We start from the raw sequence: 42,536 nt of genomic DNA, 5'->3' as shown, positions 1-42,536 counted from the left end.
CTGGGAATGATCTACGCTAATAAAGGGGATGTGGATCAAGCGATCGCACTCTACAATCAGTGTTTGTCAATAGAAGAACGCATTGGTAATGTCCAAGGGAAAGCGGCAACCTTGCACCAACTAGCAGGTATCTACGCCAACAAAGGGGAAGTGGATCAAGCGATCGCACTCTACAATCAGTCTTTGTCAATAACTGAAAGCATTGGTGATGTCCAAACCAAAGCGGCGACGTTGCACCAACTGGGAATGATCTACGCTAACAAAGGGGAAGTGGATGAAGCGATCGCACTCTACAATCAGTCTTTGTCAATAGAAGAACGCATTGGTAATGTCCAAGGGAAAGCGGCAACCTTGCACCAACTAGCACGTATCTACGCTAATAAAGGGGATGTGGATCAAGCGATCGCACTTTACAATCAGTCTTTGTCAATAAAAGAACGCATTGGTAATGTCCAAGGCAAAGCGGCGACGTTGCACCAACTGGCAGGTATCTACGCCGACAAAGGGGATGTGGATCAAGCGATCGCACTCTACAATCAGTCTTTGTCAATAGAAGAACGCATTGGTAATGTCCAAGGCAAAGCGGCGACGTTGCACCAACTGGGAATGATCTACGCTAACAAAGGGGAAGTGGATGAAGCGATCGCACTGTTTAATCAGTCTTTGTCAATAAATGAACGCATTGGTAATGTCCAAGGCAAAGCAATGACTCTGTGGTGGTTAGGAGGTTTGGCAGAACAACAGGGTGAATACACTAAAGCGATATCCTATTTGCAACCAGCTTTAGAGATTTTGCAGCGATTGAAGTCACCACACGCTGAAGGTGTGCGTGCAAGTCTTGATAGGGTAATGCGTAATTCGTAAAATGTTCAAGGGAAAGCGGTGACGTTGCACTAACTGGGAATTCTCTACGCCAATAAAGGGGAAGTGGATGAAGCGATCGCATTTTACAATCAGTCTTTGGAAATAACTGAACGCATTGGTTATGTCCAAGGCAAAGCAATGACTCTGCGGTGGTTAGGACATTTGGCAGAACAGCAGGGTGAATACACTAAAGCAATATCCTATTTGCAACCAGCTTTAGAGATTTTGCAGCGATTGAAGTCACCGGATGCTGAAAGTGTGAGTGCAAGTCTTGATAGGGTAATACGTAATTCGTAATACTTCGGCTACGCTCAGTACAAGTTCGTAATTACTGAAAGATTTTTGTCTCACGCAAAGACGTAGAGGCGCAAAGAAGAAGGCAAGAGTGTGATTTAAGTAAATGAAAATTCCTGTAATGAGTCTTTGATACTTGTGGACGAGTCTTTGATACTCGTGGACGAGCCTTTGATACTCGTGGACGAGCCTTTGATACTCGTGGACGAGCCTTTGATACTCGCGGACGAGTCTTTGATACTCGTGAATGAGTCTTTGATACTCGTGAATGAGTCTTTGATACTCGTGGACGAGCCTTTGATACTCGCGGACGAGTCTTCGATACTCGTGAATGAGTCTTTGAGCTTCATTAATGAACCTCGGAGCTTCGTTGATGAGTCTTTGAGCTTCATTCGTAACACCTTGGAGCTTCGTGAATGAGTGTTGACAGCAATTCAGGTGAGAGAATCAGGATCTACGCCGAGCGATCGCAAGCTTGTATAAGTCACAATCAGCCTCAAGATAGAGAGAAAATTTACTTATAAAGTATTTGCAATAATTAAAACTTGGTAGATCAACTCTACTTAGGAGTGATGAATATTATATATCATGAAGTTATGTTGCAATTAGCACGGCGTAGCGCTAGCGTAAAGTGGACAATTTGACAATCTTTAATCCTAAATTTAGTTGGCGTATAGTCATAATCTGTTCGCACGCAACAAGACTTGATTTATGGTTCAAAAGCTCGAAACAAAACGCCAGAGCAGAGGGTTTCCAGAGACTGCTCCTGCTGCTAATCCTGTATTCTTTAGAACCTATAGCCGCCGTACTAAGGCAGGGTTGAGGGAAACATGGGATGAGGTATGCGATCGCACTTTACAAGGCTTAATCGAGTTAGGGAAACTCGCAAGAGAAGAAGTTGCCATACTAGAACGGATGCAGCGCAGCTTGAAAGCTATGCCTAGTGGCCGCTGGTTATGGGTTGGTGGTACAGATTGGATAACCAAACCAAAGAATTTTTCCGGGGGTTATAATTGCACTTCCACCAATTTAGAAGACTGGAGTGCTTTCGGATTAATGATGGATCTGGCAATGATGGGCTGTGGTACTGGAGCCATCCTAGAACCACAATATATTAACCAGTTGCCACCCATCCGTAACCACTTGAACGTCACTGTAGAAGGTGAAATTGGTAGTACTGTTAAAATTGAGCGTCGGGAATATACACAAACACATATACAAGGCAACAAGGTTACTATCCAGGTTGGAGATAGCCGTGAGGGGTGGGTTGAATCATATCAAACCCTCCTAGAACTCTCCACTAACGAACGTTTTTCGGCAGATGTTGAAGTATTAGTTGATATCAGCGATGTTCGCAAAGCTGGAGAAACTCTTAACGGCTTTGGCGGAGTTGCTAATCCTGTAAAATTGCCAGGACTTTATCAAGGTTGTGCATCCATCCTGAATAAAGCTAAAGGGCGACAATTAAATTCAGTTGAATGCTGTTTGTTAATCGATCAAGCGGCTGTGACAATTGTTGCTGGCAATATTAGAAGAAGTGCGGGGATGCGTCAGTTTGATTCTGGCGATCACTTGGGAGCAACAGCCAAAGATAACTTATGGCAACAGGATAAAGAAGGCAACTGGCGAATCGATCCAGAGCGTGATGCTTTGAGAATGGCAAATCATACTAGAGTTTTTCACCGCAAGCCGACATTAAAAGAATGTATTGATGCTGTCCGCAAACAATATTACAGTGGTGAAGGTGCGATTCAATGGGCTGGTGAAGCTGTAGCCAGAGCAAATATAGATTTGTTGCCAACACAAGCTTTAAAAATTGATTTTTTGAAAGCTTATGAACAAGGAACAGCGAAACAATGGTTTCAAGAACGCTATCCTCAGCTTGATGCTAAAGAGCTAGAACATCGTTTGGCTCGCTATGGGCTAAATCCGTGTGGTAATTGATTTTGCCTCACGTTAAAAACCTCGCAAAAACGGGGAAAGCTGAGATGCTAATCCCGTGGTAATCAAAGGAAGTAAAAAGCCTTTGACACCGTACAGCGTAGAGAGTGAAACTAGATGAAACCGAAAATTGTTCTCTAGAATATAATCTCTCCAAGAGTGCGGGGACATATGTAAAAAGTACTTTTATTAATGAAGTCACATATGCAAAATGTACGCGGAGCTACTGCAAATAATCAAGCAGTAGAACTAGAGGATAAAAAGCCTTTAGGATAACAAAATTGGAAATCATCGGCTCTAATTTCCACTGTAATTTGTCTGAGGTTCACCTCAATCAAATTGACCCATATAACTACAAAGAACAAGAGGAGGCTTTCACTGCTGGGGCGCTATCTGTAGCCGCACTTTTAAATCACAAATTTCTGGATTCACGCTATCAATACAGTCGTGAAATAGACCCAATAGTTGGAGTTTCTTTTACAGGTTTATTTGATTTCTTTGTCCATGCCTTTGGTGTTGATTGGCTGCGGTGGTGGTCAGAAGGAAGACCTGCAACTTCCGAAGGATTAGCTTTTAAGCACGAAGAAGAGAAATATTTAAGTTTTTGGAAAGATACTGTGCATCGAGTTGTTTGGGATTATTGCGATCGCCACAATCTCAAACGTCCAAATCGCTGCACTACAGTTCAACCGAGCGGTACTAAGGCTTTATTAACTAATGCAAGTTCCGGATGGCATCCTCCCAAAGCCCAAAGATTTATTCGCCGCATCACCTTCGGCAAAAATGACCCCGTAGCTTTAGCCTGCATTGACTATGGTTACAACGTTATTCCTTCGCAATCAGACAAAGATGAACAAGGCAATTTACTCAACGATCCCTTCGATCCACGCGTCAGTGAATGGCTTGTGGAAATCCCCGTTTCTGTACCTTGGGCTGATTTACCTGGGGCTGATAAAATTGATATTTCTAAGTTTTCAGTCCTAGCCCAGTTCGATTTTGTCCTCCAGGTTCAGCGTTCTTATGTAACTCACAACACATCGGCAACCTTAGAACTCCGCTCTGATGAAGTCGAAAGCCTTGCAGAGCGCATTTACCAAAGTATCCAGAACGATGAAGGATATATTTCCGCAGCTCTTTTAGCCCGCTTTGACGATTTGCAATCATTCCCACGTTTGCCGTTTGAACCAATAGATAAAGCAATTTATGATCGCTTAACTCAAGAAGTAAAAGCACGGCGCAAAACAGATGATTTCTGTGGAGTCCTAAGCCGCTACGATTTAGGGGAAATGACAGAGGCTGGCCCTAGCGGTTGTGACTCTGATAAATGTATGTTTCCCGACCGGGAACCAAGCTCATAAGGGGAGATGGGGAGTGTCGGGAGAGAGGCGGGAAAGATTTTTCCCCACACCTCCCACACTTTCAATGCCCAATGCCCCATTCCCTAACACGTTACGATTGATTAATAAGTAATAATTTTTGAGCCCAAAACCAGGAGACTTTTAATGTTCATTGATGAATTGTCACCTATATTCAGAGAATTTACTCAGCACCCAGTGTCATTTCTTGGTGGGTTATTCTCTGGTGTGCTTCGACTCAATCTGGGAGACGATCCCGTTAAAAGCTGGTTAGATCAACAAATCTACCCAAATAGTTACACTTCCAACACAACGGAGGCAAATAATGGCAAAGCCACTGGGCCTCAGCGAATTGCGATTGACTAAATTCTTGGGTAATCGCCAATTGAGTTAATTAGACCTCTTGCAAAAGTTTTCTAACACCCCACCCCTAGCCCCTCCCCGCAGGCAAAAAGGGGAGACCTTGATGTAAGTCAAAGGCTCTTTGGGGTTCTTTTTTTGATTTATGCAAGAAGTCTACTGTTTTGTGACAAACCAGCTCACCCTACCTTGTCAGTGTCCCTTTGGGTCTTTATTTATAGAGGAATTAAAGACTGTGGGGGGTGAGAAATATTGATTTTATGTAATCAGAGTTTGTAAAATCTCGTACTTTGAAAAACGTCACAATCAGTTATTATATGAGCGTATGCGGAAGTTCAGCCAATCTTACCTGATTTACTGCTCCCCTCAAACATTCACTAAACTCTTGTTGAATCAGAGAGGAATATGCAATATTTGCAATTTTGTTAAATCTGTTTTCAGCTGAACTAATCGCTTTTTATTGAAAATTACCCAATCTCACATGACTATTTACGTTGGAAATCTCTCCTACCGCGCTACTGAAGCAGACTTAAGAGCAGCGTTTGCAGACTACGGCGAGGTCAAAAGAGTTGTCTTGCCTACTGACCGGGAAACAGGACGACTGCGGGGCTTTGCCTTTGTTGATATGAATGAAGATGCTCAAGAAGACGCAGCCATAACCGAATTAGATGGTGCAGAATGGATGGGTCGTCAATTGAGAGTTAACAAAGCCAAACCACGAGAGGATAACCCACGAGGTAGCTGGTCAAAAAAACAAGATTTCTAATTAAAAATGAGTTTGCAGTATAGCAGATTATTTCATAGTCATGCAAGACAAAGTGGCTGAAATTGACTTGAAGCAATTAGGCAACAAATAACTTGATAGAACAACGTCCGACTAGTTGCGATCGCTTAAATAAATATCACGACTAGTCGGTTCTTCTCCAGCAAAAGATACTATAGTCACCTTGGACATGGAAACATGGAATCCCTAACCTCTCGTATGCAGGCAATACAGTCGCCGATTATTCCTGTGGTTGGGGAGCTGATTAAAAATTCTCCTGGAACAATCTCTTTAGGACAAGGTGTTGTTTATTATAGCCCTCCACTGGAAACAATAGAGTTTTTGCCGAAATTTCTCGCCGAACCTGCGAATCATCTATATAAATCAGTTGAAGGAATTCCGCCGTTACTGACAGCACTTGCAGAAAAATTGCAAGCTTTCAATGGTATCGAAATCAATCAGCACAACTGCATCGTCGTGACTGCGGGGAGCAATATGGGATTTATGAATGCCATTCTAGCGATCACCAACCCAGGCGACGAAGTTATTTTAAATACACCCTACTATTTCAACCACGAAATGGCGATCGCAATGGCTGGTTGTCGTCCGGTGTTAGTGGAAACGGATGAAAATTACCAATTGCAAACAGAAGCGATTTCTCAAGCAATTACTTCCAAAACCCGTGCTGTGGTAACCATTTCACCGAATAATCCCACTGGGGTTGTCTACAGTGAAACAACATTGCGCCAGGTAAATGAAATCTGTAGAAATCGTAGCATTTATCACATCAGCGATGAAGCCTATGAATACTTCACTTATGACGGAGTAAAACATATTTCACCTGCTGCATTTGCTGGTAGTAGCAAGTACACTATTTCTCTCTATAGCCTTTCCAAAGCCTACGGTTTTGCAAGTTGGCGCATTGGCTACATGGTAATTCCCAAACACTTACTTGTCGCCGTTAAAAAAGTCCAGGATACAATTTTAATTTGTCCACCAGTAATTTCCCAATATGCAGCTTTAGGAGCATTGCAGGCAAAACAAGAGTATTTCAAGGAAAATATTGGAGCGATCGCTCAAGTACGACAAGTAGTACTAAACTCGCTCAACCGTCTCCAAGATTTATGTATTATTACACCCGCCAATGGCGCTTTTTATTTTTTCTTGAAAGTTTATACCCAAATTGATGCTTTTGAATTAGTTAAAAAACTCATTCAAGAATATAAAGTGGCAGTTATTCCAGGTACAACCTTTGGCATAGATAATGGCTGCTATTTACGCGTTGCTTATGGGGCGCTGCAACAACAGACAGCAAAAGAAGGTATAGATAGATTAGTGGAAGGTTTGCAAAATATAGTTAGCTTGAACAGATGCGATTAACCCAAGTCTTTCCAGGAGTTAATATTAAATTTTCCTGGGCATTGCGCTGTGTTAGCATACTTTTTATGAAGTCATAAATCCAATTAAGAGATGCCAATTATTCATAAATTAATTGAAATTGAAACTGAACAAAAAATTAATATTTATAATCTAACGACACAAATCAAAGATTTTATTGCTTCAACATCAATTAATAATGGACAAGTTTTAATATTCTCTCGACACACTACAACAGCTTTAGCTATCAATGAAAATGAAGTCAGATTGTTAGAAGATATAAAAGTATTTTTGCAAAAATTAGCACCAGAATCAGACAAATATTTACATAATGATTTGCATTTAAGAGATGTTCCAGAAGATGAACCAATTAATGCTCACTCTCACTTAATGGCAATGATGCTCAGCACTAGTGAGATAATTCCGATTGTCGATGGTAAATTAGCTTTGGGAACCTGGCAATCTGTATTGTTTTTTGAGTTGGATGGGCCGCGCAAAAGAACAGTATTTGTCCAAATTTCTGGTGAATAATCCAACCTGATACCTAGAAGGCTCGCATATTATCCCAAATTTGAGAAAATTAGGAACATGCCTAAAAATTCATCGTCCCAATTTGAAATTTGAGATTTTGGAGACTGTTCTAGTCATCTTTAACATCCTATTTATCTAAATTTGATATTAATTATGAAAAATAACGATAACTTTTTCTTGCGTAATATTTGGTACTATGCTCTGCCTAGCAATCAGATAAAGCCAGGTATGATGGTGAGCCGCATCTTCTTGGGAGAACCAGTGCTGTTAATTCGCGATCGCGATGGTAAAGTGTCTGCAATGACCGATATTTGTCCACATCGAGCTGTGCCATTGAGTTGCGGGCGATTCGATGGGCAGGAAGTAGAATGCTGCTACCACGGTTGGCGCTTTAACTCTGGTGGACGCTGTACTGCGATCCCGTCTCTCGTGGAAGAACAAAAGATGGATTTGAGTCGCTTTGACGTACAGTCCTATGCAGTCCGGGAAATGCAAGGAAATATTTGGATATATATGCCCGATCGCGATCGCCCCCAGCCTCCGGAAATGGACATTCCAGTAATTCCAGGATTCGATGAACAACCGCCCCAGTTTGTCGAGGTGATGCGCTTCCCCTGTTTTATCGATCATGCAGTGGTGGGTCTAATGGATCCGGCTCATTCACCTTATGTTCATCAATCCTGGTGGTGGCGAAATCAGCAATTGCATGAGGAAGTGAAGCAATTTGATGCTTCACCCTATGGTTTCACAATACCGCGCCACCGATTGCCAGCGAATGGGGGTCGATTATATTGGCTGATTGGCGGTGGTGTACCAGAAATAGAGATTTCTTTTCGCTTACCTGGGGTCAGAGTTGAACAAAGCACAATTGGCAAGCATCGAGTCGTTAATTTAACCACAGTTACACCCATTTCAGACACCGAAACCGAGGTAACTTTTTCTATTTACTCGACACTTCGTTGGGTAGGCTTTTTTAAGCCACTGCTACATGTTTTAGCGCAGACTTTCTTAGGACAAGACCGAACAGTAGTGGAAAAGCAGCAAATTGGACTCAAATATAATCCGGTGCTGCGACTAATTAAGGACTCAGATATGCAGGCACAGTGGTATTACCAGTTGAAGCGGGAATATGCCCGGTCTCTTGCAGAAGGACGGGAATTTGTCAACCCTGTTAAGAGTCAGATACTTCGTTGGCGTGCCTGATTAGCGATTAATCTAAGCTAAATTCGGCAAATTCTATTTGCCCAAATAGCATATTTCGGTCTACCGCTGACAAGATTTTGTTAGCCGTGCGATTGCTATTTAAACAGCCACAAACTAACTGCGCTACATCTTGGCGATTGATGCTACCAATAACGTGCGGATCTTCAGTTAAAACACCATTCCCCGTTGCAGGCTCAGACTTGAGTCCACCAGGACGGATGATGGTGTAGGTGAGTCCGCTAGCAACTAAGTATTGTTCAGCTTTGTTTTTCTCAGCTAAAACTGTCCCCAGTGCTGCTAAAGCTTGGGGAGACAAAGCGCTTACACTATTGCCAGCACCAATGGAAGACACAAGAATGAACTTTTGGACTCCAGCTTTCACTGCTACGTCAATCAGATTTTTATTACCGAGGTAGTCTGGTTTTTCTGCATCTGTTGGTAAACCGCCAATTGTACTGATAACAGTGTCAATAGGCTCCTCTGCTAAAATTGCACGTTGTAGATCGTCAACATTTAAGGCATCTCCCTGAACTACTTGAATACCAATTTTTTCTAATTCACTAGCAACTGTTAGTGTTCTCAAGAGTGCTTTTACCTTTAGCTGTTGCGCCCTCAAATATTGAGCAATTTCTCGACCTACGCCGCGACTCGCGCCAGCTAGAAAAATGTTAGATGCACTTGTCATAGTCAGCTTAACTATTAATATTCAAAGGATTTTATCAAAATATTGGCAGTAATCAATAATTGTTTCAGTATTTGCCTCAATCTCAGCACTAAAGTGCTTACTACGAACTTTTTTAACCTCGGTCGATTAGGCTTGGTTGACTGCTAGAACTGTTTCCCTAGAGACAGTATCTTGTTTTCAATCTCCGTTAGAATTAATTGAAATCATCTAAATTCTATGTAGCTCAGCTACATCTGTTTATCAAATGTCTAAGTGCTATCCAGATACTTATACTTGTGTTTTATTAGACTACTAAAATTACGAAATTTTTAATTAACTAAAGATTATAAACTTGAGTAATTCCATTGGTATAGCTTACCTTAGGTATGCAATAGTACGCCCCTCTAATGCAGATGGATTGGATTAGCTTACTCAAAGCTCAACAAACTGATTTCCTTCAACGTGTGAAAAAACCTAAAACTTACGACTTGTCTTTACTCGAAAGTCAAGTCAAAGGTTGCCACACAGAAATTATGGCATTTTGGGGTGAGCCATTGGCAAAACTCCAAGAACTTTCTCGTCAACAAGCAGAGGTTCTTGCTAAAAATCCACCGCCGATGCCGCCTGAATATCCCGAGCCTCCAGATTGGATGATACCTTTTCCGATATATTTCCAGCAGCAAGCCCAAGATTATCTTTTACGGGAGAAAATTGTCGATCGCATAATTGCTGAACGTCTAAGTAAGTTAGTTAAAAAAATTCCCCAAGACACCTTGCAAAACATCACTTTAGATGATGAAGGAAATTTATGCGGTCAAAGCAAATTTACTTATGTACTTAAAGATAATCCTCACCTCAGCGTTCAAGTTTATGTTGCTGATGGCGAAAGTTTTAATAGTATTAAGAAAGACAAAATTAAATGGTCGGTGACTCAAGATGATTTGAAAAATCACCAAGTATTAATTTTTCTATGTTTGTTTTATCCATACATAGGTAAATTAGGTGACGAAAGACAAAGTATAATAACTGGATTTTTACCTACAAATCAATTAGAATTTCCGGAACCAAAACTCCATATTACTCCGACTAATTTGTTATATGCAGGGGGATTGAGTTGGTATTTAGAATCACTTATTGGCAAAAAAAACACATCGTCAGTAATTAATCAAAGGACGATAGAGACAATACAAACTCTACCACCAGAGCATTCTCTCAAAAAGGTAGTAGGTGACTGGGAATGCTGGCAGACTTTAAAAGGACACAGCAGAGGAATTAATTGCTTGGCTTTTAGTTCCAGGTGTAATAATGGGAAAATTTTACCTATATTGGCAAGTGGTAGTCGGGGAGAGACAAAGCTTTGGGATTTAAGCAAAGGTGAATTAATAGATACATTATCAGAGTATCCTTGGGTGATATCTGGGCTAGTGGATGAAGTGAATTCCTTAGCCTTTAGTTCAGATGGACAGACTTTAGTGAGTTGCGGTGCAGACTCGACAATTAAAATCTGGCATGTGGGCGCTCTAGACTTAATAGATATTCTGCACAAACATCATGGGGTAGTGCGCTGTGCTGCGTTCACCCCAGATGGCAGAATGTTAGCGACAGGCGGAGACGATAGAAAAATTCTGTTTTGGGATTTGATTCACCGTCAGGTAGCGATCGCTCTTTCTTTAGATGATACAGCAGCTCATTCTTTGGTTTTGAGTCCAGACGGGCAAACTGTGGTCACAGGTAGCTATCGTAAAATCAAAGTTTGGCAGATTTCACCCGATACGGGAATCCTCAGTTTAAAAGATACACAACCGCTGCATACCCTAATGGGTCATTCTCACATAGTTGGTTCCTTGGCGATCGCTACAAATGGTAAACTGCTGGTGAGTGGTAGCTGGGATCAAACGATTAAAGTTTGGCAACTAGAGACTGGGGAATTACTCCATACCCTTAAAGGACATAAAGATAGAGTGTATGCGATCGCCTTGAGTCCTGATGAACAAATTATCGCTAGCGGTAGTGCCGATCAAACCATCAAATTATGGCATCTGCAAACCGGAGAATTGCTGGGTACGTTTACAGGTCATGGGAATATAGTTACAGCATTAGCTTTCACAGCTTCCGGTGAGATGTTAGTTAGCGGAAGTTTGGATAAGACAATTAAAATTTGGCAACGGAGTTAATGTAATTGGTAAGCTAAACCACATCTAGTTTGCATATCTAAAATTTATATAACTCTTATGGAGTGGGCATCTTGCCCACTCTAATTATGCAAGTTAAATGTGGAACAGCTTAATTGTGGAGTCTTTGAGACTCGTGGATGAAGCTCAGAAGTTCATTAATGAGTGTTTGAAGTGCTTTAATGAGTATTTGAGGTTCATTAATGAGTGTTTGAGGTTGATTAATGAGTATTTGAACTCCTTTAATGAGTGTTTGAGCTTCATTAATGAGTGTTTGAACTCCTTTAATGAGTATTTGAKCTTCATTAATGAGTGTTTGAACTGGATAAATCCACCTTTGATACTCGTTAATCAGTTTTTGATACTACTTTCTACGTCTCTAGGCCTCTACGTAAAACTTAACACTGTACTAACAGCGTTTACAAGTAGCAAGTGAAGTTATATACAATAACTTATTAGTTGCCTACACTCAATGATACCGAGTTAGAACTGACAGTTAAACAAGTTTTTAGCTAGTTGACTATGAGTTAAATAATATAGCGGCTCTCAATTAAGTCCAATATCAACCTAACGCTCAACCCGAACCTTTGTAGCGTTGGGGAGTAAGCCTCAAAACCTCTTTTTTTTAAAACAGAGGAACGGAAGTGAGGTCAAAGTCTATTTTATACGAATAAGAAGCTTTATACAGGTGCATTTTTTCCAAATCGGTGGTACCGGAGAATAGTTTATGGCGATGACGAAGCAGTGGAAGTTTTTGCGAAACATTCAGGAGTTAAACTGGGGACAAGGTGTAGAGGTAACAAAGACTGGAGCCGAAGCTGCTAAAGCCGTGCTTGATTTAGCAAAAGCAATTAAGGAACAAAAACCCAATCTTCCAAACTTCAAACCTTATGTAGAACAGATTTCCTCGCTCTTAGATGTATTTAATTCTCCTCTTGGTCAAATTACCAAGGAAGTGATTCCCTTTGCACCCATCGCCATTAGTATATTAAAGTTCATTGTTGATGCAACCCATAAACAGCCAAGTTTAGAAAACTGTGTGCTCCTAGTTAGTCAGGCTGCTTACATAGATAGTTTTCAGGACATTCTCAAACAAGATTCTAAATTACTCGCCAAAATTGATCCAAACCTACCAGCTTCTCATGCTTTAGGATTGCAGATTCAGAAATTAGGCGAGCAAGAGTTTAATCCGCGGGAAGTGAAAAGAGCAATTCTCTGTTTCCACCAATCTCAACTAGCAGAATCATTTAATCAGATTTTACAGCAACGCTTACAAGAATCCGGATTAACCGAGACACAAGCAAAGACCTTCACTCAACGGGTAGCGTGTCACACAGATGAAAAAATGCAAGACGCATTAATAGAAGTCACAGATAAAATAGACAAACTTTGGAGATGGTACAGCGTTGGCGGAAAAGAGAAACTAGAGAAAAATCTAGATATTGAAGATTATTTAGAACAGGTAATTAAACCAAAGCCAGAAGAAAAGATTTTTGCTGAAAGTAATATTACCTTTCGGGATTTGTATGTACCGTTGCAAGTCAAAGAACTCGATGCCGAAGACGATACAAATGTTGAATTGGAAGCGTGGATTAAGACAATACTGAATAATGCAGACCCGAAACACAAACAAGTTTTGTTTATTCAAGGCGAAGCCGGACGCGGGAAAAGTGTCTTTTGTCGGATGTTTGCCGATTGGGTGCGGCGAGAATTGCATCCCACTTTTACCCCAATTCTGATTCGGTTGCGAGATTTGCGAGTACTAAAAGATAACTTAACTGATACTCTAGAAAACTATTTACAACACCTTGATTTTGTCACCAGTGATTCAGGCTGGCTGACCGATAAAAATACTCGCTTTTTATTTTTACTCGATGGGTTTGACGAGTTGTTGCTAGAAGGACGAGCAAGTGGTGGCTTGAAAGAATTTTTAGAGCAGGTGGAACAGTTTCAAAAAGACCGCCTTTGTCATCATCAGTTTTTGGTTACTGGTCGTCCCATGGCGCTGCAAGGAAATGAGCGCTTTCTTTCACAAACCAAAAGCCTCAAGCGCGTCGAACTTCAGCCAATGGATGACTCAATTCGGCATCAATGGTTGGAGAAATGGTCAATTGCGGCTCAAATTAATAAGAGTGAGTTAGAAAAGTTTTTGCACGCTTGCCCTGAGCAAGTCAAAAATAAACTAGCACGAGAACCTTTACTGCTTTATTTACTGGCGCGGATGCACCGAGACAACCGTCTCAACGTCCAAATGTTTGCAGGCGCAGAGGGTATTAAAGCAAAAATCCGTATATATGACCAATCCGTGAAGTGGGTACTAGAAAAACAGCATGACAGTGAAAATCGGAATGATAACTCGCGCTTGACTGAATTGGAAAGCGAAGATTTGCGGCAATTTCTCACTGAAGCGGCTTTGTGTGTAGTGCAGTCTGGGAATGAATCTGCCAGAATCACGATGTTAGAAGCACGGCTCAAAGACAGCAATAACACAGCTAGCAAGTTAATTCAGCAAGCCAGACACGAGAATGACTTCCACAAACATCAACAAGGTAAGCAACTCAATAATTTGTTGACGGCATTTTATATTAAACCAGCTTCAGGCGATAAAGGCGGCTCTGTTGAATTTATCCACAAGAGTTTTAGCGAGTTTTTATTCGCAGAAMGGGTACTAGAAAGCTTTGTAGATTGGACAACTAAGGTAAGCAAGCGTCAGCGCGAAGAAGACTTTGTTACCACAGTCCTAATGGATAAGCAGATTTACGATTTATTAGGGTATGGGAATTTAACCCGTGAGATTGTGGAATATTTGATGGGGTTGTTGGCTGAGAGTTCAGAATTTCACGACATAGAACGCTTGTGTCAACTTTTCCAAAGATTGGAGCATTTCTACTTTCGTTGGTGCGATGGGGAATTCATTGATGCAGACGATGTAAACCTGCCTCAGATGAAGAAAAAACAATTGCGGGAGCAAGTACCAGAGCGAGAAAATCACTTGGGATTACGACAAGTAGATGTGTGTACAGGGTTAAATGTGATGATTTTGCTGCTAGAGTTGCATCGCTATGCCCAAACAGAAAACAACCTCAAAGACAAAATTAGTTTTCATCCCTGCGGTAAATATAATACTCCTCAATTTGACTCAGAATGCTTGCTTCGTATTATCGGCTATAGTCACTGCCTGGGTTTGTTTGCCTTTAACGACAGTTTAAGATTATTCTTTAGCAGTGCCAACTTCAGTAATGCCTACCTAAACCGTGCTGACCTCAGCTTTGCCAATCTTAGGGATGCTAATCTCAGGGATACCAACCTCAGCCGTGCCAACCTCAGCTTTGCCAATCTTAGGGATGCTAATCTCAGGGATGCTAACTTTATCAGTGCTAACCTTAGCAGTGTTAACCTCAGCAGTGCCAGCCTCAGCAATGCCAACCTCAGCAATGCTAACCTCAGTGATGCCAATCTCACAGATGCTAACTTTAGCGGTGGTAACCTCAACGAGGCTAATCTCAGCCGTGCCAATCTCAGCCGCGCTAATCTCAGCCGTGCTAACCTCAGCAGTGCCAACCTCAGCCGCACTAATCTGAGGGATACCAACTTTAGAGGCGCCAACTTCAGCCGTGCCAACCTCAGCAGTGTTAATCTCACAAGTGCTAACCTCAGAGGTGCCGACCTCAGAGGTGCTAACCTCAGAGATGCCGACCTCAGCGGTGCCGACCTTAGAGGTGCCGACCTCAGAGATGCCGACCTCAGCGGTGCTAATTTTATCTGTGCCAACCTCAGCAGTGCCAACCTGAAAACAGTTGTCTGGAAAAGTGACACAAAATGGCTCAATGCTAAAGGGCTACATAAAGCAGTAGCTATATCTCCAAAGTTGACCCAAGACTCGGCTTTTGCGGCTGCGTTTGCTTTGAGTCAGGGCATCAGTTGGGTGGAAGAAGGCAAAATAAAAGAAGCACAGGAAGCTTTCAAGCAAGCCCAACAGTTTGACGAAAGTTTGAGAAATTCTGCGGAATTTTGGCATAGTATCTGCTGGGTTGGCTGTTTACACGGCTATGCTAAGGCTGTTCTCCGCTTCGGTGAAAAAGCTGTTTCTTTAAATCCTGATAATAAACGCTATCAAGATAGTCGGGGGCTGGCTAAATTACTGATAGGCGACTTAGTAGGTGCATTAGAAGACTTTCAAGCTGCTGTAAACAGTAGCGCACTCGATTACTGTGATTGCGTCAAGCAGCGACGGCTACGTTGGATAGAAGCACTCAACTCAGGAAATAATCCCCTAACGCCAGAAGAATTGGAGGAACTGCGGCAGGTTGAGAGTTAGCGTGTAGTTTGACGCTTGGCTAACGCCGATAATAAAACCATCTCCTGTATTTTATTTAAATATGGCGATCGCAACTCAACCCCAACTAACTTTAGAAGAGTTCCTCAAACTGCCGGAAACTGAACCAGCATCAGATTTTCTCAACGGAGAAATTATTCAAAAACCTATGCCTCAAGGCGAACATAGCTTGCTCCAAGCTATTCTGTGTCAAACAATTAACGGCGTAGCTAGAAGCCAGAAAATTGCTTACGCTTTACCAGAACTGCGCTGCACTTTTGGCGGTGCTTCTATCGTCCCTGATATATCTGTGTTTCGCTGGCACAGAATTCCTAAAACTCCATCCGGCAAAATTATTAATCGCTTTGAAATTCATCCCGACTGGGCAATTGAGATTTTTTCCCCAGACCAAAGGCTAAAAAAAGTGTTGAGTAAATTATTGCATTGTTCGCGCAATGGTACTGAAGTTGGTTGGTTAATCAACCCAGAAGATGAAAGTGTGCTGGGGGTATTTCCTGGACAACGAGTGGAATTATACGAAGGTGCTGATAAATTACCGATTCTTGAGGAAATTGAATTAGAACTGACTGTAGAAGAAATTTTTGGTTGGTTAAATTTGAGTTGAGTTAAAGATAAAATTTTAAATCTACTTCCGCACACTTAGTGTTAGCGCCAAAAACCTTAAACTACGTAGGTTGGGTTGAGGAACGTAGACGCCCAGAGGGTGGCTTACCATCAGGTAACCCAACATTTACGGGGTTTTGTTGGGTTTTATTTCGTTAAACTCAACCTACTATTATCTAAAGATATACACAATAAAATTCTTGTTGATTTAACCAAAGATAGAGTGAATTAAAAGAACTTGCTCAGAAAATAAAGGTAAGCAATATATAAATAATTTTGATAAAAAATGAATACCAAAATTATTGCTTTCTTGGAAATTACGGCAGTCGTTGCCTGCTTAGGAAGCCGAGTTGATGCACAGTCATCAGTATCAAGCTCAAATCCAGAACAATACACAAGGACTGGAGATTCTCTAGTTGGAATTAATAATAGAACTGCCAAAGATGACTTTGCAAGCTTTTTTGAGCAAACTAATCCATCAACGATTTCCAACAATAATCAAGTAAACCAAAAAACTCCAACTAAAATACGCTTCAACGAATCATTATCACAGCCAGATACTTCGGTTTTCCTAGAACCCGCTCAATCTGTCAATGGCAATGATGGATTACAAGTACAGTTAGATATACGCAGAGAATAATCAGGTATAAAGATTAATGCTTTAGCTTGGGTATATGTGCCCGACGAGCGATTTATTTTACTGCTGACTCAAATATTTAGGAATGTGGTTTAATGAATCTGCATTCCCTAGTAGATACTTGTGCAATAATTTTGCAGTAAAATTAGTCGTCTAGATACAGGAGGGCTTTTTGCGATGACTCGTGTCATCATAGTGCGCCACGGTCAAAGCGGTTATAACACCGAGCGGCGTATCCAAGGACGCACTGATGCGTCAAAATTAACCGATAAAGGTCGTAACGATGCCACTAAACTAGGCAAAGCCCTCAGTAATATTTTATTTGATGCTATTTACAGCAGTCCCTTGCAACGAGCCAAACACACAGCTGATATTATCTACAGTGAGTTAGCTTCTCATGTGGAACAGTCGGCGGTTGTGCAAGTTTCTGATTTGCTGCTAGAAATTGACTTGCCTTTATGGGAAGGAATGCTTACAGCCCAAGTCAAGCAGGAGTTAGCCGAAGACTACCGCACTTGGCACGAACGTCCCCATGAACTGCGGATGCTGCTCAATGATGAAAACGGTACAAGAGAACATTTTCCGGTTCTGGCTTTATACGAACAAGCGCGGCAGTTTTGGCTAGAAATTTTGTCCCAGCACCAAGGTGAAACCATTCTGATTGTCGGACATAACGGTATTAATCGCGCTCTGGTCAGTACAGCATTAGGAATTCCCCCAAGTCGTTACCATTCAATACAGCAATCTAACTGTGGGATTAGCGTACTAAATTTTGCTGGAGGATTGGGGGAACCAGTGCAACTAGAGTCTTTGAACCAGACACAACACACCGGGGAAACTCTACCGTCATTGCGACCAGAACATCAAGGAGTAAGATTATTGCTAGTGCGTCATGGGGAAACAGAGTGGAATCGCCAAACTAGATTTCAAGGGCAAATTGATGTTCCCCTCAACGACAACGGTAGACAGCAATCGCAAAAAGCAAACGAATTTCTGCAAAAAGTAGCGATCGACTATGCTGTAAGTAGCCCAATGCTACGTCCTAAAGAAACAGCAGAAATTATCTTAAAACAGCATCCGAGTGTAAAGTTGGAATTACAAAATGGTTTAAGAGAAATCAGCCACGGACTTTGGGAAGGAAAATTAGAAACAGAAATAGAGCAAGAATTTCCAGGAGAGTTACAGCGCTGGCGGTTAGTCCCAGCGGAAGTCCAAATGCCTGGAGGAGAAAATTTGCAACAGGTATGGGAACGTAGCGTTGCAGCTTGGGAATCAATTGTGCAAACAGCGTTAACTAATCAACTTAAAACTGTCTTAGTAGTAGCCCACGATGCTACGAATAAAACCTTGCTTTGTCACATTCTTGGTTTATCCCTAGAAAATTTCTGGAATTTCCGTCAGGGAAATGGCGCTGTTAGTGTTATCGATTATCCTTCTGGACTAGATGCACCAGTACTACAAGCAATGAACATCACCACTCATTTGGGTGGAGGCGTATTAGATAAAACAGCAGCAGGGGCATTGTAGGAGTGTTCAGTGCTGATTGCTGAGTTAATAGTTAGGAGTAAGGAATAAAGTTAAGAGTGATGAGCAAACAGCAAACAGTAAATAACTCCTAAGTCCTAACTCGTAACTCATAATTCAAAACTTTTATGACTGAACTGCTGCAACAAGTACGGCTAATTGACCCAGTTTCCCAAACCGATGAAGTATTTGATGTACTGATTACTGATGGTTATATCCAAGCAGTGGCTTCTTGCATTTCTGATATCACTTCCGATACTCAAATTAGAGATTGTCGGGGATTAGTTCTTGGTTCTGGCTTAGTAGATTTATACAGCCACTCTGGCGAACCGGGGTTTGAAGAACGGGAAACTCTTGTATCTCTGTTGCAAGCGGCTGCTGTCGGCGGCTTTACTAGAGTTGGTATATTACCCGATACATCCCCAGCGATTGATAATCCTGCACTTGTGGCGCAGTTGCAGCAGATGAGGAGCACAGGGGCACAAAAGAGTTTGCATTCTTATTCTCCCCAGTTCCCCAGTTCCCCAGTTCCCCAGCTTCATATCTGGGGTGCGATTACCTTAGATATTGCTGGGAAGCAAATGACGGAATTGGCAGATTTAGCCTCAGCTGGAGTTGTTGGTTTTACAGATGGTAAACCTTTGGAAAATTTAGCGCTGGTACAGCGGGTGTTAGAGTATCTTCAGCCGTTGGGTAAACCAGTTGCATTTTGGCCTTGCGATCGCCAATTAGCTGCAAATGGTGTAATTAGAGAAGGTGCCCAAGCACTGCGTTTAGGTTTACCGCCAGTACCCGCCAGCGCCGAAACAAGTGCGATCGCTGCAATACTTGAATTAGTTGCAGCCATAGGCACACCAGTACATATCATGCGCGTCTCCACAGCCCGCAGCGTGGAATTAATTGCAACAGCTAAGGCTGCTAGTTTACCCATCACCGCCAGCACTACTTGGATGCATCTTTTACTAGACACCAAAGCAGTTAAGAGTTATAATACCAGCCTGCATTTAGACCCGCCTTTAGGCAATACCAGTGATGTAATGGCGTTGCGTGCGGGAGTACGTGGGGGGGTTATAGATGCGATCGCGATCGACCACGCACCTTATACTTACGAAGAAAAAGTCCAAGCTTTTGCCGAAGCGCCAGCCGGAGCAATTGGTTTTGAGTTAGGATTGCCTTTGCTATGGCAGTATCTTGTGGAAACCGGAGAATTTACAGCTTTAGAATTATGGCGTGCGTTGAGCAGTAATCCAGCAAAGTGTTTGGGGCATAAACTCAGTGCAATTACCTCCGAGCAAAAGGCTGAACTAACTTTATTTGACCCCCAGCAAATCTGGAAAGTTGAAAGGAAAAATCTACATACACTTTCACAAAATACACCTTGGTTAGGACAAGAATTGCAAGGTCGTGTTCTGCAAACGTGGTGTTAGTTATTTCCCAAAGAGTTAATAACTATGTTAATTTTTCCTCTGAAAGTATATCTTAATTAGAAATTACTAATTAGTACTATATGAGCCGCCCGCGCATTCTTCAGCCAGGTCAAAGCTATACATTTAGTAAGTATTTTGAATTACCATATGCTCCAGCGGATATTTTAGCGGAATTGGGATGTAGTTACGAACGTGCCTCATTACAATTACCAACATATTCAAATGCAGTTGATTATTTAGACTTTTTACAGCGTTATTTACAGCGAAATATAATACGCGTTAATCCAATTAATGAAGCAGCGAAACGTGAAGTTTTAATTGCTCCTATCCTATTAGAGGTTTGTGACCAAACACAAACTCAATTGAATATTGAGTATCCTATCAATGTTAGCGAACAATTAAAAGGAAGTTTTGATTATTATATTTCATCATTAAACTCATTGCTAGTAGTTGAAGCTAAGCAATCAGATTTAAGCCGAGGATTTACTCAACTTGCAGTTGAATTGATTGCACTTGCTCAATGGACAGATTCTCAAACACCAATTTTGTACGGTGCAGTGATAAATGGAGAAGATTGGCGATTTGGAATATTTTATCCAGAAGATAAACGAGTCGTGCAGGATATCAAACTTTATCGTGTACCTGAAGGTTTAGAAGAATTAGTTAGAGTCCTTGTAGGAATTCTGACTCAATCTTAACAGTTTTTTCCTATTTTAATCATCTTTAAAAATTCTCTGCGAGAAATTTAATAGCAACTATTTAACTAAAGATGAGATTCGTCTTAGTGTTGGTTGAAATATTATTAAGTCAGGGGTAGTATATCCGGCTTTTTAGTAAAAATCCTCATTTATCATGAAGGTGATAAAAACAAGATACACTTAATTAAATGTGAGTTCGATAAATCTCTCTCTCACTTCCTCTTTTGCTTTGTCTGAGAGACAGCAGCAACGCAAGCCCTAGGTATTTCAAGCCTTTCACCGTGTCTGTTAGAGGTTGGGAGAGAGGTTAAACTAAATCTTTCGAACTTACGTAAATTAAAGTGAAGTTTTAGGTGTAATTAGATGGACAAAAGTTTGAAAAGTAAGCTGCCACTTCTGCTGACATTCTGCTTATTTACTAACTTTTTACCTGCCTCTGATTCACTTTTATGTTCAGCTTTTGGCTCTGAAAAATATTATAAAGTAGCTAGATATGACACAGGTGGACGCACAGCAAGCAATGGGCGTTCGGGTAGAGATGGTTATAGTGGTGAAAATCAGAACATTTCTATCGATGGTTCACCAATAAATCTTGACCTATCGGGGAAAGATGGGGAAGATGGGGAAGATGGGGAACAAGGTTATCGGCCTAACTGTGGTAACCAACCTGATAATGTCAGCCACAATATAAATGCACCAGATGGCGGCAGTGGTGGTAGCGGTGGCAGAGGAGGAGATGGGGGTAATGGTGGTTCGATAATAGTTTACTACACAAATTTAGCTGACTTGCGAAATATTTTTGTTCGCGCAACTGGCGGCGAAGGCGGACGCGGTGGTAGAGGCGGGAATGGTACGGTTGGTTGTAAGTGTCAAAGACGAAAATGGGAAGTGGAAACTTGCCAAGGAACTCCCGGTACTCCTAATTACAAGTGTACTAACAAGGTTTATCGATGTAGCGACGGTAATCATGGAGGAGATGGTAGCGATGGTAGAGATGGTAGGAAAGGAAGCTTAGGAACTTTGAGTATTGTTAAGAGCAAGGAACCTTTGGTTGATGATAACCCAACTAGGAAATTAACAATTTCAGAACTGACAAAACCATTTAATCTCTCAAAAAACAAGTGGAATATTCGCCAAGGAGCAATTTCTCTACTTGCGCCTGGTTCGGCGATCGCTGATAATTATCGAGAGTTTGAACAGCGTTTAGAAGAGGCTTTTCAAATAGTTTGGCAAGAAAGAGAACCCATCACCAGTTTTGCTAATCAAGCTGTCACACTAAATTTAACTGACAGCAAACAAGTAGAAGTGGCTTTTCCTGAAGACTTATGGATTGACGGTAGCAGCAAAAGCCAAGCTAATTTGACAACTTTTACTGTTAATTATGCCATTCCCAAAAAAGATGTTACTCGGTTAGCTGTGGCGGAATTTGTCGATGCAGGACAAAACTTAAATTTAAAAATAGTTGATTTGGCAGCAAAATCTGATGCGATTGACACTCAGTTTCGTGTTAAATTTCGTGCCCAAGATAGCTTGTATGGCTTTTCTAGCTATAAAACTGAATACGAAGGGGATATTCCCAATGAATTTGTGACTCGTGACTACAACCGTTTTACTCTAGCTTTGGGTAAGCTAAAAATTCCTGATGAAGCTTTACGTCCTGGTGTGAATGTTGAAATTGAAGTGATAGCAACTCGTTCTTTGGGAGAACGTTCTGCAAAGCAAACTATTCGCTGGCAAGGTGTAGTTCGGAAGCTAAAAAGAGGGGTTTAGTAGTTGTTAGTGGGCTTAAATTTTACACAGAAGCGTCCAGAAGCGGAAAGTTTATCAGAGTTTTTCTGACTAAGGATTATTATTACCAAGATATTTAGCTTTTAATTCTTCTAATTCTTGGTCTATTTGACTTTTCCTTGCAGGTTGAGGAGTTGAACTTGGCGGTTGGATTTTATTTGGTTGAGGTTTATTACCACCTAAGAATTGGGTTTTCATTTGCTCTAATTCTAAATCGATTTGACTAGGAGATTGGGTGACCAAAGGAAGTGGAAAATTAGGCGTAGATTGAGGAACAGGTTTTGCTGTATTTGCTGGTGTAGCTGGTTGTGAATATTGATTTAAGTCTTTTAAAACATCATCTACTGTTTGATAACGTCGCATTGGAATGCTTTCTAACATCTTATTGAGAATGCGACTTAATGCATGACTAACAGGAGTTTTTAAGTATTTTTGCCAAATCCAAGTATCATTATTTGTATCATATGAATCGAAGGGCGATCGCCTGGTTAATAAGTTAATACAAGTAGCACCCAAACTATAAATATCGCTGGCAAAAATAGCCCTACCTCGCATTTGTTCGGGGGCAACATATTCAGGACTACCAATACTAGTGCCAGTTCTATTTAAGGCAGTGCCAGTAGCAGATTTAGAAGCACCAAAATCTACTAAAACTAATTTGCCATCACCGCCACGTAAAATAATATTTTCTGGCTTAATATCGCGGTGAATCACTTGTCTAGCGTGACAAAATTGCAAAACTGGTAATAAATCATTGAGCAATTGCCAGATTTGTGCTTCACTAAAAGCACCTCGATGTGCGAGTTCCTGAGCCAAATTTTGCCCATCAATAAATTCTTGTACCAGATATTGACGGTCTTCCTGGGTAAAATATGCCAGTAATTCGGGAATTTGGGGATGCTTGCCCAATTCATCTAACTGTACGGCTTCTTGGTTGAATAACTCCACAGCTTTTTGTACGGTATTAGTGCCTTGGGCTTGGGGATAAAATTGTTTAATTACACAGCGCGGTTTTGATGGTTTATCTTCATCCACAGCTAAAAAAGTTCTGCCAAAACCACCTTGACCTATTGGTTTAATAGCACGGTATCGCTCTTTAAGAAGTAACTTAGAACCGCAAGTCAAGCAAAAATTGACATTACTAGAATTTTCAGGTTTCGGACAACGGGGATTAAGGCAATAACTCATGGAGGATGGCGCCCAGAATCGCTCTTATTTATCTTTATTTTCCACTGTCCTCAGCAAAAGGGCATTTATATTGGCCAATTATCCAGGTTCAAGTTGTAGCCTAATGCTTGAATCCGCTGATAATGGGATAAATTGCCACTGACTAAAGTTAAGTTTTGTTGGATTGCTATGGCGGCAATCATAGTATCAGCAAGTCCTATTGGTTGACCTGTGCGTTCTAAATCTGCATAAATGCGTCATGTCAACATTAGGAACTGCTGCACATTTACCTGCTGAATTGAAGCGCCAGTCGTGATATGCACATTCCAATTCATTACCAATGACTTGCCCATAACTAACTAAGTTTAACTTGGCGGTGGGGGCAACGGTCTTCTCAGGCGTGGACTTGCCCTTGACTGTTACGGTAGAGTGCGATCGCCTGCTTCCAAAGTACCACACTCACAGGCTTATTTATCACCTCATTACTAAGTATAACTACATAGCAGTGATTTTGGTTAATACGCAATTGACGAACATCACAATTTTGTATGGTTTCGGAGAGAAAAGCCATAGGTTTGCACATCCTCTTTGGCATTAAACTTTAAATGTGCTACACCATTTCTTGAATTCAGGTATAGTTACAGACATGAAATTAAAGTAATTTTTTGACTGTATTTATTTAGAAGCACTTGATTTGGTATGACTAATGACCAGACTATCACTTCAGAAAGCTCAAACTAAGCTTGGCAACAAGCTATAAAGTATGTGTAGATAAAACAGCGAGTAAATTGAGAAAAAAATCTGTATGACAAGCTACCAAGAAACCCCAACTAGTGACGAATCCATTAATGAGTTAATCGCCGAGACGACAGGTATTAACCATCTGGAGGTAATTGAAAATGTCATCGACACCCTAGAACAAGATGACAGTGCAATGGTTAGCCACACGCCAGAGGGTGGTTCTCTCTGGAAGTTTAAATACGGGAGTGTGGAAGTATTTGTTCAACTCACTGGAAAAACCGATGAAGACACGATAACGGTTTGGTCTGCGGTGCTAGATTTACCTGCCAAAGATGAACCTAAGTTAATGCGGCATCTTTTAGAATTAAACTGCTCTAGCACTTTTGAAGCGCGTTTCGGTATTATTGAAAATCGGGTGGTTGTAATATCTACACGCACTTTAGCGGAGTTATCTCCAGGCGAAGTCTCTCGGTTAATCACTATTGTGGCAACGATCGCTGATAATAACGATGAGGCTTTACAATCTGAATTTGGTGCAGCTTAATCGTTTCGCCACCGTTCGCCCTTGGCGTTTCTCCTTGGGAGAAGTCCAGGTTGGCCTAAGCTGCAACTCATAACTCCCAACTCTTAACTTTTGAACCCTAAAGTGTGGCGACTAATTCCTTTGCGAGAAGCGGATGGCATTTAACCGCTGGTTGCAATAACAGCACCAGCATTTTTCAACTCTGCGCTTTTATACTTGGTCGCCACCTGCCATCTCTGTTGGCTATCATCAATGTCAGTATCCTGAATATTGGCAACATCTGACCGAATAATTCGTAATGGCGCTCTCAAATAGCTGTTAGCAAATCTTAACTGATTGAATAGTACTCAGTAACTCTTCAAGGGTATATGGCTTAGTTATATAGGCATCAGCACCTTGCTTCTTTGCCCACAACTTATGAATTGCCTGATTTTTACTGCTACAAATCACAATAGGTATTTTTTGATTAGCTGGATTTGTTTTTAGGAAGCGACATAATTCAAATCCACTCATCCCAGGCATGACTACATCAGTAACAATCGCATCTGGCTTTTCTTCTAAAACTATTTCTAAAGCTTCTTTAGCACTAGTTGCTTTTATGATATTGTAACCTTTTTCTCTCAAATAATAACTAATTAATTCTAATTCCTGCCGAGAATCTCCGATAACCAGAATAGTAGCTATCCAGGTAATACTCAACCTTCAATCTCCAAAACAATATGTTAGTTAAGTGTAGTTATTTTATCTAGAAAAGAATTAAACAATATGCTTAAATATTAGTTTTAGCAAATCTCCTTGGTTAAAAGGTTTACTTAAATAGCCTGATGCCCCGACTATTTTAGCTTTAGCTTTATCTAACAACCCTGATTTTGCAGATACCATAATTACAGGTGTATTTTTAAAATGTGAGTGTTTACGCAGCAAAGAGCAGAGTTCGTATCCATCTAAATTAGGCATGGAAATATCCAAGAAAATTATGTCGGGTTTTGTGGAGATAATCTGCATTAAAGCTTTGAAAGAATCGGTGACTCCGATAACACAAAAGGTTTGCTCATCTAAATAACTTTTAATAGTGTTCAATACCATAGGACTATGATCAATACAGAAGATTGTATAGACTTTTTTGTCAGTAGGGGGTTGTAGAACTTGCTGACTTGTCCTATCAGTAGTATTGATCATGTATGTTGCTGGTTTATTGCCGTTGTATGGTCTAGGTAACTTGTGTGCAGTTTTGAGTTGAGGTTGCGGCTGATTTTTGGATAAAAATTGTGAGGGTTGCACTGGCGATGGTGATGTTTGCTGACTAGCTGCTATCCTTACAGGAAAATGCTCTGCGTCACTTCTGGGTGTCAGACATCTTTCAACTAATAAACGAAGATTTAGATAACAAAACTTTGGCATATCATCCAAAAAGCCTTCAGGAATAAATTCATAACTTCCCTGCTCTAACCTCAGAAATGAGTCCAAAACTTCTAGTGCTAACTCTTCTATCAAAATCGCTGCTTGAGACGAACTGATATATTTCTGATTTACTAACCAGCAAATAGCTAAATAATCTGGATTCGGTATTGTTTGATTCTCAATACCAGTTTCAAATATTGCCCGCAGTTGTTCGTGAATTCCACGAGGGAGAGTAGAAATTTGCTGGCTCAGGCGTTGCAAATTTCTGTAAAGTGGCTCAAACATTTTCTCTGAATAGCAGGCATAAATCAGTTTCCCCTCGTCTACATATATTGACCAAGAACCAGAGGTGCTAAATACTTGCAAACAACCAGTAACGGACTTACTTGTAATTTTTTTTAATAAAGATAGAGGCTGGAGTTTTTGAAAAAATCTGTATCTACTAATCGGAAGTGTCTTCATTGGGATGGTTCTGCAATAAAATTAATATTTGCAAGGGAAATTAGTGAATTCCCAAAAGGAAATTCACATCGGCATTAATTAGAAGCACTGTTCAGATAAATATAGCGGTCACATCTTAGTTAGTACAGAGATTCCACACCCCCCAATTGGTAATTCTTCAATCTCTGCTAAGCTATAATGCACGAATACAATTAAAATCAATCGATGTCGATGCTATTGCCCAATAGCAAAATTACCCGACTATTGTCAGGAAATAGTATTTCAAAAATCAGATTGACTTTCTGTATCTTTCGCTAATTTAGCCAATCTAACAGTAACTCAAGTGTGACGCACAGACCATTGGCTCTCGCCCATCAGTTGCAAAAGTATCACTGTTATCCGTATTTTACAGCCGAAATTATAAGCAATAACGAACAAAATAAGAACCTGAAAAACTTGTGTGCATTCACTTTTATTGAAAGTTTCTTCTTGAGAATAACTATATTTAAAAAAGTTTCTTTCAATACTCAGTATTTAATCACTTCGATGTATTACTTAAATTTGCGATTGTAAAACTTCTCTATATGAGAAAATACAAGGGTAAACTGCGAGTAAAGATGAGTTAGCTGATAGTTGACGCCATGATGGTGTGTAGTGAGACGCACAGGCAACTGACTCAGCAGAAGAAAATCTGTTCATAATTGCTGGAAACGGTTTCTAGTGTTGTGTGTGGAGATAGATAGTCACTCTAGATAATTTTGAGTGGCAAATTCAAGAACTGACAGCGAAATTGTAGAGTTGTGGTACATACCTGCAAAATAGCGATTTTTAGCTAGATGGTAGATTGCAAGTAACGTACTCACTAAAATTCAGGTTACTATAATTTTTCAATAAAAATAGCAGAAATATATAAACTTGATGAGAAATAAGTAAAGGAAATATGAAAATTAATTAATAGTATCTTCCAGACAATTGTTATAAATGTTTATTTACTGGAATGTCCGCAAAGGCTGAAAACGTATGGTATAAGTTAATCTGTATCTAACCCGCTTTTAATAAATCGCAAGGTTTATTAAAAGCGGGATAAGTTCAAAAAAAGCTGATTACTATATGTAGCAAAAAGACGCAAATAGTTTCTTTGCGTCTTTAATGTGAGATTTAAAAGTGGACATTCTCGCCCTAATACTTAATCTACCTAAATTTATTCCTGCCAGTACCAGCTTAAAAGTATGCCACCCGCCATCAGCTTGATTATTTCCAGCAACCAATAACCACCATGTAGTAAATTCATTGTTGATGGGATAGCAGCGACAGCTTCAAATAAATTGAGTTGAATTCCGATGGCGCACATTTGCGGAGTCAACAAATAGGTGTCAAGCATAGCTATACTCAGCAGTATCACAGAAAGAACAATACTGCCAATACCCCTTTGAAATTGGGTTTTAGTCAAAACTAGCGCTCCCGTTAGTACTACAGCAGCAGATAATAATTCCATACGATTAAAGTTCCAAAAAATCGTATAGCCTGCTGTAGTAAAACCACTTCCGTTCATCATTCCAGAAAGATAAAGACTAGGCATAATTACCCAATCTAAAAGTAGACTTGCACTGAGCCAAAAGCCCAAAGTCAAGATAATAGCGGTTTGCCAAATTGGGCGTCTGAATTCAACCTTAGAAATAGCAGTCATAGAATAATTGCCTTGTGTTGTATTCTTAGTTTCTAACTTCAACAGTTAGTTTGACAACAAATATCAATTAACCTTTACATTGGCAACCTTGGTAACCAATATAAAGGGCGATCGCTCTTAAATCTTCGCTTAATCCTAATTTTGTTAAAAGAAAATTAAGAAATCTTAAAAACCTTTAAAAGTAATTTAAATAGACCTGAGTTGTTAGAAACACCGAAGTTATTTTTCCTGAAATGTCCAGACTCCTTCATCCCAATCTGACTCTGTTGGGGGTGCTTGTAACCAATGCTGACAGCGCAACAGATGTAACATAGCAGCTTTGTCCTGGTTGTCAGCTGCTAAAACTAAGGCAAATTCAGCTCTAGCACGGTTAAAATCGCGTTTGAGGTAATATTCGCGTCCTTTATAATAATGCTCAATTACTTGTAGTTTTTCGTTACTAATGGGATTGGAACGTAAACCAACCAATTCATATATGGATACAGGCTCATTTCTGCCTTTGACGCGAATGTAATCTAGTTCTCTAGCCCAAATATTTTCTTGGCATGGTTTAAAAGTGTTATGGCTAATAATGATATCGCAGCCATACTGTTTACTAACGCTTTCTAGGCGGGAACCGAGATTAACACCATCACCAATAGCAGTAAATTCCATCCGCTTACTAGAGCCGATATTTCCACTAATTACGGTATCGGAATTAATGCCAATGCCAATGTTGATTCTCGGCTTATTAAGTGCATAGCGACGTTGATTAAAATCATATAAGCGTTGGCGCATTTCTAAAGATGTTTGCACTGCCATCCAAGCGTGTTCTTCTAAAGGTAAAGGAGAACCAAATACAGCCATAATGGCATCGCCAATGTATTTATCCAGAGTGCCTTTATGTTTAAAAACTGCCTCCACCATTGATTCAAAATATTCATTGAGCATACTTACCACTTCTTCTGCTTCGAGGTTTTCCGTCAAAGTGGTATAACCGCGAATATCCGAAAATAAAATTGAAACTTCTTTGCGATCGCCTCCTAGTTTAGCATCATCCAACTTCAATAATTCTTCTGCCAATTCCTGGGTCATGTAGCGGTACATTGTACTTTTGAGCCGCTTTTCATCACTGATATCTTCCATCACCACCAGCGCTCCCCGGACTTGCTCGTGGTCGCTAACATCAGCAATGGTATTAATCGATAAATTAATACTATGCTGTTCTATACCAGCACTTAAAAGTGTGCGATCTGGGTAATACTGCTGGCGACGTTTGGAGTCGGTTCCATGTAAAGCATCCTGACACCACTTGCTAAAGTCGCTTTCTTTAATGGCGATGACATCCTCAACTAATTTGCCTTCTAAACGGTCTTCTGCTTCCAGCCCCAGCAAACGTTTAGCACTTTCATTGGCGGCGATAATTAACCCAGATTTATCAGTAGAAACTACTCCGTTGGAAAGACTACGAAGAATGTCTCGTTGCATTTGTTCTTGTTGCTTGACTGTGGCAAACAATTGAGCATTATGTAAGGCTACTCCTGCTTGAATATTAAAAGCTTCCATAAACTCTTCATCATTGCGGTCAAAACTAGCTTGGAAGCATTCGGGAGCTTTCGGCCAAGAAGCAGGGTCGTAAGCCAGTAAATCCTCAGATTTCTTTTTATTTACTAACTGAGTAACACCGATTAATTCTTGATCGGCGTTAAATACTGGCATACAAAGTAAACTACAGGTGCGATAGCCATTTTGCTGGTCGAGTTGTTTGGCTGTTTCCGAGTCGGGATGGTTGTATAAATCAAAGGGAATGTTTAGCTTCTTGCCGGATGCGGCCACTATCCCCGCAAAGCCTTTACCGATGGGGACGCGTAACTCCTTAGTCGAACCATCATCTTGAGTAATTTTCGTCCACAATTGATGACGATCGCGGTCTATTAACCATAGTGTACTGCGATCAGCATTCATCAGTTCCTTGGCTTCATCCATCACCCGCTTGAGGGTGTCTTCTAAATCGAGACTGCTTTGAGAAAGCGATTTAATTGCTTTCATCAATGCCGCCACTGCTCTTTGTTTTTGAGTAGCTACATAAAAAGAGCGCGATGATTCTAAAATCAGTCGAATCGAAGGGGCAAATTCTTGAAATAATTGTTCGTCAGCACAGATAAAACCGTTGGTATCGATGCGCTCTGCCAGTGGAGCATTGGAATTATTCTCAGATTTTAATTTATTCAGTAATTGTACGACTGCGACTAATTGCCCATGTTCATTTAACAGTGGTAGAGCCAGCATTGTGTAAGTGCGATAGCCAGTTCTTTTTTCTTGTTCTTGGGCAAAATGCGATCGCGGGTCATTATAAAAATCATAGGGAATATTGATAACTTGCTTGAAAGTAGCAACTTCACCACCAATACCTTTATTGGCGGGGATGCGAATTTCTAAAGAGCGATCGCCTGCCCCCTCAGCCACAATTGACCAGAGTTCTTGTTTTTCTTCATCCAATAAAAATATCGTCGTTCGGTCTGCCCCCAGTAATTCCCCGGTTTTTAAGGTAATCGAATGCAACATTTCTTGCAAGATAGTTTCAAACCCGTGAGAATCCAGCATTGATAGGGTTTGATGGACAATCTGTAATTTTTGCTCGACATCCTTAACAACCTGTTTAAAAGTATCTTGAGTCAAGGGAGCAAGAAACGTAGAAAAAGTTCCTTGTCTTGTAGCAAGAGCGCCCACAGGAGCAGAATTTGCTTGTAATTCCCGGTTTTCTTGGTTGTGAACACCAATAATTACATCGGCGGTCTCCCCACAACTTCCTTGATACACTGACATAACTAGTATTAGATATAGCAGACTGAGATGTTAGATTTAACAGTGCAATTAAATTTATATAATAGGTGTTAAAAGCAACATTTGATATTATCCATAGTTTAATCGCTTGTTCAGTCAGCGTCATCCTGTGAAGTTGCGGTTGGTCACGACCTACTTACTGTCAGTAATTTTTTATTCGTTGCTGTACCAAATTAATCTTATTGAGGGTGTAAAGCTTGAACTCTCTAGCGTTAAGCTTAGAAGCGGCACAGGGAACTAAAGCTGCCTTGGTGAGTGTGGCAGTCTAAAGCACCCAGCGATTAATTGAACCCTTGCCATAATTACAATCGATCCCCGATCAGGTCGGACACTTCCAACCAATTTACACCAACCGATATACACTATGTCTTCACTTAATGCTAGTGCTTCTGGACAATTTACTCTGTTGGATCGTTCTGTGACGCGGCTGGGCTTTGGCTCCATGCAGCTTACGGGCAAAGGGGTGTGGGGTGAACCCAAAAACCGGGAGGAGGCGCTACAAGTATTGAAACGCTTGCCCGATTTAGGAGTCAATTTCATCGACACTGCGGATAGCTATGGACCTTACGTCSCTGAGGAACTGATCGCACAGGCGCTATATCCCTATGACGGCATATTTATCGCCACCAAGGGTGGGCTGGTTCGTACGGGTCCGAATGAGTGGCCGCCAGTAGGTCGTCCCGAATATCTACGCCAGTGTGTACTCATGAGCCTGCGCCGCCTGAAAGTAGAGCAGCTAGACCTATGGCAACTGCACCGCATCGATCCTAAGGTGCCTCAAGACGAGCAATTTGGTGCGATCGCCGATTTTCTCAAAGAGGGGCTGATTGCACGGGCAGGGCTGAGTCAAGTCTCGGTAGAGCAGATCGAGGCTGCACGGAAGGTATTCCCTGTGACCACGGTGCAGAACCGCTACAACCTTGTAGATAGGGCTGATGAGGCGGTACTCGACTACTGCACGCATGAGGGTATCGGCTTTATCCCCTGGTTTCCATTAGCCTCGGGCGACCTCGCCCAGTCAGGTGGGCCGGTAGACACGATCGCCAAGGCACACAGCGCATCGCCCGGACAAGTGGCACTGGCTTGGGTGCTGAAGCGAAGTCCTAATATGCTGCCAATTCCAGGAACAAGTCAAGTTGCTCACCTGGAAGATAATATCGCTGCCGCGCAGCTTCATCTGTCAGACGACGAGTTTGAGCAACTCAATAAAGCCGTTGCATGAGCCAAGCGATCGCTAGTTTATGTTTAATCTTTTATAGGGCGTAAAATCACTGCTAGTGGTACGCCAAAGCAACTTGGCAAGGGTAAAGGGGAAGGTGGGACCCTTGAAAAGGAAAGGTTTTTTATCTCTTACCCTTTTCCCTTTAACCTTTACCCAACCTCGACCTAACATTTTTGGGTTGGCAGACTGCTAGTGGTGTAAAACTAGTTGGTGCAGATCAATGGCAATTTTTTCAATTTTTTGGAGGAGAGGAAAATGAAGAAGTTCAGCTGTTTCATTATTGTCGGGGCACTATTGTCAATTAGTACGCCCGCTTTTGCTGAAAATCGTGCGGTTAATATCAGCATTGGCAGTATTGGTGCTTCCTTAGATAATGCCGCTTTGCAAACAATTCGCCAAGTTATCGGGTTTGCAGTCGGCACTAGCACCGTCGATAAATTCATCATATATAGTCCCAAGGCTGGATCTGCTATTCCCATCGAAGGAGGTTTATCTGCTTGTGCTGAAGCTGGCTTTGGCACAAGCAATACAGCATTTAATGCTTTTATCCAGCAATTGCGTTCAATTAATCCCAAACCAGGGACTTTCTACAATCTAGAACTTACCGCAAGCTGCAAACAAAAATAATACCAATTTGAAAAAATAATGCGACAGATACATATCTCTAAAACCTTATCCTGTCTGGATTATTAATGTGTGAATTTTGAATTGGTATTACTTGTGCTGTAGTGGCACTTGTTGGAGTTCCCTAAGTTTTATTAATTTAAATAATTAAAGCTCCCAAATTCTAACTGACTTTGGGAGCTAATAATTTTAAGTTCACCGCGACGCCGTTTTACCTAAGTTTATGACCTGGTTAAACCAGGTGGGAATCTAAATTTCTCGTTTAAAGTTTCCGGGTACATGCCCGGTCTACTGCCACGAAAACTAGTTGACTCCCTTTTCTTTAAAGGCATAGATCAAAAAACTTGATGGCAGTCACCAACGTCGTAGTGCAACTAACTCATTATAGCTTTCAAAAAGATGTTGTGTGTTCAACATCAAAAGTTTCTGAGAAATTTAGCCGGGATACCAGATGGATTCTATGGTCTGGGCAATAGCGATCGCCTGCTGTCGATTTTGATTATCGAGCAAAACGGTGACATGTCCCAACTTGCGCCCAGGACGCGACTCAGTTTTCCCGTACCAGTGAACGTGCGCTTGGGGAATCTTTGTTATTTGTTGACGCTGGCTTTGGTAATCGCTGTCGGAATTTTCATACCCCAACAGATTTACCATCACAGCACCAGCACTCTGTAAACTAGGATTTCCCAAGGGGAAACCACAAACTGCCCTCAGATGTTGCTCAAACTGAGAAGTTTCACAGGCGTCAAGAGAAAAATGCCCAGAATTGTGGGTACGGGGAGCAATTTCATTTACCAGCACTTTGCCATCAGCTCTCACAAATAGCTCAATCCCAAAAATTCCCACTACTTGCAGGCTATTTAATAAAGTATGGGCGATCGCTTCTATTTCTGCTACTTGATTAGGCGTAATTTCGGCTGGCGCAATTACCCGCCGACACACTTGCTGTTCTTGTTGGGTTTCTACCACTGGATAGGTGACAATTTCTCCCTCTAGAGAACGAGCTGCGATGATTGCTAATTCTCTTTCAAAAGGTACAAATTCTTCTAATAAAAAAAGAGATTTATTTGAATTTTTTATCAGATCCCAACTTAATTTTTCTTCTAAAGTAGCAAAGTCCTGAATTATAAAAGTACCCTGACCATCATAACCGTGGCGTCGGGATTTGAGAACTACTGGAAAACCTAGAGATTCTATTTTAGATTTAAGATTTTCTACCTCGTCAAGGGCGAAAAATTGCGGAACTGGCAAGCCTAAATTGCTTAAATAGCAACGCTGGTGATATTTATCTAAAAGAGGAGTTAATGCTTTTAATCTTGGGCGAAAACACACGCCTTGCTCTGCTAAAACAGATAAAGCATCTAAGTTAACAAATTCGTTTTCAAAGGTGATGACATCACATTTTTTCGCTAATATTTTTGTAGCACTGCCATCATCTACCGGAGCGAAAACAGTTTCCTGAGCAATTGACACCGCTGGGTCATTTTCATTAGGAGTTTGTACTACTAATTTTACTTCTAGCTTCCTTGCTGCATCTGCCATCATCCAGGCAAGTTGTCCGCCACCAATTATACCTACACGTTTCATTAACATCCCAGAGAATCACGAGTTTGCACACCTGTTTTAGAATTCACACCATCGGCTTTGATACACAGTTCTTTAATTTGGGCTTTATCTAAAATTGCATCTGTAAAATCTGCACCGTCTATATTCACATCATTAAAGATGGCGCGGAGCAATAGGGTTTCTTTAAGAACTGCATCGCTCAAATCTGCCTTAGTCAAGTTTACCTGATCAACCATTGCATTCGTTAAATCGGCTCCGTGGAGATTTGCTTGTGTCATCACCGAAGCACTCAATACTGCTCCCCGCAAGTCAGCGTTGGTAAAATTAGCCAATTCCATATTGGCGTTAGAAAACTCCGCAGCTTGTAAACTTTCACCAGAAAAATCACGTCTTGACAACTCTGCATTACTAAATGACAGTGGATGAGTCCAATCTACTGCTAGTGCAGGATAAGCCACGCACCAGACAATAATTCCTATAAGTAATGCCAATACTTGCCGCCAAAACATATCGAAAGCCAATTTGGTGTATAATCGCTGCATTGTAAGCTTCCCACATTGTAATTGAAACTAGCAGCCCTGCTGCCATTGGGGAATTTGTATCCCTGCTTAATATTTTGTAACGTAAAAGGCATTGCTTCTCACGTTGAGCAAAATTATTTCTGAGATAGACAAAAAGCAGTTATTACTTGGGGGACAGCATGGGGGCGATGTCTAGGCAAGATCATAACAACTAATTCGGCAAACTTATGTCACAAGGGCAATATAGCTCTTGAGTATTCCCTAGAGTCTTACTTTATATTTAATTAATTTTGCTTAAGTAATTATCAACAAAATTATTAGCAAAGACTGATACAAATGATTGTCTAGTMTCAAGAAATGATTTCTTCAAACAAAGTAATGTCTAGGAAGGGCTACGCCTACTAGCATTGATTGATTCACAACTCTTGATTTTAAAATTTTATTTTTAGGATATACATTTGAACTGAGCAGTAAGATTAACCAATGGATTTACATTTCTTTACTTTCAATTTTTTACGTAAAGTTTATTGTCTTTTGAATTAAACAGATTCTCTCGACTGCTAGTCTTTAATTAAGTAAAGCAATGGTTGAGCTTAATTATGATTTCTCTCAACTGCTTAACAAAGCTTATAAGTTGCATAAATAGCATTAACTTTATACTGAATTAGTTAATTTTTCAGCAATTTCCGAGAGATTATCTTTACCAACTACACAAATTCCCCAAACTCAGCTCCCAAACCCGATGATTAATCATTACTCGCTTCAATGGATTGAGACATGGTGCCAAGAAAATGGCTGGACAGATTTATTTGTCGAGCGACGTAACAACTACTGGGCTTTCCCTCCGGGTTGCGTAATGCCAGAACCAATACCTGTCAACGTTCTGAGATTGATTAAAGCTGAAAAAGGATTAACTTTTGAAGAACGATTGTGGTCTACTTCAGCAGTAATTGGCACAATCTTCGCTGTTCTTTTAACCTTTTGGTTGCAGTCTCCGATGCCATTAGTTTTAGCTTTCGCTTTTAATGCGGTTACGGTGGCTCAATTGGAACTTGAGGATGCCTAAATTTTTAATTTTGGGCTTTGTTAAAACTGCTCTTGTTTGGTTTCAGCAAGAGCAGTTTTTAATTTAACAATTTACAAGCTGCTTTCGATGCATGTAGATTGTGATCGCTTTTAATCTTTTGCCTCTGATAATAGGCGCTCGCTCTTCATTACACAATTTGTATTGATTGAGTATTAATTTTTGTTAAATTAGCAAGTTTTACATCATTGGTTAAGAATGTTGCATTGAAACATTTTGCAGTTGCTACAATTATTGCGTCAGGAAGCCTAGGCTTATATTGTTTGCGAAGTGCAATTGCTAATTCTTTAATATTTACTTCAATTCCTACAACTATAATCTTTGTTAAAAAATCACGAATCTGTACTTCTTTATCTGAAGTGATATTTAGATAAAATAATAATTCGATTTCCGTAATCACTAAAATCAAATATTTTCCTGATAGCAGTAGGTTTGCCAAACGACCACCCAATAAATACAAAACTCAATGCGTGATGCATTAGAGGTGGACATTTTATTTAGGAATGTATAAATATACAATGGGCGATACTGGATTTGAACCAGTGACCCCATCCGTGTGAAGGATGTGCGCTACCCCTGTGCTAATCGCCCAATCTTTCTATTGTATCATAGTTACTATAAATTGGAATTTTTGGGTTTGACACGGGAAGAGAATAATTTATTCAATTCAGATAGCGATCGCTCCCCCCCAACACTCCAATTTCAGCCATTGCTTTGGGGACGAAAGTCATCGAAGATTCATTTCTTTAGATAAACTAAAGTCGCATCTAAGTTCTCAATTTACCTTTCTAAGATAGAAACAGCGACCATAAAGTTGCGACATCTAACCCAACTAACAGCTAGTGGCTACGGAGAAGACAAAAATGACTCAAGCGCCAGAATCTTTAGATTTGTCTGTTAACGACGCTACAGACAGAGCTTTAGATCGTGATTGTACAACTTTATCCCGTCACGTCTTACAGCAACTTCAAAGTTTTTCGGCAGATGCACAAGATTTGAGTGCGCTGATGAATCGTATTGCCCTGGCTGGCAAATTGATTGCTCGTCGCATGAGTCGGGCTGGTTTAATGGAAGGCGTTCTCGGATTTACTGGGGAAGTAAATGTGCAGGGAGAATCCGTCAAAAAGATGGATGTTTATGCTAACGATGTGTTTATCTCAGTATTTAAGCAAAGTGGCTTAGTTTGTCGCCTAGCTTCTGAGGAAATGGAAAAACCCTACTACATCCCAGAAAATTGCCCTATTGGACGCTACACTCTGCTATATGACCCAATTGATGGTTCTTCTAACACTGATATCAATCTCAGCTTAGGTTCGATTTTCGCCATTCGCCAACAACAAGGAACTGATAGCGATCGCCTTGCAACTGACTTGTTAAGCAACGGACATAAGCAAATTGCTGCTGGATACATCCTATATGGCCCTAGCACAATGCTGGTCTATACTATAGGTAAGGGTGTTCATTCTTTTGTCCTTGACCCTAGCTTAGGTGAATTTATCCTTACAGAAGAAAATATCCGCATTCCTAACCATGGGGCTGTCTACAGCGTGAATGAGGGTAACTTCTGGCAGTGGGAAGAATCAATTCGAGAATACATCCGCTACGTTCATCGCACAGAAGGCTATACCGCTCGATATAGCGGAGCAATGGTGAGCGATATCCATAGAATTTTAGTTCAAGGCGGCGTATTTCTCTACCCAGGCACAATTCAAAACCCAGAAGGGAAATTGCGTTTACTTTATGAAACCGCTCCCCTAGCCTTTTTGATTGAACAAGCAGGCGGTCGTGCAACTACAGGACTACTAGATATCTTAGATGTCGTACCAAAGAAACTGCATCAGCGCACACCTTTAATCATTGGTAGTAAAGAAGATGTAGCAAAAGTAGAGTCTTTTATTCAAAACGGTCACTAGATCAGGATGACAAAAACATCTACCTAGATACGCCAAGTACAACATTGCCAAAATAAATCTCTGCTCTAAAATAAGCAAAAAGCCTACGGGATAGGACTTCTTGGTTTTGGTTTTTAAGTTTTTACTTTTGCTTTCTTGTACTAGCCTATCGATAATTAAAAGTTAATCATGGTGATTTACGATTAAGAATGCACAATAGCAGTTGTTAAAAATTAATTAAAGATTATCTCAGCGGGTCGATGTAATAAATGATTGACAACGGCAAAATTCAAAAGTCACCATCAAAAATCGACTCAACAGTCAGCAGTACCCAACACCTAATAACGAAAAGATGTTAACTGATAGCTGTTTAAAAATTTGATGGATGTCAACTTCACTACGAAACATCATACAGGAGTGAAAAACCAGAGTTATGGCAACTAATCATCTACTAGAAATTAAGCAATACGGTCAAAGTATCTGGATGGATAATTTGAGCCGTGACATTATTCAATCAGGCGAACTCCAAGACTTGGTTGAAAATCAAGGAATTGCTGGGATTACATCCAACCCAACGATTTTTGAAAAAGCGATCGCTGGTAACGTCATTTATGATGCGGATATAGAAGCTGGAGTTCGCGCTGGCTCACCAACCTACAAAATTTACGAATCGCTGATTTTTGCAGATATTCGTAGTGCCTGTGATATCTTACGCCCTGTTTATGAAAGCTCGAATCACCTAGATGGTTATGTGAGTATCGAAGTACCACCGACCATTGCCCATGATACCGAAGCAACAATAGCCGAAGCCAAACGCTATTTCCAAGARATTGACCGGGAAAATTTGATGATTAAAATTCCTGGCACTGAGTCTGGTTTGCCAGCAGTAGAACAGGTAATTGCCGATGGCATTAATGTTAATATTACTCTGCTGTTTTCGGTGGAGAGCTACGTAAATACAGCTTGGGCTTATATTCGTGGTTTAGAAAAACGGGCAAGCGAAGGTAAAGACATTAGCAAAATTGCTTCAGTCGCCAGCTTCTTTCTCAGTCGGATTGATAACAACATTGACGCCAAAATAGATGCTAAGTTGAAAAAAGGTGTTGATGATATTGCCGTAGAAGCGAAGCTGAATGCTGTTAAAGGAAAAGTAGCGATCGCTAACGCCAAGATTGCCTATCAAGAATACAAGAAAATCATCGAGAGCGATCGTTGGCAAGCCTTGGCAGCAAAAGGGGCGAAAGTACAACGACTACTTTGGGCTAGCACCAGCACCAAAAACCCCAGCTACAGCGACGTGATGTATATCGATGAGTTGATTGGTCGAGATACCGTCAACACCGTACCACCAGCCACCATCAAAGCTTGTGCTGATCATTGTAACGTCGGCGATCGTTTAGAAACAGGTGTAGAAGAAGCTTACAAGCTGATCGAAAACCTCAAAGATCCTGACATCAACATCGATATCAATGCCGTCATGGATGAACTTTTAGTTGAAGGTATTGACAAGTTCATCCAGCCGTTCCAGTCCTTGATGAACTCTTTAGAAGAAAAGATCAAGGTATTGTCGCCAGTGTAGGAGCTGGGGAGTGGGGAGTAGGAAGATGGAGAGATGGGGAGGTAGGGAAGTGTGGGGAGTATGGGGAGAGAAAGGGGGAAAGATTTCTTTCCCATCCTCCGACACCTCCCAAACTATCGGCTTACCCCATGCCCAATACCCAATCCCCAATACCCAATCCCCAGTCCCTAATCCAAAATCCAAAATCTAAAATCTAAAATTCCTATGGTCAGTCTGCTAGAAAATCCCTTGCGCGTTGGTCTCCAACAACAAGGGATGCCTGAACCCCAAATCATAGTTATCTTTGGCGCTTCCGGTGACCTTACCTGGCGCAAACTAGTACCAGCACTTTACAAGTTGCGACGAGAACGGCGCATTCCACCTGAAATTACCATTGTCGGCGTGGCACGTCGAGAGTGGAGCCACGAATACTTCCGCGAACAGATGCAAAAAGGCATGGAGGAGGCACATCCTGATGTCGATTTGGGGGAACTCTGGCAAGACTTTTCTCAAGGGCTGTTCTACTGTCCTGGTGATATAGACAAGCCCGAAAGTTATCAAAAACTGAAAACTTTATTAACTGAATTAGACGAAAAGCGGGGCACGCGAGGCAATCGGATGTTTTACCTCTCCGTTGCCCCAGCATTTTTTCCTGAAGCAATTAAGCAGCTAGGAACCGCTGGGATGCTAGAAGATCCCTACAAACATCGGCTGGTAATTGAAAAACCCTTTGGTCGTGACTTGGCTTCTGCCCAGAGTCTTAACCAAGTGGTACAGAAATTTTGCAAAGAAAACCAAGTCTATCGTATTGACCACTACTTGGGTAAAGAAACAGTCCAGAATTTGCTGGTATTTCGCTTTGCCAATGCAATTTTTGAACCCTTGTGGAATCGTCAATTTGTTGACCACGTACAAATTACTGTTGCAGAAACCGTGGGCGTGGAAGACCGGGCTGGTTACTATGAAAGCGCCGGCGCACTCCGGGATATGTTGCAAAACCATTTAATGCAACTTTACTGCCTGACAGCGATGGAAGCACCCAACTCAATGGATGCTGACAGCATCCGTACTGAAAAAGTCAAGGCACTCCAAGCTACCCGTTTAGCTGATGTTCACAATCTCTCGCGTTCGGCAGTACGTGGTCAATATAGTGCAGGCTGGATGAAAGGTCAACCAGTACCCGGGTATCTAGAAGAACCAGGTGTCGCTCCCCAATCCGGAACACCCACCTATGTAGCAATGAAGTTTCTAGTTGATAATTGGCGCTGGCAAGGTGTTCCCTTTTACCTGCGTACTGGTAAGCGGATGCCAAAAAAAGTCAGTGAGATTTCCATCCACTTCCGCGAGGTTCCTTCTCGGATGTTTCAATCTGCCGCGCAACAGACAAATGCCAATATTTTGGCAATGCGGATTCAGCCGAATGAAGGAATTTCTTTGCGCTTTGATGTAAAAATGCCTGGGGCCGAATTCCGCACCCGTTCCGTTGACATGGACTTTAGTTACGGCTCCTTTGGTATCCAAGCCACTTCCGATGCCTATGATCGCCTCTTCCTTGATTGTATGATGGGCGATCAAACATTATTTACCCGTGCCGACGAAGTAGAAGCAGCTTGGCAAGTAGTAACTCCAGCGCTTTCGGTTTGGGATGCACCCACAGACCCAACCTCCATTCCCCAGTACGAAGCTGGTACTTGGGAACCAGCAGAAGCAGAATTATTAATTAACCAGGATGGCCGTCGCTGGCGCAGACTGTAGAAACTTAGGAGTTAAGAGTTAGGAGTAATAATTTATGAGTAATGAATAATAAATTATGAGTTTTTCAGTTCTTCTAACTCTAATTACTAACTTCTAAACTCTTAATTTTAACTCCCAACTCCTAACTTCTAACTTATTCAACAAACAAAGTTGACAACTCAAAACTACTATGGCTCCCCAAGCTTCTACAATTTTTTCACTCCAGACACCTAAAGATATTTCGCTTACAGAAATAGAAGCGGAATTGCATCAAATCTGGCAAAGTTACGGTATTACCGGCGAGGATGGTGGGCTTCCTGCTGCTACTCGCGCCACGACATTTACTTTAGTAGTTTACGAACCAGAAGAAACCCAATATCTTTTGGCTACTTTAGGATTTTACAATGGGCCGTTGGATGGGATTTTAGGACCTCAGATGGAAGCTGCCCTGCGGCAAGTACAGAGAAAATATGCACTGCCACAAACTGGAAGTGCAACACCTGAAACCCTAGCTATCTTACGGGAAGAATTCACTAAACGTCAGGGAAATGCGGCTAACGGAGATAATAGTTCTTCTTATAACTTAAATGCTCCAAGTCCCAGGATCGCCGATGAAATCGCTCTCCGTAACCCCTGCCGGATTATTGCCCTGTTTCCCATTGCTGGAGAAGATGAAGGAGTCAAGGCTCAAGTTTCTGCTTATTGCCCCATCCAAAAGCAATCCTCAAGTACACTCATCTGCTGCGAATATATAACTCTCAGCGGTACTGCTGCCGCTTTGGAACGCATAGGCGGTATGATTCCAGCATTGTTGATTGGTGGCTTGCCCAAATTTCTTTGGTGGAAGGCAACACCAGACCCCAACAACACTTTATTCAAACGGCTGGCAGCAGTCTGCAATAATGTGATTGTGGATTCTTGCCGCTTTAATGAGCCAGAAAGTGATTTACTTCGCCTAGAAGAGTTGGTGGAAAGTGGTGTTCCCCTAGCTGACTTGAACTGGCGTCGCCTCTCGG

The 42,536-nt window shown here is 41.2% G+C and carries 32 protein-coding genes, 1 tRNA gene, 1 other RNA gene and 3 pseudogenes (1 of these 37 cut by a window edge); 25 read left to right on the top strand and 12 right to left on the bottom strand.

The annotated features are described in order from the left end of the window. The 8 genes and pseudogenes from FCR06_RS17960 to FCR06_RS17920 all read left to right on the top strand — a co-directional run. Positions 1 to 864: tetratricopeptide repeat protein (locus tag FCR06_RS17960; RefSeq protein WP_189523472.1), on the top strand; the 864-nt coding region annotated here is incomplete at its 5' end. A gap of 33 nt (positions 865 to 897) precedes the next feature. Continuing rightward, positions 898 to 1,161, top strand: a complete 264-nt coding sequence (locus tag FCR06_RS32745) for a tetratricopeptide repeat protein (protein ID WP_223280182.1) — start codon at positions 898 to 900, stop codon at positions 1,159 to 1,161. Between the two features lie 708 nt (positions 1,162 to 1,869). After that, positions 1,870 to 4,457: pseudogene (gene nrdJ, locus FCR06_RS34805) on the top strand (ribonucleoside-triphosphate reductase, adenosylcobalamin-dependent). A 144-nt stretch (positions 4,458 to 4,601) separates the two neighbouring features. Next, on the top strand, positions 4,602 to 4,820 hold the full coding sequence (locus tag FCR06_RS17940; protein WP_138502063.1) for a hypothetical protein: 219 nt from the start codon (positions 4,602 to 4,604) through the stop codon (positions 4,818 to 4,820). 475 nt (positions 4,821 to 5,295) lie between these two features. Next, positions 5,296 to 5,580, top strand: a complete 285-nt coding sequence (locus FCR06_RS17935) for an RNA recognition motif domain-containing protein (RefSeq protein ID WP_138502061.1) — start codon at positions 5,296 to 5,298, stop codon at positions 5,578 to 5,580. 195 nt (positions 5,581 to 5,775) lie between these two features. Then, a complete protein-coding gene (locus FCR06_RS17930) occupies positions 5,776 to 6,957 on the top strand; it encodes a pyridoxal phosphate-dependent aminotransferase (RefSeq protein ID WP_138502059.1) in 1,182 nt (393 codons plus the stop codon). A gap of 90 nt (positions 6,958 to 7,047) precedes the next feature. Further along, entirely contained in the window at positions 7,048 to 7,485 is a 438-nt protein-coding gene (locus FCR06_RS17925) for a secondary thiamine-phosphate synthase enzyme YjbQ (protein WP_138502057.1), read from the top strand. 153 nt (positions 7,486 to 7,638) lie between these two features. After that, positions 7,639 to 8,688 (top strand): aromatic ring-hydroxylating oxygenase subunit alpha, encoded by a 1,050-nt coding sequence (locus FCR06_RS17920; RefSeq protein WP_138502055.1) that lies wholly within the window; start codon positions 7,639 to 7,641, stop codon positions 8,686 to 8,688. A 7-nt stretch (positions 8,689 to 8,695) separates the two neighbouring features. Here FCR06_RS17920 and FCR06_RS17915 read toward each other — a convergent pair whose 3' ends face one another. Continuing rightward, the gene (locus FCR06_RS17915) at positions 8,696 to 9,373 is read right to left on the bottom strand and encodes an SDR family oxidoreductase (RefSeq protein WP_138502053.1); all 678 of its coding nucleotides are present in this window, start codon (positions 9,371 to 9,373) and stop codon (positions 8,696 to 8,698) included. 386 nt (positions 9,374 to 9,759) lie between these two features. Here FCR06_RS17915 and FCR06_RS17910 point away from each other — a divergent pair, with 386 nt between their 5' ends. The 8 genes from FCR06_RS17910 to FCR06_RS17875 all read left to right on the top strand — a co-directional run bounded on the left by FCR06_RS17910 (position 9,760) and on the right by FCR06_RS17875 (position 22,518). Further along, positions 9,760 to 11,526 carry a WD40 repeat domain-containing protein gene (locus tag FCR06_RS17910; RefSeq protein ID WP_189523471.1) on the top strand — a complete coding sequence of 589 codons (1,767 nt, stop codon included), beginning with the start codon at positions 9,760 to 9,762 and terminating at the stop codon, positions 11,524 to 11,526. A gap of 724 nt (positions 11,527 to 12,250) precedes the next feature. Further along, positions 12,251 to 15,841, top strand: coding sequence for a pentapeptide repeat-containing protein (locus tag FCR06_RS17905; RefSeq protein ID WP_138502049.1), 3,591 nt, complete (start codon positions 12,251 to 12,253; stop codon positions 15,839 to 15,841). Between the two features lie 61 nt (positions 15,842 to 15,902). Beyond that, entirely contained in the window at positions 15,903 to 16,463 is a 561-nt protein-coding gene (locus FCR06_RS17900) for a Uma2 family endonuclease (RefSeq protein ID WP_138502048.1), read from the top strand. 285 nt (positions 16,464 to 16,748) lie between these two features. Next, positions 16,749 to 17,102, top strand: coding sequence for a hypothetical protein (locus FCR06_RS17895; protein WP_138502046.1), 354 nt, complete (start codon positions 16,749 to 16,751; stop codon positions 17,100 to 17,102). A gap of 174 nt (positions 17,103 to 17,276) precedes the next feature. Continuing rightward, positions 17,277 to 18,626: a histidine phosphatase family protein gene (locus FCR06_RS17890; protein ID WP_138502044.1), complete on the top strand. Its 1,350-nt coding sequence runs from the start codon at positions 17,277 to 17,279 to the stop codon at positions 18,624 to 18,626. A gap of 125 nt (positions 18,627 to 18,751) precedes the next feature. Continuing rightward, positions 18,752 to 20,050 (top strand): dihydroorotase, encoded by a 1,299-nt coding sequence (locus tag FCR06_RS17885; protein ID WP_138502042.1) that lies wholly within the window; start codon positions 18,752 to 18,754, stop codon positions 20,048 to 20,050. Between the two features lie 80 nt (positions 20,051 to 20,130). Then, positions 20,131 to 20,748 (top strand): hypothetical protein, encoded by a 618-nt coding sequence (locus tag FCR06_RS17880; protein WP_138502040.1) that lies wholly within the window; start codon positions 20,131 to 20,133, stop codon positions 20,746 to 20,748. Between the two features lie 363 nt (positions 20,749 to 21,111). Then, the gene (locus FCR06_RS17875; protein WP_138502038.1) at positions 21,112 to 22,518 is read left to right on the top strand and encodes a collagen-like protein; all 1,407 of its coding nucleotides are present in this window, start codon (positions 21,112 to 21,114) and stop codon (positions 22,516 to 22,518) included. A 69-nt stretch (positions 22,519 to 22,587) separates the two neighbouring features. Here FCR06_RS17875 and FCR06_RS17870 read toward each other — a convergent pair whose 3' ends face one another. Both FCR06_RS17870 and FCR06_RS17860 read right to left on the bottom strand, forming a co-directional pair. After that, positions 22,588 to 23,724, bottom strand: a complete 1,137-nt coding sequence (locus tag FCR06_RS17870) for a serine/threonine-protein kinase (protein ID WP_138502036.1) — start codon at positions 23,722 to 23,724, stop codon at positions 22,588 to 22,590. Between the two features lie 249 nt (positions 23,725 to 23,973). Then, positions 23,974 to 24,274: pseudogene (locus FCR06_RS17860) on the bottom strand (Rieske 2Fe-2S domain-containing protein); the annotation flags it as partial. 234 nt (positions 24,275 to 24,508) lie between these two features. Between FCR06_RS17860 and FCR06_RS17855 the strand changes: the two are divergent. Both FCR06_RS17855 and FCR06_RS33605 read left to right on the top strand, forming a co-directional pair. After that, positions 24,509 to 24,988 carry a YbjN domain-containing protein gene (locus tag FCR06_RS17855; protein WP_138502034.1) on the top strand — a complete coding sequence of 160 codons (480 nt, stop codon included), beginning with the start codon at positions 24,509 to 24,511 and terminating at the stop codon, positions 24,986 to 24,988. A 90-nt stretch (positions 24,989 to 25,078) separates the two neighbouring features. After that, positions 25,079 to 25,253: pseudogene (locus FCR06_RS33605) on the top strand (lipoate--protein ligase family protein); the annotation flags it as partial. Between the two features lie 32 nt (positions 25,254 to 25,285). Here the strand turns inward: FCR06_RS33605 and FCR06_RS17845 are convergent. The 4 genes from FCR06_RS17845 to FCR06_RS17830 form a co-directional block, all read right to left on the bottom strand. After that, complete coding sequence (locus FCR06_RS17845; protein ID WP_138502032.1) at positions 25,286 to 25,666, bottom strand: PleD family two-component system response regulator; 381 nt, start codon at positions 25,664 to 25,666, stop codon at positions 25,286 to 25,288. Positions 25,667 to 25,723: 57 nt separating this feature from the next. After that, entirely contained in the window at positions 25,724 to 26,830 is a 1,107-nt protein-coding gene (locus FCR06_RS17840; protein WP_138502030.1) for a response regulator, read from the bottom strand. A gap of 1,180 nt (positions 26,831 to 28,010) precedes the next feature. Continuing rightward, complete coding sequence (locus FCR06_RS17835; RefSeq protein ID WP_138502028.1) at positions 28,011 to 28,496, bottom strand: hypothetical protein; 486 nt, start codon at positions 28,494 to 28,496, stop codon at positions 28,011 to 28,013. 219 nt (positions 28,497 to 28,715) lie between these two features. Next, a complete protein-coding gene (locus FCR06_RS17830; protein WP_138502026.1) occupies positions 28,716 to 31,301 on the bottom strand; it encodes a GAF domain-containing protein in 2,586 nt (861 codons plus the stop codon). A 382-nt stretch (positions 31,302 to 31,683) separates the two neighbouring features. On the opposite strand from FCR06_RS17830, the gene FCR06_RS17825 reads away from it, so the two are divergent. Next, positions 31,684 to 32,541, top strand: a complete 858-nt coding sequence (locus FCR06_RS17825) for an aldo/keto reductase (protein WP_138502024.1) — start codon at positions 31,684 to 31,686, stop codon at positions 32,539 to 32,541. A gap of 255 nt (positions 32,542 to 32,796) precedes the next feature. Further along, entirely contained in the window at positions 32,797 to 33,168 is a 372-nt protein-coding gene (locus FCR06_RS17820) for a hypothetical protein (protein ID WP_138502022.1), read from the top strand. Positions 33,169 to 33,356: 188 nt separating this feature from the next. Here the strand turns inward: FCR06_RS17820 and ssrS are convergent. From ssrS to FCR06_RS17805, 3 genes are all read right to left on the bottom strand, one after another. Further along, positions 33,357 to 33,540: non-coding RNA, 6S RNA (ssrS, locus tag FCR06_RS17815), on the bottom strand. 60 nt (positions 33,541 to 33,600) lie between these two features. Further along, positions 33,601 to 34,752, bottom strand: coding sequence for a 5-(carboxyamino)imidazole ribonucleotide synthase (locus tag FCR06_RS17810; RefSeq protein ID WP_138502020.1), 1,152 nt, complete (start codon positions 34,750 to 34,752; stop codon positions 33,601 to 33,603). After that, the gene (locus FCR06_RS17805) at positions 34,752 to 35,240 is read right to left on the bottom strand and encodes a pentapeptide repeat-containing protein (protein ID WP_138502071.1); all 489 of its coding nucleotides are present in this window, start codon (positions 35,238 to 35,240) and stop codon (positions 34,752 to 34,754) included. Before FCR06_RS17805 ends, FCR06_RS17810 begins: the two co-directional genes overlap by 1 nt. Before the next feature lie 754 nt (positions 35,241 to 35,994). Here FCR06_RS17805 and FCR06_RS17800 point away from each other — a divergent pair. After that, positions 35,995 to 36,318, top strand: coding sequence for a hypothetical protein (locus FCR06_RS17800; protein ID WP_189523469.1), 324 nt, complete (start codon positions 35,995 to 35,997; stop codon positions 36,316 to 36,318). A gap of 148 nt (positions 36,319 to 36,466) precedes the next feature. On the opposite strand, the gene FCR06_RS17795 is transcribed toward FCR06_RS17800, so the two are convergent. Together FCR06_RS17795 and FCR06_RS17790 are read right to left on the bottom strand one after the other, a co-directional pair. Then, positions 36,467 to 36,787 (bottom strand): PIN domain-containing protein, encoded by a 321-nt coding sequence (locus FCR06_RS17795; RefSeq protein WP_223280179.1) that lies wholly within the window; start codon positions 36,785 to 36,787, stop codon positions 36,467 to 36,469. Between the two features lie 68 nt (positions 36,788 to 36,855). Next, positions 36,856 to 36,927: transfer RNA gene (locus FCR06_RS17790), tRNA-Val, on the bottom strand. Between the two features lie 272 nt (positions 36,928 to 37,199). On the opposite strand from FCR06_RS17790, the gene fbp reads away from it, so the two are divergent. The 4 genes from fbp to opcA form a co-directional block, all read left to right on the top strand. Further along, positions 37,200 to 38,249: a class 1 fructose-bisphosphatase gene (gene fbp, locus FCR06_RS17785; RefSeq protein ID WP_138502018.1), complete on the top strand. Its 1,050-nt coding sequence runs from the start codon at positions 37,200 to 37,202 to the stop codon at positions 38,247 to 38,249. A 412-nt stretch (positions 38,250 to 38,661) separates the two neighbouring features. Then, positions 38,662 to 39,807 carry a transaldolase gene (gene tal / locus FCR06_RS17780; protein WP_138502016.1) on the top strand — a complete coding sequence of 382 codons (1,146 nt, stop codon included), beginning with the start codon at positions 38,662 to 38,664 and terminating at the stop codon, positions 39,805 to 39,807. 204 nt (positions 39,808 to 40,011) lie between these two features. Beyond that, positions 40,012 to 41,541, top strand: a complete 1,530-nt coding sequence (zwf, locus tag FCR06_RS17775; protein ID WP_138502013.1) for a glucose-6-phosphate dehydrogenase — start codon at positions 40,012 to 40,014, stop codon at positions 41,539 to 41,541. Positions 41,542 to 41,710: 169 nt separating this feature from the next. Further along, positions 41,711 to 42,536, top strand: partial view of a glucose-6-phosphate dehydrogenase assembly protein OpcA gene (gene opcA / locus FCR06_RS17770; RefSeq protein ID WP_138502011.1) — the 5' portion only. The gene runs 539 nt beyond the window's last position; the window shows 826 of its 1,365 coding nt (coding positions 1-826); it begins with the start codon at positions 41,711 to 41,713; its stop codon lies off the right edge, out of view.

Source organism: Nostoc sp. PA-18-2419 (assembly GCF_005869855.1).
GTDB lineage: Bacteria > Cyanobacteriota > Cyanobacteriia > Cyanobacteriales > Nostocaceae > Nostoc.
Note: the sequence above shows the minus strand (reverse complement) of the source record. Positions and strands in the feature narration are given on the sequence as shown.

Excerpts from the sequence above, each read along its gene's own strand:
- FCR06_RS17870 (WP_138502036.1), bottom strand. The coding sequence starts at position 23,724 with ATGAGTTATTGCCTTAATCCCCGTTGTCCGAAACCTGAAAATTCTAGT.
- FCR06_RS17940 (WP_138502063.1), top strand. The coding sequence starts at position 4,602 with ATGTTCATTGATGAATTGTCACCTATATTCAGAGAATTTACTCAGCAC.
- FCR06_RS17930 (WP_138502059.1), top strand. The coding sequence starts at position 5,776 with ATGGAATCCCTAACCTCTCGTATGCAGGCAATACAGTCGCCGATTATT.
- FCR06_RS17810 (WP_138502020.1), bottom strand. The coding sequence starts at position 34,752 with ATGAAACGTGTAGGTATAATTGGTGGCGGACAACTTGCCTGGATGATG.
- FCR06_RS17800 (WP_189523469.1), top strand. The coding sequence starts at position 35,995 with ATGATTAATCATTACTCGCTTCAATGGATTGAGACATGGTGCCAAGAA.
- FCR06_RS17925 (WP_138502057.1), top strand. The coding sequence starts at position 7,048 with ATGCCAATTATTCATAAATTAATTGAAATTGAAACTGAACAAAAAATT.
- FCR06_RS17895 (WP_138502046.1), top strand. The coding sequence starts at position 16,749 with ATGAATACCAAAATTATTGCTTTCTTGGAAATTACGGCAGTCGTTGCC.
- FCR06_RS17830 (WP_138502026.1), bottom strand. The coding sequence starts at position 31,301 with ATGTCAGTGTATCAAGGAAGTTGTGGGGAGACCGCCGATGTAATTATT.
- zwf (WP_138502013.1), top strand. The coding sequence starts at position 40,012 with ATGGTCAGTCTGCTAGAAAATCCCTTGCGCGTTGGTCTCCAACAACAA.
- FCR06_RS17880 (WP_138502040.1), top strand. The coding sequence starts at position 20,131 with ATGAGCCGCCCGCGCATTCTTCAGCCAGGTCAAAGCTATACATTTAGT.
- FCR06_RS17885 (WP_138502042.1), top strand. The coding sequence starts at position 18,752 with ATGACTGAACTGCTGCAACAAGTACGGCTAATTGACCCAGTTTCCCAA.
- FCR06_RS17805 (WP_138502071.1), bottom strand. The coding sequence starts at position 35,240 with ATGTTTTGGCGGCAAGTATTGGCATTACTTATAGGAATTATTGTCTGG.
- FCR06_RS17890 (WP_138502044.1), top strand. The coding sequence starts at position 17,277 with ATGACTCGTGTCATCATAGTGCGCCACGGTCAAAGCGGTTATAACACC.
- FCR06_RS17915 (WP_138502053.1), bottom strand. The coding sequence starts at position 9,373 with ATGACAAGTGCATCTAACATTTTTCTAGCTGGCGCGAGTCGCGGCGTA.
- FCR06_RS17910 (WP_189523471.1), top strand. The coding sequence starts at position 9,760 with ATGCAGATGGATTGGATTAGCTTACTCAAAGCTCAACAAACTGATTTC.
- FCR06_RS17835 (WP_138502028.1), bottom strand. The coding sequence starts at position 28,496 with ATGACTGCTATTTCTAAGGTTGAATTCAGACGCCCAATTTGGCAAACC.
- FCR06_RS17840 (WP_138502030.1), bottom strand. The coding sequence starts at position 26,830 with ATGAAGACACTTCCGATTAGTAGATACAGATTTTTTCAAAAACTCCAG.
- FCR06_RS17875 (WP_138502038.1), top strand. The coding sequence starts at position 21,112 with ATGGACAAAAGTTTGAAAAGTAAGCTGCCACTTCTGCTGACATTCTGC.
- FCR06_RS17900 (WP_138502048.1), top strand. The coding sequence starts at position 15,903 with ATGGCGATCGCAACTCAACCCCAACTAACTTTAGAAGAGTTCCTCAAA.
- FCR06_RS17935 (WP_138502061.1), top strand. The coding sequence starts at position 5,296 with ATGACTATTTACGTTGGAAATCTCTCCTACCGCGCTACTGAAGCAGAC.
- FCR06_RS17920 (WP_138502055.1), top strand. The coding sequence starts at position 7,639 with ATGAAAAATAACGATAACTTTTTCTTGCGTAATATTTGGTACTATGCT.
- FCR06_RS17820 (WP_138502022.1), top strand. The coding sequence starts at position 32,797 with ATGAAGAAGTTCAGCTGTTTCATTATTGTCGGGGCACTATTGTCAATT.
- fbp (WP_138502018.1), top strand. The coding sequence starts at position 37,200 with ATGACTCAAGCGCCAGAATCTTTAGATTTGTCTGTTAACGACGCTACA.
- FCR06_RS17855 (WP_138502034.1), top strand. The coding sequence starts at position 24,509 with ATGACAAGCTACCAAGAAACCCCAACTAGTGACGAATCCATTAATGAG.